Source organism: Psychrosphaera saromensis, assembly GCF_002954545.1.
Taxonomy (GTDB): Bacteria; Pseudomonadota; Gammaproteobacteria; order Enterobacterales; family Alteromonadaceae; genus Psychrosphaera; species Psychrosphaera saromensis.
The window spans coordinates 1018824-1076494 of record NZ_MSCH01000003.1; the positions used below are offsets into that span (position 1 = coordinate 1018824).

Consider the following 57671-nt stretch of genomic DNA (forward strand, 5'->3'; position numbering starts at 1 on the left):
GACGGGGGCCCGCACAAGCGGTGGAGCATGTGGTTTAATTCGATGCAACGCGAAGAACCTTACCATCTCTTGACATCCAGAGAATTTTCTAGAGATAGATTAGTGCCTTCGGGAACTCTGAGACAGGTGCTGCATGGCTGTCGTCAGCTCGTGTTGTGAAATGTTGGGTTAAGTCCCGCAACGAGCGCAACCCTTATCCTTAGTTGCTAGCAGGTTATGCTGAGAACTCTAAGGAGACTGCCGGTGACAAACCGGAGGAAGGTGGGGACGACGTCAAGTCATCATGGCCCTTACGAGATGGGCTACACACGTGCTACAATGGCAAGTACAAAGGGTTGCAAACTCGCGAGAGTAAGCGGATCCCATAAAGCTTGTCGTAGTCCGGATTGGAGTCTGCAACTCGACTCCATGAAGTCGGAATCGCTAGTAATCGTGGATCAGAATGCCACGGTGAATACGTTCCCGGGCCTTGTACACACCGCCCGTCACACCATGGGAGTGGGCTGCAAAAGAAGTAGGTAGTTTAACCTTCGGGAGGACGCTTACCACTTTGTGGTTCATGACTGGGGTGAAGTCGTAACAAGGTAGCCCTAGGGGAACCTGGGGCTGGATCACCTCCTTATACATAAAGTTATGAGATTTACTCGTGTCCACACAGATAATTAATTACGAATTGTGAGCAAGAAGAAGTTACAGGTAGGTGGCATAAGTTAGCGCTTGTGGCATTTTATATAGGCCTGTAGCTCAGCTGGTTAGAGCGCACCCCTGATAAGGGTGAGGTCGGCAGTTCAAGTCTGCCCAGGCCTACCAAATTTAGCGATATGCTTCGTTATTTGACTCGTCGTGTGGAAACCACACGTCCTCATCAAATGCCTAGCCTAGCACTAAATTACCATTATCTAATTATTTAGGTAATGTACCATCAAATAGATGGGGCTATAGCTCAGCTGGGAGAGCGCTTCCCTTGCACGGAAGAGGTCTGCGGTTCGATCCCGCATAGCTCCACCACTTCTTCTTAAATGAACATAAGCTCAAATAAATACACATTAAGTGGTTAACTTTAGTGTCTATTTATTTGAGTTTTTTAAAACTCAATTGCTCTTTAACAAATTGGAAAGCTGAATAAAAAATAAAGGTATAAATCTTATTTTAGTTCTTAGGAATTAGAATGAGTAATTTGTATCACTGTAAGAGAAAACTCAAGCGTTATTTATGTCGATTGTGTTTTTAGCGAACGCAATCAAAATGGCATAACCTACGACTTAGTGCGAGAGCATTTAAGGTTGTATGGTTAAGTGAATAAGCGTATACGGTGGATGCCTTGGCAATTGGAGGCGATGAAAGACGTGTTAATCTGCGATAAGTCTGGTTAAGGTGATAAAAACCGTTATAGACCAGAATTTCTGAATGGGGAAACCCACTGCATTTTGTGCAGTATCGCATAGTGAATACATAGCTATGCGAAGCAAACCCGGAGAACTGAAACATCTAAGTACCCGGAGGAAAAGAAATCAACCGAGATTTCCTGAGTAGCGGCGAGCGAAAGGGAAACAGCCGATTCAGTATGATGTAGTGGAAGGTTCTGGAAAGTTCCGCAATAAAGGGTGATAGCCCCGTACACGAAGCAGCATATTGGACACATTAAGTAGGTCGGAGCACGAGAAACTTTGACTGAAGATAGGGGGACCATCCTCTAAGGCTAAATACTCCCAATTGACCGATAGTGAACCAGTACCGTGAGGGAAAGGCGAAAAGAACCCCTGTGAGGGGAGTGAAATAGAACCTGAAACCGTATACGTACAAGCAGTAGGAGCAGACTTGTTCTGTGACTGCGTACCTTTTGTATAATGGGTCAACGACTTATATTTTGTAGCAAGGTTAACCGAATAGGGGAGCCGTAGGGAAACCGAGTCTTAACTGGGCGAATGAGTTGCAAGGTATAGACCCGAAACCCGGTGATCTAGCCATGGGCAGGTTGAAGGTTGAGTAACATCAACTGGAGGACCGAACCCACTAACGTTGAAAAGTTAGGGGATGACCTGTGGCTAGGAGTGAAAGGCTAATCAAACCGGGAGATAGCTGGTTCTCCCCGAAATCTATTTAGGTAGAGCCTCGGACGAATACTTACGGGGGTAGAGCACTGTTTGGGCTAGGGGGCCATCCCGGCTTACCAACCCCATGCAAACTCCGAATACCGTAAAGTAATATCCGGGAGACACACGGCGGGTGCTAACGTTCGTCGTGGAGAGGGAAACAACCCAGACCGCCAGCTAAGGTCCCAAAGTTTATGTTAAGTGGGAAACGATGTGGGAAGGCTTAGACAGCTAGGAGGTTGGCTTAGAAGCAGCCACCCTTTAAAGAAAGCGTAATAGCTCACTAGTCGAGTCGGCCTGCGCGGAAGATGTAACGGGGCTAAACATAACACCGAAGCTGCGGATCTTTACTTTATTGTAAAGGTGGTAGGGGAGCGTTCTGTAAGTGGCTGAAGGTGAATCGAGAGGTTTGCTGGACATATCAGAAGTGCGAATGTTGACATGAGTAACGATAATGGGGGTGAAAAACCCCCACGCCGAAAGACCAAGGGTTCCTATCCCATGCTAATCAGGGTAGGGTAAGTCGGCCCCTAAGGCGAGGCAGAGATGCGTAGTCGATGGGAAACAGATTAATATTTCTGTACTTTTAATCATTGCGATGGGGGGACGGAGAAGGCTAGGTGAGCACGGCGTTGGTTGTCCGTGTGAAAGTATGTAGGTGGTTAGTTTAGGTAAATCCGGACTTTCATTCAACACTGAGATACGAGACGAGTCACTAAGGTGATGAAGTCATTGATGCCATACTTCCAGGAAAAGCCTCTAAGCTTCAGATGATTAAGAACCGTACCCTAAACCGACACAGGTGGTCAGGTAGAGAATACTAAGGCGCTTGAGAGAACTCGGGTGAAGGAACTAGGCAAAATGGTACCGTAACTTCGGGAGAAGGTACGCCAGCATTGGTGATGGGACTTGCTCCCTAAGCTGAAGCTGGTCGCAGTGACCTGGTGGCTGCAACTGTTTATTAAAAACACAGCACTGTGCTAAATCGAAAGATGACGTATACGGTGTGACACCTGCCCGGTGCCGGAAGGTTAATTGATTGGGTTATCTTCGGAGAAGCTCATGATCGAAGCCCCGGTAAACGGCGGCCGTAACTATAACGGTCCTAAGGTAGCGAAATTCCTTGTCGGGTAAGTTCCGACCTGCACGAATGGTGTAATGATGGCCACGCTGTCTCCACCCGAGACTCAGTGAAATTGAAATCGCAGTGAAGATGCTGTGTACCCGCGGCTAGACGGAAAGACCCCGTGAACCTTTACTACAGCTTGACACTGAACATTGAATCTACATGTGTAGGATAGGTGGGAGGCTTTGAAGCAATGACGCTAGTTGTTGTGGAGCCAATCTTGAAATACCACCCTTGTATATTTGATGTTCTAACATTGGTCCCTTATCGGGATTGTGGACAGTGTCTGGTGGGTAGTTTGACTGGGGCGGTCTCCTCCCAAAGAGTAACGGAGGAGCACGAAGGTTTGCTAAGTACGGTCGGACATCGTACGGTTAGTGTAATGGTAGAAGCAAGCTTAACTGCGAGACGGACATGTCGAGCAGGTACGAAAGTAGGTCATAGTGATCCGGTGGCTCTGTATGGAAGGGCCATCGCTCAACGGATAAAAGGTACTCCGGGGATAACAGGCTGATACCGCCCAAGAGTTCATATCGACGGCGGTGTTTGGCACCTCGATGTCGGCTCATCACATCCTGGGGCTGAAGTCGGTCCCAAGGGTATGGCTGTTCGCCATTTAAAGTGGTACGCGAGCTGGGTTTAGAACGTCGTGAGACAGTTCGGTCCCTATCTGCCGTGGGCGTTGGATGATTGAGAGGGGCTGCTCCTAGTACGAGAGGACCGGAGTGGACGAACCGCTGGTGTTCGGGTTGTCATGCCAATGGCATTGCCCGGTAGCTACGTTCGGAATCGATAACCGCTGAAAGCATCTAAGCGGGAAGCGAGCCTCGAGATGAGTCATCCCTGACAGTTTAACTGTCCTAAAGGGTTGTTGAAGACTACAACGTTGATAGGTAAGGTGTGGAAGTGCTGTGAGGCATTAAGCTAACTTATACTAATTGCCCGTGAGGCTTAACCATACAACGCTTAAGTGTTCTTGAACGTTGATACAAATTACATACTTTATTTTTTACTTAACTGATTATTCGGTTAAGAAGCTTTCCATTGTTAAATACGCAATAACGCTTTTGTCTGGTGGCAATAGCGCTGTGGTCCCACCTGAATCCATTTCGAACTCAGAAGTGAAACGCAGTTGCGGCGATGGTAGTGTGGCAGTCGCCATGCGAGAGTAGCTCACCGCCAGACTCCTATTAGAGAAACCCGTTGATCGTAAGATTGACGGGTTTTTTGCATCTGCGCCTATAATATTGCGCAAAAATGACACATATACACTGAAACGATAGCTTAATCGACGACTTACTGATTAAATTCTGTTCGTAGTCGAGTTTTAAATCCATAGATCAGTCTATCTTCAGTCCAGAATTATTTTATTTGTAGGGTGTTTCACATGAGTACTAAAACTATTGATCGCAGATTCTGTGTTGCCCCAATGCTAGATTGGACGGATAGACATTGTCGGTACTTTTATCGCCTTATGAGTAAAAATACTGTCTTGTATACCGAGATGGTTACAACGGGCGCTATTATTCACGGTAAAGGTGATTACTTAAAATTCAATAGCGAAGAACAACCTGTTGCTCTACAGCTAGGAGGAAGCGATCCTGTTGCTCTAGCACATTGTGCTAAATTAGCAGAAGAACGTGGCTATGATGAAGTTAACTTAAACGTTGGTTGCCCATCAGATCGAGTACAAAATGGCATGTTTGGCGCTTGTTTAATGGCTAAACCAGAGTTAGTAGCTGAATGTGTTAAAGCAATGAAAGAGGTAACGTCAATTCCTATTACCGTGAAATCTAGAATTGGTATTGATGATTTTGATAGTTTTGAATTTTTAGCTGACTTTATTAAAATTGTAAAAGAGGCTGGCTGCACCACATTTATCATACATGCACGAAAAGCTTGGTTAACTGGACTTAGTCCGAAACAAAATAGAGATGTCCCTCCGCTAGATTATGATCGAGTTTATAAAATTAAACAGATGTTTCCTGAATTAGAAATAATCATTAATGGTGGGATTAAAACCTTAGAAGAAAGTGTTGAGCATTTAAAATATGTCGATGGTGTAATGTTAGGCCGAGAGATTTATCAAAATCCATATATTTTAGCCGATGTTGATAAAGTGATTTACCAAGAGCCTGACTTCAGTCCTTTATCTAGAGTTGAGGTTATGAATAAATTGGCAAGCTATATTACTAAACACGAAAGTGAAGACGGAAAAGCTTGGCATGTATTGCGCCACATAATGGGCTTATTTCAAGGGTTACCTGGAGCCAAGATATGGCGACGCAATTTAAGTGAAAATGCTGTTAGATCAGAGAAAAGTGGTGCTGAATTAATGGAAGATGCCAGTAGCTTTTTTAGGCAGAGTGAAAATAACTAAATAGTGGTTAATCTTGCTAATTAACTGTTTTTACATAAATCTGATTTTACTTTTATTTATGTAATAAATATAAAAAAACCATTAAAAACAAGCAGATAAATTAAATTAACCTAATGGCACAACCTTTGTAATAAAAGACTCGACTAAGTAAATTAATTAAATAACTAATTAATAAAATTTGGAGAGAGTCATGCAATCATTAGTATTAGTAACAAGTTTAATTTTATCAGGCCCAAGCACAACTATCGCAACTTTTGATAGTGCTGAAGATTTAAAGTCCGTAATAGAAGTACAGGTTAATCGAGTAAATAATATTGTATTAGCTAGAGCGGCTGTTGATGCACAAGATACATTTTTATACCAGGCAAAACATGCAATCAGAACTGCAAAAGCTGATGCTGAAATAGGTGTAACTTATGAACTGGCTGCTAAATAATGCTGTTCAGTATGGTTACCCTATTTATAGTGGCATTATCACCAGTAATTAGCCTAGCACTAGCGTACTCTATATTTATTGCGTTTGAAGCAAGGTTAGCTATGAAGACATTATCAAACTTGAATCTGCTAAATAAAAAAATTGTGGAGTAGTTTTTTACTCCGCAATCATTCTAGTAAAATCCCAAAATCCCAAAATCCCAAAATCCCAAAATCCCAAAATCCCAAAATCCCAAAATCCCAAAATCCCAAAATCCCAAAATCCCAAAATCCTAAAATTTGGCTATTTAAGCCAGTCGAGTGGCTAATATCACTAAGTGCTATTTTCTACATCACCATAACGAATAATTAACTCAATAAAAACAAGTAGATAGGCTTTTTTAATAAATGGCATGTTGATTGTAATGTATTGGTTAATTAAATGTTAAATATTGGAGTCGTTATGAAAGAAAAATATGTAGGTAACCCTATTACAAAAGATTTATTGAATAGAAAATTGTCAGGCGTATGTGCAGGGATAGCCAAGCATTATAATATGCCTATTATTTCGGTAAGAGTGATCACTGTCATCGTTGGTATTTTAGTACCACTTCCTGCTGTCTTTGCGTACTTGCTAGCCGCTTTCTTAATGCCTACTAATCGCTACTAAGTTAAGGAGAGTAATATGAGTACAATATTAAAAGTGTTTTTTATCTCGTTCTGTTGCGCAGTTGTCTGGATGTTAAGCTCATGGCCTGAAGTGATTGTTATAACGGAATATCATAATGGCTTTGATCAGCCAACGGTTATCACAGGCGCTGCAACGCCACTTATTATTTTAGCCGCTGCTATTTTATTAATCGTTATGTTCAGTCTAGTAGGCGTAGCACTAATGACTATTTGCATAGTATTAGTCCCGTTAATGTTGATTGGCGTTTTCTTTTCTTGGCCTGTGTTGTTTGTGGGAGTAGTATTGTACTGGCTGTTTAAACAATCAAGTCATCAAAAAGTGCAGGATTAAATAGGCGTAACTAACCGATTTTGATATTGTAACCTTAATATTAAAAGGAGCTCATATGAATAAATTTTTAACTTTGCTAATCGTGTTAACAGGGCTTTATTGCCAATCTACTTTTGCATTAGATATAGAAGTAAAAAATGGAGTAGTTAGAGCACCAATTCCTGGTATGGCAAATACAGTCGGTTATATGGAATTAACCAATAACAGTAATGACAATATTATATTAACCTCTGCTAAATCTGCTGTTGCTGACAGAGTTGAAGTTCACGATCATATTATGAATGATGGCGTTATGAAAATGGTTAAGCTAGACAGTTTAACCATAACGGCAAATGAAACTAAACGTTTTCAGACTGGTGGTTTACACTTAATGTTCATCGGTTTAGACCATAAAGAAGCAATGAAGAAAACGATTGATGTGACCTTTATTTTTCAAGATGGTAGTGAGCAGGTTGTAACGTTTAACGTTAAATCAATTCATCAACATCATCACTAAGAAGTAGGAATAACAAAATGTATAAGTGGTTTAGTGCAGGTATTGTGACATTCGTTGTATTCTTCCTGTTGCTTGCGCAGTATTGGAGTTTTATGCCCGATACGTTTGACGTAGAAAAGGTATCAATTGAGAAAGCCCAAAGTTTGAATGTGTCTCCTGTTACTGGGTTTACAACAACAAATACATTAATTGAAGTCACTGAGCGCTTATTGAACAAGCCTGGTGGTTATTTAACTAATGACATTATGCCTCCAGGTGTATTTTTAGATAATGTACCTGCGTTTGAATTTGGTGCGTTAGAAATGATCCGTGATATGGCATTAACTCTGCGTAAAGATTTTAGTCGTTCACAGTCACAATCGTTAGAAAACCCATATTTAAAAATTGCTCAACCTCAGTTTAATATCGACTCAAAGTCATGGGCTTGGCCGAGTGCTGAATCAGAATATAGCAAAGCAATTGAAGCATTAATTAAATATCGCGACACATTAGCCGATAACGAACAAGGCAATGGTCAGTTTTATGCTCGCGCCGACAACTTAAGAGATTGGTTAGGCGAAGTTGAAAAACGTTTAGGTAGCTTAAGTCAAAGACTTAGCGCAAGTGTTGGCCAAGATAGGATCAATACAGATTTATCTGGTGAGGCCGAAGCAAGCCAATCTACTTTTACTTCATCTAATTTAATGGTGAAGACAAGTTGGTGGAAAATAGACGATGTGTTTTACGAAGCGCGTGGTGCTAGTTGGGCTTTATTACATTTTTTAAAAGCAATTGAAGTTGATTTTGCTAGCACGTTAGAAAAGAAAAACGCGTTAACCAGTCTTCGTCAAATCATTAGAGAGTTGGAGTCTACCCAAGAGTCAGTTTGGAGCCCAATGATCTTAAATGGTAGTGGTTTTGGATTGTTAGCCAATCATTCTTTAGTTATGGCTAATTATATTTCCAGAGCTAACGCGGCAATAATTGATTTAAATAAGTTATTAATACAGGGATAAATATTCAGCAATGAGGCATTTACTAAGAAATACTTTCGTACTTTTAATTTGCCTGTTTAGCTTTGCTGTTAAGGCTGAAAATTCGTTGCAATTGTCAGCTGGCCTTTCTGTTTGGAGTTCAACTCCAGATGGTAGTTTTGGTCAAACGGCTGACTCTGTACTGACATTAGATAAAAAATCTGGCGTACAATATAATTACTACTTTACGTTAGAACACCAAGTTCAATTTGTACCTAATCTTAAACTCGCAAAAACGTCTACATCAAACGAATCTTCATCTACGTTAACTAAAACGTTTGTATTTAATGACACCTTGTTCCGCGTGGCTTCTGTATTAGACGTTGAATCCACTTATGAACAGTTCGATGTTATTACTTATTTTGAGATATTAGACACTCGAACATTCGAGTTTGATTTAGGTATGACATTTAGACAGCACTCTATACATAACCAACTTGCCAATCAAACCGATAGTTCAGAGAATACCTCTAGCAATATATCGGATATTCAATTATTGGCTTTTGCTGCAGGGAAGTTTAATTTACCTTTGCTAAACGTTGGCATGTTTGTAGAAACAAGCTTTTTGAACACCAGTGCTTATGATCTGCAAGTAGGCGTTAACTATTCCGTCCAGATAACTGAATTAGCTGAAACCTATTTACAAGTAGGGGTCAAAAAACAAAACATTGAGTTTACAAATTTAGATGGCGTTTACACTCAACTTGACTGGCAAGCTTTGTTTCTTGGAATGGATGTTCGCTTTTAAACTACCGAATCGGTATTGGATGAAATATCTAATAAAGTATTAAAGTCAGACAGTAAACTATTTAAATACCCCTTATTAAATTCCGTAGTGATTAATTTGCACAACTCATTACCGGTCTGAGTTAGTTTGTAATATGTCAGTATCACTTCCTTTTGTTTCACCTTGAGCTTGTAACTTTTTCCAAGGTAGGACAAATTAATAGTTTCTTGATGTAAATAAGGTGCCGACTCAATCTCTTGTTCATAAATAAGTCCGAGTTCAGCCAAACAAATTATTTGAGGGTAGGACAAACCAAACTTGTTTAGATTAATCGTCTTTCTATTGTTATTAGAAAAGATCGACATAAACGTTGGTTTTTTATAAATCCCCGTTAATATTTTTGCACTTTTATCATCACCAACTCTGCTGGTTAAGTTAATGGCTTTATAGAAAAGCAGAGCTTCTTTGGTGCTCAATTCAGATAGTACTTTCAAGCTTTTATAAGAGAAGGTACCTATTTGGCTTAGTTCCACGGCTATGATCTTTGCCCATAATTCATGCATAGTATGGGAGTAACTGTGTTTAGCCAACTCAGTAAACTTCATCATCCAATCTAAATCCAATCGGTCAAATTGAGCGTCTTGATTGATATATTCAAGAGCCAGACTGAATATTTTTTCTAGATTATTTTGTTGACGAGAAACCACCAGTTGAGTGCGCTTCTGTGCACGCTGATAAGTATTTAGCTCAGGATTTTTTAATATTACTTTATCGCCACTAGCGACTTCTCGTATTGCCTTTTCTGACTCAGGTACGTCATCGGAAGCAACAATATCAAAGTCGATACTTGTTGTTTGTCTTAATAGAGATAAGTATTTTGCTCTTGATGGGTGCAACGTTGAGTTAGACATAATATTAAATAGACTCCAAAACTGATGTCACTAAACTAATGAAATTCTTAACTTTGTCAAAGAGTATATTTAGTCACCAGCTTTTTTTGTTATTAATTGCCTCCATTATTATAGCTAAAATGTAAGCGAGTACTCGCTACATTTTTAGATGGGATAACTTGGTTTTGTTATATATGTAAAAGAAAGGTTATTAAATATATAGATATATCGCCTTTTAACGGTTGATTTATCTCTCTAGTTGTTGATAATCGCGGCTTAATTTAGGGAACTCTAATGCTGAGTCGTAAATCCTTAAGTTAATCATTGATGTTATTTCAGAATTAACATGGAAAAGCATTTCAAATAGCAAGTTTGAGGGAAGAAGATGCAAACTCTTCACTGCCCCCGCAACGGTGTTCACAGTTCTAAATATTGTGTTTTACAACATTTAGCTGTGTTAGTCCGAGTACTTAAACTGGCTTAATCGATACTGTATTTCAGTACACAAATATATGATGCGGTGGGCATCATTAATGAGGTCTTATGAACATAAAACACAATACACTTTTCAAAAAATCATTATTATCACTAACAATTGTTGGTGCTATATCTACTATGTCCACAGCTTCAGCAAATACTGAAGTTACAGCTGATGAATTAGAAACTATCACAGTTACCGCTTCACGTTCACCAATGGATGTTGCAGATTCACTTGCAAGCCAAGTGGTTATTACTCGTGCTGACATTGCTCGTATTCAACCTAAATCAGTATTAGATATGCTAGCAACAGTCGCTGGCATTGATATTTCAACATCAGGTGGTCGTGGCCAAGCTTCTTCTGTGTATATGCGTGGCGCAAACTCAGACCATACTCTTGTGTTATTAAACGGTGTTCGTATTAGTTCAGCCACACTAGGCTCTACTAATGTACAAAATATAGCTCCTGAGCTGGTTGAGCGTATAGAAATCGTAAAAGGTCCTCGTGCAGCATTATGGGGGTCAGACGCTATTGGCGGTGTGATCCAAATATTTACTCGTAAATTAGATGGCGGCGAACACTTTATTAGCACTACTGTTGGTAGTGAAAATTATAAAATGCTAAATGCTGGTGTTGGTATTGAACATGGTGACGGTTTCACTAGCTTAAGTGTTGAGCATGAATCAGCTGACGGATTTGATGCTAAAGATGATGCGGAATTCGACAAAGATGGTTACAGCTTCAATTCTTTAGCGATTAATGGCCAACAACAACTTAACAAAGAGTTAAGCGTAAACTGGTTAGCCCAATTAGACCAAGGCGATACTGAATACGATAGTTCATACGGCGCTAACGAAAGTGAAGTTAATAACCATGTATGGCAGTTGGGCGCGATATACGACACTCAGTTTGCTAGTATAAACAACATCACACAATTTAGTGTTAGCCAAAATAGAACGTCAAATATCAATCATGGTAACGGGATCACTAAAAGCGACGGTACTCAGTATGACTCTCGCCGTAATCAGTACTCTGTAATCAATAGCAGTGAACTTTCAGCGTTGTGGCAATTAAATGTAGGTGCGGATATGTACCAAGAAACATTAAAAGGTGACGCGCAATATGATGAGACTACACGTGATACCACAGGTATATTTGCACACGTCATGTTTAATCAAGATGAGCTATCTTCAGAACTAGCGGTTCGTAATGATGATGTTGAAGGTGTTGCATCAGAAAACACTTATAACGCCAGTGTGGGTTATCAGGTAACAGGAAGTACTCAATTAACGTTCTCAACGGGTACTGGTTTTAAAGCGCCAACATTTAACGACTTATACTACCCACTACAATGGGGATATGTTGGTAATACAGAATTAGTATCTGAAACATCATCAAGTTTTGAATTTAGCGTTAAAAATAAATTTGATAACTTGTCGGTTAATTTCAGTGTTTATAAAACGGACATTGAAGATCTTATCGACTGGAGCGGTTCTACTGCTGAGTTTTATGTGACGCCAATTAACGTTGATAATGTTGAAATAACAGGTGCTGAATTAGGTGCTAATTACCAAGGTTTTGGTGGTACTCACCAATTCAACGTTAGTTATATTGAAGCTGAAGACGTTTCTACAGGAAATCAATTAGGTCGCCGAGCTAAAGAGCATGTTAGTTATCAATTTGATACTAGTATTGAAAAAGCTGAGTTATACGCTGAAGTTCAATACAAAGGTAAGCGTTATGATTATCTTTATGGTGGAACTGTTGTTGAGCTAGACGGTTATGCATTAGTTAACTTAGGCGTAAGTTATCCTGTGACGAAGAATTTTAAAATTCAGGCAAAAGTGAATAATGCTTTTGATGAAGAATATCAAAATTCGGATGGATACTTTACTCAAGGCCAGGTTGCTTATTTTGGCATTTCTTACCAAAACTAAGCTTATATAAAAGCCGATTATAAAGGTCACATATAAATAGCGTTTATAAAGGGCTCTTATAAAGAGTCACCTGATACAAAAAAGCACTTAACTATTATTGATATAATCATATAGTTAGGTGCTTTTTTATTTGTGTTAGGAAAGGTAAGCGTTATTTTTTAAAGCTGTAAGGTTTTAGGGCTTTAAGGTTGTAGGGCTTTAAGGCTTTAAGGCTTTAGGGCTATAAGGTTGTAAGGTTTAAGGCTTTAGGGTTATAAGGTTTTAGGGTTGTAGGGCTTTAAGGTTTTAAACTAGGTTATTTGAGCACAAGCGAGTTGTAATGCCTTTTCTAAACGTTCTATTGAGTCTGTTGTGGCAATACCAAATCTTAATGTATCTTGCTCGTCGGCTAATCGGCAATAAACCGCTTGCTGACATAATAAATGATAAAGCTGCTTAGCCGTTGTTGACTGCTTAAAACTTAATGTAATAAATAAATCACAACCTTTAATATCTAATACTAAGTCGCTTTTATCGACTCGATTATCCACTCCATTAAACACGCGATTAAACATTTGCACTTGAGCTGTTGCGAGCTGTTTTAACTGTGATTTTTGTGTTTGCTGCCAGCTTGTATCAACTAATGCTTGCTCAGCAATAATCTGTGCTGGGTTATTTACCTGCCAAGGACCTAACAATTCTGCAAAGGTGTTACACCAATGCTCATTAGCTACTAAAAAACCAATTCTAATTCCCGCTAAGCCAAAAAATTTACCAAACGAGCGTAATACTAAAACATGGTTGTCATTAGCGAACGGGCAATAAGACTGCTCGTTTGGCATCACGTCGATAAACGCTTCATCAACCACCAACAAACCGTTCAATTGTTTTAATGCGCTGTGGTACTGGCTGATAAGCTCACGTTCAAAAAACTGGCCAGTAGGATTGTTGGGATTAATGATCACCACAATACAATTAACAGGTAACTGACTAAGCTCAGGTAATGAGTCTTGATAAAAGCGCAGCTCATAGCCAGCAACTTTCCAAGCCTGAGCATGTTCTTTATAACCACGCTCAGGTAAATACACCTGTTTACTGTTGGGGTTCTGTTGGTGATATAACGTCGGCAAAGCTTTTATAATGGCCTGGCTACCATTAGTGACAAGCAATTGAGAACATTGATAATAGTCTTTGGCTGCATTAACTAGATCTACATTATGTTGTGGTAGTTGTTGCCACGCACTGGCTGGAATAACTGGAATTGGATAACTGATAGGCGAAATTCCGGTCGATAAATCTAACCAATTTTTCGCAGGAATATTATATTGCTTGGCAACTAGTTGTAATTGGCCACCGTGAACTAAAGCCATTTCATTCCTATTGAGAAGGTTAATACACAGGCCAATAACAGTAAACTAGCGCGAGTAACTAAGGTTAAACTTAATGGGATATCGTCGACTGTGGCCGCGTTATGAATTGGCTCTGGGTTATTAATAGCCTCTGCGTTATTCATAACCTCTGAGTTATCGTCAACGTCTTCTATTAAACCTAAAGCAACAGAGTTAATTTTTTTGCCGTGATAAAGCGCGCTGCCCCCAAGTCGTATCCCCATAACCGTCGCACCTGCTGCCATCACCCAACCACCGTTATGGCTTTTGTATTTATTCCCTTGCTTATAAGCATTGCGCAAGCTGTTAAATACACGTCGGTGTTTAATCCCTTGTATGGCATAAAGTAAAGTGCAGCACTTACCTGAGATAAAACCGAGTAAGTCATCCAAACGAGCGCTGGCATAACCAAAGTCGTTAAAACGCGGGTTTTTATAACCCCACATGGCATCTAACGTATTTGCTAATCTGTGTATTATCACCAAAGGCGCACCGCCAATAATATAATAAATCATCGTCGCGATAACCGAATCGTGACCATTTTCTAACATTGACTCTACTGTGGCTCTCGATATTTCTTGTTCGCTAAGTTCATTGGTTTGTCTGCTAACAATATAACCAGTAAAACGCCGAGCTTGTTCCATATCGCCGGCTTGCAGCGGTTGGTAAATTTGCATGGCGTGTTGATATAAACTATTTAACCCAATCGCTAAATAGAGCACAGTGGCATCAAGGCAAATCTGCCAATACCAAATAAGATCGTTAAAGCAATACCAGTATATTAAAGGTAAAGGCAGCACCAATAAGCACCAAGCAAAGGTGCCGAGTAGCTTGCTGTTAAAAGAGCGGTTAAAAGCGCTTTTTATAGAAAGATCTGAAGACCTGTTTAACTTTGCTTCTAGTTTATTTGCCAACCAACCAAAACCAACCAGATAGTGAAAACGGGTAGCTTCGCCAAAAACTTTATCCAGTAATAACGCAAGTGACAGCGTAATGAATACAGCAAACTCAGGTAGTAATGTCATTGTTTGGTTATAGATATTATCCATTCTGGAACTGGCTTACCTTATATGTACAATTGGCTTTAATTAGCTAGTGATTAAATTAAAGCGTTTTTCGCTGTGTTGATAGGTTACTTGGAAAACCGAACCATTGTCGAATAATTCGTAAGCACTAATACTTGAGTGATGGCCTAATTTCGCCAAAAAACAACGTAATGCCTCGCCATGAAAAATCACTAAGATGTTTTTACCATTATGCTCATCCGCTAATGTTTCCAATGCGTTATAAATCCGGGCGGCACAAGTGATAGCACTCTCGGATTTATTAAAACCGTCAACGACCTCAATGTGTTTACCATTTAGAGAAGAGTCATTATCTACTAGTGTTAAGTCAGTATATTGTTGCAGTAACTCTGGATAATCTTTGTCAGCTTTTATGTCTTGAATATAACGACCTTGCCAATGCCCTAAGTTACGTTCAATTAATTCTACCGAATGTTCTACTGGTGACTTTAGTTGCTGTTGGCAAATGAGCGCACTGTTAACTGCGCGGCCAAGGGTTGAAGATACGATTAACTCTATTTTTATATCACTAAGTTGCTGTGCTATTTGTGCTGATTGCAGTTTACCCGCATCAGTCAAATCGCTGTCGAGTTGTCCTTGAAATCGATGGGTTTTATTCCATTGTGTTTGCCCGTGACGAGCTAAATATAAATTTGTTGTCATGTTAATTTTAAGCTTTTAATACAAATGCCTTGTAAGAGCGCAGAAGGGAAGACCGTAAAGAAGGTAGGGAATAAATTTAAGGTGAGTGACTATTCACTCACCTTAAATAGTAAGCATGCTCTAGCTAAGAAGTGGTTTTAAATACCTAGCTGTATGAGAACGAGGTTCGTCACAAATATCTTCAGGTTTACCAGCAACTAAAATCTCACCGCCGCCAGAACCGCCTTCAGGACCCAAGTCGATAATCCAATCTGCCGTTTTAATAACATCAAGATTATGCTCAATAATAACTAACGTATTACCTTGGTCTCTTAGTCTGTGTAATACCGCCAATAACTGCTCAATATCATAAAAATGCAGACCAGTTGTCGGTTCATCTAAGATATATAACGTTTGGCCAGTATCACGCTTAGATAACTCTTTAGACAGTTTTACACGTTGTGCTTCACCACCAGATAAGGTTGTTGCGCTTTGACCTAAACGAATATAACTAAGGCCAACATCCATCAAGGTTTTTAGTTTACGAGCAATGGCAGGAATCGCTTCAAAAAACTCATGAGCATCTTCCACTGTCATATCTAACACTTGGTGAATGTTTTTGTTTTTATACAAAACTTCTAATGTCTCGCGGTTGTAACGTTTGCTTTTACATACATCACAAGGCACATAAACATCAGGTAAAAAGTGCATTTCTACTTTAATTAGACCGTCACCTTGGCAAGCTTCACAACGTCCGCCTTTAACATTAAAGCTAAAACGTCCAGCTTTGTAACCACGAGCTCTAGACTCTTGAGTACTGGCGAACAAGTCACGGATATTGGTAAATATACCAGTATAAGTGGCTGGATTTGAACGTGGCGTACGACCAATTGGGCTTTGGTCAATATCAATAACCTTATCCAATAAGTCCATACCCACAATATCTTTATACGGAGCAGGTTCAGACGTGGTTGCGCCGTTTAATTCACGATGAGCAATCTCATACAAGGTGTCATTGATTAAGGTAGATTTACCAGAACCAGACACACCAGTCACACAGGTCATTAAACCTAACGGAATGTTAACCGTCACATCTTTTAAGTTGTTACCCGTTGCGCCACTTAAGGTTAACCATTTATCTTCATTAACTGGGGTTCTTACTGGCGGAATAGCAATTTTTCTGACACCAGATAAGTATTGACCCGTAATAGAATTAGGCTCATCCATAACTTGTTGTGGCGTACCCTGGGCAATAATCTCACCACCGTGAACGCCCGCACCTGGACCAATATCGATAACGTGATCCGCTTCTCTTATTGCGTCTTCATCATGCTCAACAACAATAACCGTATTACCTAAGTCACGTAAGTGGAATAGGGTTTGTAAAAGACGGTCGTTATCACGTTGGTGCAAACCAATTGACGGTTCATCAAGCACATACATAACACCAACTAACCCCGCACCAATTTGGCTTGCGAGTCTAATACGTTGTGCTTCACCACCAGATAAAGTGTCGGCGCTACGAGATACCGATAAGTAATTTAAGCCAACATTCACCAAGAAACCTAAACGCTCTTTAATTTCTTTTAAAATCTTTTCGGCTATTTGTGCTTTTTGGCCAGACAAGTCCATCTTGTCAAAAAAGTCATGAGCATCACCAATAGAAAGATCGGCAATGGTAGATATGTTAGTGCCGTTAATAAATACGTTTCTGGCTTCTTCGCGTAAGCGACTGCCATCACATGTAGGACAATGTTGCGTGCTTATGTATTTAGTTAACTCGTCACGTACCGAGTTAGACTCAGTGTCTTTATAACGACGTTCCATATTAGGTAAAATACCTTCAAATGGATGAGTACGAGTGACAACGTCACCACGGTCGTTCATATATTTAAATTCAATATCTTGCTTACCGCTGCCGTTTAAAATGACTTCTTTGTGTTCGTCCGGTAAGTCATTAAATGGCAAGGTTAAATCAATTTTATAGAAAGCAGCCAAAGACGTTAACATTTGGAAGTAATAGAAATTACGTTTATCCCAGCCTCTTATAGCTCCGCCGGTTAAACTCAATTCTGAATTGATAATAACTTTTTCAGCATCAAAGTATTGTTTAACACCTAAACCATCACAGCTATTACAAGCACCAGCCGGATTGTTGAATGAAAACAATCTAGGTTCTAACTCTTGCATAGAGTAACCACAAACCGGACAAGCAAAGTTAGCACTGAACGTAATGTCAGCGTCATCTGAGTCCATAAAGCCAACCAGCAAAGTGCCAGCGCTTAGCTCAAGTGCTGTTTCTATCGACTCAGCTAAACGTTGCTGAATGTCGTCTCTTACTTTTAAGCGGTCGACAACAACATCAATATTATGTTTTTTATGTAGCTCTAACGTTGGTGGATCTGACAAGTCACAAATCTCACCGTTTATACGTGAGCGTATAAAACCTTGAGCCGCTAGGTTTTCAAGCGTTTTAACATGTTCACCTTTACGTGCTTTAACCACAGGCGCCAGTAACATGATTTTAGAGCCTTCAGGCAATTCTAAAATTTTATCAACCATTTGCGACACAGTTTGCGCTTCAAGTCTTTCACCATGAGTAGGACACGTTGGTGTACCAACACGGGCAAACAACAAACGTAAATAGTCGTATATCTCAGTGATAGTTCCTACGGTAGACCTAGGATTATGCGAAGTAGATTTTTGTTCAATAGAAATAGCAGGAGAAAGTCCCTCAATGTGATCCACATCAGGCTTTTCCATTAACGATAAGAATTGGCGAGCATAAGCAGACAAAGACTCGACATAACGTCGTTGGCCTTCAGCATATAAAGTATCAAACGCTAACGAGGATTTACCCGACCCAGAAAGTCCGGTAATAACGATGAGCTTATCTCGTGGGATATCCAAACTTATATCTTTTAAGTTATGAGTTCGAGCACCACGGACTTCTATTTGGTTCATACGGGATTCTTTTCTAATTGAACTGATCCGTAAGTATGCCACTTTGTGACTCTACTTTATAGCCCAAGATGGAATAACCAAGATGTAATAACTAAGGTAGACGCCCTAATTACACCGTTATTTACCTGCTTAAGGTAATACGGAGTTTTTGTAATAGTTGTTTGTATAGTTGTTTGGAATAGTTCTTTGTAATAATACAACCGTCACTTACACAACCAGTTAAATTATAAAACGAGATAATATTATGATTTTAGCTAATTTTATAAATAAAACTAAACGATAAATATGCTACTATCCTGCCTCAAATTTTTACGAAGTGGGACATGGAATTAGTGGAGCAAACTAATCTGAATTCATTAGAGAAACGCGCTGCCGTTTCCCTAGCATTAATATTCTCAATGCGTATGCTTGGTTTATTCATGTTAATGCCAATTCTTGCTATCTATGGTCAAGAATTAGAAAACGTTTCGCCACTGTGGATTGGTATCGCCATTGGTGCTTACGGGTTAACACAAGCCTTGTTTCAAATCCCAATGGGCTGGTTATCAGACCGTTTTGGCCGTCGTAAAATTATCGTCATCGGTTTAATTATATTTGCCATAGGTAGCGTGATAGCTGCACTTGCCACTAGCATTGAAATGGTCACTCTAGGCCGAGCTATACAAGGTATGGGCGCAATAGCCAGTGCCGTTTTAGCATTAGCGTCAGACGTAACACGTGAAGAACAAAGACCTAAAGTCATGGCCGTTATTGGTATGTGCATAGGCCTGAGCTTTGCCGTTGCTTTGGTGTTAGGACCAATGATAGCTGAAGCATTTGGCTTACAAGGTGTGTTTTTTATAACGGCTGTTATGGCCGTTGTTGGTATTATTATCACCTTAACTGTGGTCCCTGTTTCATATACCCAAACTAATTCAAGCGAAGTCACCGCATCAAAATCAAACATAATGGCCATGTTATTTAACGGGCAGTTAGTACGATTAGATTTAGGTGTTTTATTTCTGCATTGGTTAATGACGTCTATATTTATTGCGTTACCTATTTTATTTAAAGACTCAGGCTTGGCAGTAACCGAACACTGGAAAATATATTTACCTGTTTTATTTTTGTCTTTTGTTTTTATGGTGCCTATGCTGATAATTGGCGCTAAAAAACAAATAGAAAAAAATCTGTTTATCTTTGCTGTTGGTTTGGTGATGTTAGCGTCTGTATTGATGGTATTTTCAGTATCAATTTGGCCACTTATATTGGCCGTGTTTATATTTTTTGTAGGCTTTAACTTTTTGGAAGCAAGTCTGCCAGCTCATGTATCCAGATTAGCGCCTGCAGGTCAGAAGGGCACTGCAATGGGTGTATATTCTAGCAGTCAGTTCTTTGGTGCATTTTTAGGTGGCGTTTCCGGTGGATTCATCGCTCAAAATTTTGGTTTTAGTTATTTGTTTGCCGCCAATGGTCTAATTGCGTTATTATGGTTGGTCTTGGCATTTGGCATGAAATTACCAGTAAGCTCAAAAAGGGTTTCCATACCATTTGAGCCAAAAGGCGGCTTAGACTATCAAGAATTTATCAATCAATTAAGTCAATGTGGCGGCGTTATGGAAGCCACATTGGTTGAAGACGAAAGTCGCATATATTTAAAAGTAGACAAAACAAATTACGATCGCCCAAGTGTCGATCAGCTAATAGCACAGATTAATCATAAAGATTCAGGAGAATAGTTATGGCTCGCGGAGTCAATAAAGTAATTTTAATTGGAACATTAGGCGCAGATCCTGAAGTAAGATTTATGCCAAATGGTAATGCCGTTGCCAATATCAGCTTAGCGACAAACGAAAGCTGGAAAGATAAAAATACTGGGCAAATGCAAGAAAAAACAGAATGGCATCGTATTGTTGTTTTTGGAAAACTTGCAGAAGTTGCTGGTGAATATTTACGTAAAGGTTCTCAAGCTTATTTTGAAGGTAAGTTGCAAACTCGTAAATGGCAAGACCAAGCAACTGGCCAAGATAAATTCACAACAGAAGTTGTAATTGATTTTGGTGGCCAAATGCAAATGTTAGGCGGTCGTTCTGATAATGCTGGCGCATCACCAGCAGCTGGTGGATTTAAGCCACAAGCACAGCAACAACCAGGTGGCTTCTCTCAAGCTCCTCAGCAAGCTGCGCCTCAACAGCAACAAGCTGCACCACAGCAAGCTCAGCAACAGTATCAACAGCCACAAGGCGGATTCCAACCACAGAGCCAGCCGCAACAGCAGCAGCCTCAAGGTGGTTTCCAACCTCGTCAAGCACCATCAGCTCCACCAGAGCCATCAATGGACTTTGACGACGACATCCCGTTCTAGGTCGTTGTAACATTATTTTTAAGAGCCCTGTATATCAGGGCTTTTTTGTATGTGGGCGTGGAGGTTTGTTTTTTTTTAAAGATTAAAAGACTGTTTCACCTGCGGCGACCATACCTTTTTCAACAGCCAAAAAGGTAGGCCAAAAAGCCGCTCCTAATCAATATTCTTATCCTCAATAAAACTAAGTTTCATCCTCAAAAACGGGATGTACATTCGTCCCTGAACACCATCCCTTATTCGACGTCCTGTCTCATATTTTGGAAAACTTATTTTATTTCGGGAATATTTAGATGGAGAGGAAAAGCAGAGCAAAAGCAAAGCGAACCTTGCGGTTCGCTATATTCGTGTTTAAAGGTGGCTGTCCAAGTTATTGTTAATTTTTGTTTACCAAGCTTTTTTTTCCAGACAAAGCTTAAGTTACTACATCCATGTAGCTAAAAAACGGACTGAAAAGTCGTCCCTGATAACCAGTCCTTCCTCAGCATCCATGCTTCGAATTATATAAAAATAATATTTAACAAAGTGATTTTGAACGGAGAGGTAAAGCAGCGCAAAACAAAAGCGAGCCTGACGGCTATTGTACAAAAATTGACTTGTATGTGTATGCAAATTAGAGTGAGTACGCACGTTATTTAAATAGAAAAATCCAACCGAGTTAAAACAAGCTCACCTATTCCTTGAACCAACCTAGGCTCAAAATCTAAAGCCTTACAATGAATGCAAGTAACATTGCGGTGATAATTAGCTGTCAATATAGAAGCTAATACATGTGGTTTAGGACCAAATAAAGCTATTGAAATATTACAATCACTCTTCAAAGGAGATATTATTTGATTTAAATAATCGAAGCAAACCGTGACGTTAGTTAAAGGAAGGCCTAATAGTTTATTTTTCCCGCCTAAATTCGAGTCTATAAATTCAGAATTAAATGCCAATACATTTTCAACATAGCTTTCTTTTGCGCTCGGAGATGCATAAATACCATAACTTTTATCCGGATTAATAGCATTATTAATAACTTGAGGTCCCACGGAATCAAAGCCTAACAAGAATAATGCAGCTTTCTTAGTAAATGTTAATGGAGAGCCCTCGCAGCCTTGAAGTATAAGTGGTTGTGAAAAATTTTTATGCTCAATAATTTCAGGATACTCACCCACTGAATAAGAAAAATCTATGCTTATATCTATCTTATTGTCTTTCTGGATGAATTTTAAAAAGAAAAATATAATAATTGAAAGTAATGATTTTGTCATAGAAGAATAATCAATCAGTACCCTTAACTTATCCTTACTTTTTAAGTCTATTGTATCAGCCCACTGATAAAGCCTATTAAACTGACCTTGAGTATCAGCAGAAGAGTGCCTGTATATATTTTTACTTTCAAATTTATTAACAAAAAAGCTATCGATAGACTTTCTGTGAAGCATATCAGCATGCTCTGAATACGAATATACCAAGACATCATTGATATTCGTTTTATCAATGATCTCTGATAAAAAAGTACAACGTGGTTCGTACCCACAACAGAGTACGGCTAAATCATACTTTGAGTCCAAAAGAACCTTGCGTGAAATATCACTTACATTGAATTTACTCATCAAACATCTCTATTTGGTCAATTGGATTAGTACCGACAGTCCTAATTGAACTGTTAGAAATTCTTTTTTGAATAGTACTTAACTTAAGCACTCCCCCCCTTCTAGGTGGAAGGAAAAATTGAGGACTTATGCTTCCTGATAAATGAAAACGACCAGACATGATTGGCATATTATCATCACCATCAGCTGTGGTGATGTGAGGAATTAACAAACCTAAATCGACAGAAATCCTCACAGCGTCCCATATAACTTTGTCTGTTAAATCAAATTCAAAAGACATATTAATTTCAGTTCCAATTTTTTCATTATGTAAGGAGCCTTTGAAGTAATTTCCGACCTGAGTTAAAAAAATAGCTGCATTTGACCCATTTTCTTCCGCACGTATAGAATCAATTTCTGATATTGAGAAGCTTTTGATTATGCGACCTTGACGTCCTTTTTCTAAAGGGGCGAAGCTAGAGGAATTATTTTGAGAAGTTATAAATCTATTAAACAAATTAATTAATTTTCTAGGATTCCCATCACAACATTTTATTGCTACATCATAGCCAGAGAATATTTTTGGTGCAGCGTAAGCTTGACCTGTAGTTGACTCAAAATAATCCTTAAGAACAAGTAGAGGTCTGACTTTTCTCTCAATTTCATCGCTAAAGCTCTTTCCTGTAGGATTATTTTTATACAACCTCGTAGCCCTTTCAATAGTAGAAGGATTGCAATATCGATTTATGTAATACATTATTTTTTTATTCGGCATAACTTCTGCAGAATTATCTGTTAAATCAGACTTACCTAGTAAGTATTTTAAAGTTATACCTGTATCAGAAAGCTTTGAACCTGCGACCTTCTTATCAAATAACTTTTCTGCAAATTCAAGAATGATCTTATCTGCATCTTTTTGAGACTTATCTATGGTTCCTAGCCTATCTAAGTACAAGTAATCAAAATCGTGTTTCGCGTTTAAATTCTCATCAATATTTGTTTTGAGGGTTTTGTGTTTGTAAGGCATTGTCGTGATTTTAAAAACCACTTCGGTATAAGTACGAAGTTGTGTATTAATAAGCTTCCATTGCCCCTCAGTAAGTACCTCTGCTTCATCTAAACAAATTGCCCAAGTTGTTTGGTCTGAGAAACCAAGCTCTTGTTTTAATATTTCTATCCCCATTTTTATGGGTGAAAATAAATCTGTATGAAACTTTCTCCCAATCTCCAAATCGTGCTTATCTAACGGGAAACCCAAGGAAGCTTTATTGAAGCAAAAGTTTTTTTCAAACTCTAAAGCTGAAAGCGAACTATTAAGTTTGTCTAATGATTCATACCTTTCACCTAACCATAAATCACCTAGCTTTAGGGAAATATTTCTCTCATGAATAACACTATCGACAGAACTTTTTGAATATCTCTCAATGCAGTGTTTAATTATATTTATAAAACGGCTACAGCTTGATAAATTCACACCCCAAATAAAGAAGAAATCACTTTGCTGAGGATCTTCCTGAATTGACTGTAGTTTGGCTAAAAACTCCGGCTTAAACGGAACAAATGTGGCGATAAAAGATTTTTTGCTTATAATTGCTCTTGCACGCTCATCTTGATATTGTGATAGTCCATCAAATGCCAACATCTTCGCAAACGCAGTTTTACCAGTTCCTCTTGCGCCCAGAATTATATGATTTCGTTTCGAAAATAAACGTTCAAATGTAGTGGTCCAAATAAATTCAGAAGCCAATTGTTTACTTGTCATATCCCTTGCATTAGATGATTCAAAAACATTTTTATCCATTACTGGCTTCCTCCTTTTTTAACAAAATAATCTCAGGTTCACTATATGTCGTGAATCCAATCTCAGTTTCTAATTTTTTTAATACCATAGTTAAAACAATTGACGAGCAATATCGAATTCCAACATCATCAGTTATAATGTCAGACCATTTTATATGACTTGAATTTAAAAACCTGTCATTAATAATACATTTTAATTTCGACTCTAAAGTATTACGGTTGTAACTACTGCCAAATCTAGACTCATGGGGAATAGAATCACGAGTCGAATCATTTTTAATCCAACCATGTTGAACAAAATGACTCCAACTGAGAATTCTTCCTTGTGGAATAAGATGATCGCTGCACTTTTGATCTATTTCAATAATATGAAAGGCGTTTCCAACATCATCAAACCAACGGTCATCTAGTCTTGAGACAAAACTACCAGCGCACAAAATATTCATAGGGTGACGTGCGTCTGTAACCAAATGACGATACCTAGGAATGTGTTTATGACCATGAACTAGAAAATCAAAACAATATTCAGCTGCCAACTCAATTAAAGCGTCAGAGTTAGACATAATGCTATAATCTGCATCTGGGAATGTTTTCTCTTGATAATTTAAAGGGTGGTGATGAAACAGGAGTATTTTGGTTTTACCTTCAAGAAGATCTTTATGCTTATCTAATTCTTCTCTAACTAAACGAATTGATTCGGTTGATAATTCACCGTTATGAATTTTTTTTTCATCATTATCATTTGCAGAAGAGTTAAATGAGAGGACTGCAACTTGCTCAGTGCACCAAAGAACAAAGTACGGTGAAATATGAAATTTACCAAAAGTGGCTTGAGACAATAATCCTTTGATAAATGAGTTATTGTTAAATAGCTGATATCTTGCATCTCTAATCTCTTGCTCATCAGACACTCCTTGCTCTTTAATCGTTTTACCCATATTCCAATTAGAATCATGATTACCTGGAGTGATAAAGATCGCGTCATAAGGCACCCTTAGAATGTCTGCCAACTCCTTTATCTTTAAAGAGGCTAATTCAAATTCTTCATTATTGGCGCAGTTGGTTATATCGCCTGCCACTAACAGAACATCACATTTGTAATTATCTCCTTGAAAATGCTCTCGAAAAGGGGAAGTATAATCATTAATGATAGAGTGTTCGCTATCATTAGGGGTAAAATCCTTTCCTCTAGCGTATTCTCCAATGTGAAGGTCACTGATTACGGCTATTTTCATTAAATCTGCTTTAGTGGATTTATTTCTTACATACATTAACCATAGCAAAGTTAGAATTAACTTTATAGAACAATAATAAAAGGGTCTGAATTTTGGGGGGATGTTATCAAGATATGGATGTTTTATTGATGACCGCCGAGGGGGGAAACCTTAAAGCTCATTTGGCTGAATATTTAACAGGAATAATATAAAACTAAATCACAACGCCTTTGCTTTTTGAAAGAGAAAGCAAATCACCGTAGGTGCCTTTGTGGTAACTGCGATTGGTTTAAGACAAAAATAACGTGGACACCCATTCTAATTATTTACAAATAAATAAGTCCATCTACAACTAGTGAGCCGTCAGGCTCATTAGAGTTTTTAGCTTTGCTCTTGCTCTGCTTTACCTCTCCATCTAAATATTCCTGATATAAAATAAGTTTTCAAAAGTATGAGACAGGACGTCGAGTGAGGGATGGTGTTCAGGGACGAATGTTCATCCCGTCTTTGTAGACAAAACTTAATTTTGTAGAAGATTAGAATATTGGAAGGATGCGGCTTTTTCGCCTACCTTTTTGGCTGTTGAAAAAGGTATGGTCGCCGAGGGGCGAAATAAGATCTATCACATTTGTGCAATGTAATAGTTAGAAAGTAATTTAGTTCAGTCTCTTATCTTTAGAACTTAAAAACTAAATCACAACGCCTTTGCCTTTTGAAAGAGAAAGTAATCCGCTCCGTAGGTGCTTTTGTGGTAACTGCGATTGGTTTAAGACTGCAACCACCAAAATAAAACGGTTTTCTTTAGTAAAGTAAACCGTGTGCTTACCAATTGGAAAGTAAAATCCATTTTGGAATAACTCATTGCAGGTTATTCCAACGGATGGATTATCAGCTAGCATCTCAAATCCAGTAAGAAGTTTGTTTTTGTAGCTATCCCACTGTGTCTGAGAAAATTCTGAAACCGTATAGTGTTTGATTTTGAGTAAATGAGCCTGCGCTAATTTACTTAGTTTATATTTGCTTTTGCGCATATTTACAAAGCATTCAGGAAGGTTTCACCGTCAACCACATTACCTTGAGCTAAATCTTCTTTGGCAGATTCAAAACAGTGTTTTACGTACTCGGCTTTCATAGTTTCGAGTTCTTCATAATCTTTAATAGACATCACAACAACAGCATCTTTGCTGTTTTTACTAATCTTAATTGGCTCACGTTGAGCGTTTAGAAGTAACTCACCGAAATTACGTTTAGCATCATTCGCTGTTAATGTGTTCATGCTTAAACTCCAAATCTTGAATAACGGTAATATTATAGGTAAATACATTAAATGTGCAATTTAATTAATTCGTGCGATTTGTGTGGTTTGTGCAAAAAATAATAAGAACACGGCTATCACTCTAATTATTTATAAATAAGTTAAGCAAAAAAGGCATTTTTAGGTGGTATGCCAAATGTTGCAATACCCCTATTGGTAATTCGCTAGGTTCTCAAATGCCGTTTATTGGTGTTGTGCATAACTTTATGGACAATGCATTGACCCGTGATGAGGACTTAGGTTTGGTAAGAGGTTACTTGCAAAGTAAATACGCTAAAAAAGCCATAGCGCCGCAGGTAAACTCGCCATTTAGCACCACCTTAAGAACAATTTTTAAGGTGCTTATTTGGAAAGTAAAAGGGCTTAATACGCCGTCAGCCTTTTTCGATAATAACGGCGAGCCAATTGCAAACCCAAGGGTGTTAACACCAAAAGGCGAGTAGAGGCTTTGTTGTACTCTCTATTGATTTTAACTATTAACGCTTTAGCCTTTGTTTTCTATAAGACACAAACGCCCCAATAGCAGCTAAAAGTAGAAATGGTAAAGACGCTAATAATGAATAAAATGGAATTAAGCCCGCCATTTCTGGGTACACTTCATTACCTGCCTTTGTACACAAACCCCAATAGCCAAATATGGCCAGTGCTAAGCCCGTTAATAACATTAAGACAGATAAGGTGTTAATTGTTTTAAATTTAGTCATGAGCAACTTAGTGACAACTCTAGTTGCGTCATTATGCATATAAACCCTGCACTTATAAAACTTCATTAAATTCAGTAGATATCTAATAATAAATGGTCTAGTATAAATGCAAATGAGAATCGTTGTTATTTAGGTCTTTACTATGCGTGAGTGGGAAAATACAATGAGGCAGGTTAAAACTGCCTTTAACGACAAAGTATTCAGTACTGCTATTTCGTTAAATAAAAAGGCGTTAAGCCTTGCTAATAAGGCGTTCGATAAAAATGTGAGTCAAGATGCGCATAAGGCCGTTGCGTCTGTGATGGTGAGTTATTTTAGCCTAGCGGACTCATATATTGAAATTGGTAGTTTTGATCAGGCATATAAAATGTATCAAAAAAGTTTCATGTTTATTCAAAAACTAAGTAATGAATTGCATAAAAATACGGAATTGAAAATAGCGATTTATAAAGCAATTAGCCAATTAAATAACGAATGGTATTCGTTTAAGCAACGCCATGAAGGTAACTTATTGTCGACTCATCGTATATCACCTAGAGATTTTAAGTTGAACCTAGGCCAATTATTAAAAACACATTTAGCGACTCATTAACTCAATTTATTAAGTCAATTCAAACGGAGATTTTTATTATGTTACGTTATTTAGCTGCGCTGGTTATTGCGTTATTTTCTACGGTTTCACAGGCTCATCCTGGGCATGACCATAGTCATTGGTCTAGCAATTTAACACATCTGGCTTTGGCATTATCAGTCGCTGGTATTGCAAGTGTTGGGGTTTTTATTTATCGCCGTAAAAAGCAATTAAAGACGGGAGAATAATCGTGTTACATTCAATTTTACATTCTTTAGATAAGACGTTTTCTTTTAAAACAGCATCAGCACATTGTGATATACCGTGTAAAATATACGACCCTAGTACGGCGCAAATTTGTGCATTGTCTATGGTTAGGCTGGTGGATCTGATCAATGAAATCAGTGACAAAGAAGAAATGACAACAGACGACCATGCTCAACTTGTTCGATTAGTTAACGAAAAAGAAACACACGGTACAAAACTAAAAGACGAAATTAGGGTTATTTGGGGTGATTATTTTAAGCAGCCACAAATTGATAAATACCCTGATATTCACACGCTTGTTCATCAACTTATGATGCAGACTTCAAAGGGAAAACAAAAAGTTAACCGTGAAGAAACGATAAAAATTCTTGAACTGGTTAATGACTTTGCCACTATTTTTTGGGAAACCAAAGGCGTGGCAACTTATGTTGCTACATGCCCATATCCGCCAAGCTTAGCAGTGGTATACCCTAAGTTAGACGCACTTTAATTGTTGCTTAATATCATTAAAGTTCAAGGTAATAGTATGTTGCCTGAGCTTACTCATGGTGACTTTGTTGTGGTGAGTAAGCTTTACAGAACATTGAATGTTGGTGATATGGTTGTTGCTGAACATTCTACATATGCTTGTATTATTAAACGTATAACGCAAATATCTAAAGTGAAAGGCCTCTTACTGTCAGGTGATAATAAAAGTAGCATTTCTTCTCACCAAATAGGTTGGGTATCTAAAGATGATATTTGGGGTAAAGTCCGGTTAAAAGTTAAAAGTTAAAAGTTAAAAGTTAAAAGTTAAAAGTTAAAAGTTAAAAGTTATAGAAAGCCTATTAGTCCAAGCTAATGGGCTTTTTTGTTTATTAGCATAGTGGTCATTTACCCAATAGCTTATCTAGGGTCTTATCGACGATTTTAATTATGAGACCCATATTAAATCATTCACATAAGAGTTCACATTACGCGTCATCAGAGCAGGTGTATTTTTGCCTGAAAGATAATTTCATATAACGTGGTCTCTTTAATCACTTATCCATTCTCTATTAATAATACGAGTACGTTATGTTGAAAATATATTTCATTATCTTAGTTAGCTTATGTAGCATCAATCACGCAAACGCAGTAGGTAACATGCTAACCAAAGGATTTAATCATGTTGGTTTAACCGTAAGTGACTTAACCGCCAGTAGTGAGTTTTTTATTAAAACCTTAGGTTGGAAAAAAGTCGGTGAAGATACTAATTACCCAGCTGTATTTGTTAGTGACGGTGCAATGTTATTAACGCTGTGGCAAACAAGTGACGCTAAAACAACGGTTAAATTCAGTCGTAAAAATAATGTTGGTTTACACCATTTAGCATTTAGTGCGGCAAGCTTTGAGGCATTAGATGAGATCTACCACCGAGTTAAAGGTGTAAAAGGCGTGGTTGTCGAGTTTGCACCTGAACTGGCTTATGGTGGTCCTGCAAAACACATGATGATAAGAGAGCCTAGCGGCAACCGATTAGAGTTCATGTTTAGACCATAAGTTGTAAGTTAAAACTATTTAAATCAGATGTTCATATAAGTCTATTAATACCAATTAATGGGCTTTATTTTTTCAGCCTTAGGTTACTGGGATAACCATTAAATAATGCCAGTTTTTTAATTATCACTAACTAAATCCTCTCTCTTAAAAAACCAAAAACCTTCATTAATCACAAAAAAAACACAAAAAAGTAACTTACTAGATTTTTACACATTCTTTGCAGCGTGTATTTTTACAGTGATATCACGTTAAATAAAATCGTAGTGACCCAAAGTTACAACGAACTTAATTTATCCTTTCGCACATCATGTCATTTTTGCCTGAGCTGTTAGGTGAAATAAAGAGTGTTAGAGATTAAAATAAGATAAACAAGCGCTTATTAAATTTTGTGTTTTTAAGACTTAAATTCAGCTGATATCGCAGAGTAAAATTTTGCTAGAGGCGTAAGAAATAAAGCGGTAATAAAAAATAGAACCGACAAGAATAAAGCGGTAACTGGAATTATTGCTCCAAAACCACTAAATCTATCATAGCTTGCCTGTGTGGAGGTACCCCAATAATAAAATGCACCAAATATTAGGCTGATTATAAACAGGGTAAAAGATATTACCTTAACCGTCTGCATATTAGGCTTGGGTTTAGCTGTTGGCTTATTAGTGGTTTTAGTTGTTAATTCAGTAGCTAGTTCAGTAGTGAGTTTAGCAGCAAAGTCACCTTTTTTATCTGATTCAACTTTGGCTGATATAACAGAGGTGATTTTTTTAACAATTAACACAAGTAATAAAAGCAAAGATAAAGGAAAAAGAAGATAGGATATCATTACAGCTGCAATGGCGAACCCTTCAAATTTATGTTCAATTACGCCCCAAGTGCCAATTACAGAAAACCCTATACTTATAATTAGCATGCTAAAACATACGCTCTTAATTGATTTCATTTTATTGCGTGATTTATCTGTGGTTGTGGACGTTAAGTTTTTTTTCTGAGCAATAGCCTTAATTGGCTCTATTTTATTGCTTGGTTTATTTGAGGTTGTGTATGTTAAATCTTTTTTCTGTTCAGACGTAAATTTAGCGGATAGCAGAAAAGTAATTTTTGCTATAACTAAAAAAAGAAAAGAGGTGGGAATAAGAAAAAACGACGCGATGAGGCCCCAATCACCGACTATGGCAAACCCAATACCCGTTACTAGCATGAGCAAAAATATTATTGTAATGGCTTTCATTAAATATGCTCATTGTAATATTGTGAAATACATCCCACTACTGTAAAACATTTGCTTTTATCATTAAAGGTTTCAATTTTTAAGTTTAGTTTTGAACCGGTTCATGTAAAGCTTACCGCTTTTGTATATTTGACTTTTATGAGGTACATAATAATGGCTGAGATTATTCATCTTTGTGTGGGTTCTACCAATCCTGTTAAAGTTAACGCAGCAAAAAAAGCCTTCGCTTGTGTGTTCCCTAACCATGTTATTAATTGTACAGAAATGAAAGCACTCTCTGGTGTTGCAGAGCAACCTATGACAGAAGCAGAAACGCGTTTAGGCGCGCAAAACCGTGTTCGTTATTGTTTCGATAACGCCAGCAAGGCGAATGTTAATGACAAGGGAATGGATTACTGGGTTGCTATGGAAGGAGGTGTGGATAAATTTAATGAAGGGGCTGCCAGTTTTTCTTATGTTGCGGTACTTACTAAAGATGGTGATTTGTTTACCGGAAGATCGGCAAACCTTCCTTTACCCAGAAAAATCTTTAAACGCTTGCAGCAAGGTGAAGAGTTGGGGCCTGTCATGGATGAGATTTTTAATACTTCTAACATTAGACAAAAAGGTGGCGCTATTGGTTTATTGACAAATCATGCAGCCACAAGAGAAAGTGTATATACCCAAGCTTTGATCCTAGCACTTGCTCCTGCTTTGCATCTACAACATTATTAGCGCTAAAGTTAGCAACCGTTCTCTAATAAAGAGCGTTTTTTTAAATTAGGAAAAACGATATACATGAAATACCAATGGGTACTGTTTGATGCAGATGAAACCTTGTTTCATTTTGATATTTTATCAGGGCTAACTTGTATGTTTGCTCGTTACGGAGTTAACTTTATACAGTCTGATTTTGATGAATACCAAAGTGTTAATAAGCCACTTTGGGTGCAGTACCAAAATGGTGAAATTAGCGCACAGCAATTACAAATAACTCGCTTTACGCTATGGGGCAATAAGCTCAATGTGCAACCTCAGGAATTGAATGAACAGTTTCTAGATGCCATGGCAGAAATATGTAAGCCTTTAGATGGTGCATTAGCTCTCGTTACTAACTTGCATAAACGTGGCGTTAAAATGGGTATTATTACTAACGGGTTTGCTCAATTACAAGAAATACGTTTGCAGCGAACGGGTTTTAAACCTTATTTCTCTCCTGTGGTTATTTCTGAGCTGGTGGGAGTTGCAAAACCACATCCGGATATTTTCACCTACGCATTAACAAATATGAATAACCCAGCTCCTGAACAAGTACTTATGGTTGGCGATACGTTGGAATCAGATATTTTAGGTGGCAATAATGCAGGTTTTGATACTTGCTGGTTAAATCATCACAACGTTTCAGACAGCAAGTCTACGAGTACAGCTATTAAACCGACATACCAAGTTACCTCATTAACTAAGTTGTTGGTGTTATTGGCAGAGTAATTACGCATGTCATTACTCTTGTTAATTGTTATCAGTAAGCTCTTAGCGGAACAATTTGTTTAAACGATTAGAAAGAAATTAACATATAAAACCAAGTGCCTTTTCATAAATTACAACCAACTGAAAAGGCAAACTCCCCTTTGTGCCAGTAACAAAAAATACACAAAAACGTAACTTACTCAGTTTTTACACATTGTTTGCACTATGCATTTTTATATTCTTAATCACGAAACCAATTGTGCGGAAACTTAACCTGCAATTAGGCCTTTTATTTCAGCATCTTTCATTACGCTAGTTGTAAAATTGATGCTGTTTACCTTTATTGTTATTCGATACTGAGGCAACTATGGCTGCTCAATTACAACCTTTGGAAAATGATCAATTTCCAGTAAATGATCTACAACTGGTTAATCCAAAAGAAGACGAGCTATTCGAAGGTACGGACTATGTGGGTAACTTACTGGCAAGCTTTGACAGCTATCAGTTAACTGATTTAAGTAATGCCAATTTAATGAACCGAGTAGACAGTAAGTTTATTCTACCTATGTCATTTTTACCTGAGCTGTTAGGTGAACTAAAGAGCATGTATCGAGTGTTAGATATTGCTGGGAAACGATGCTTTTCTTATTACAATCAATATCTTGATACTCCAGCAATGGACCTGTATCAAGCCCATCATAATGGCAAGTTAAATCGTTATAAAGTACGTCGTCGCTGTTATGTCGATACTGCTACTGAATATTTGGAAGTGAAGTTAAAAAACAATCAGAAACGAACGGTGAAAACCCGAATAAAATTATCGACTGATAAAAATAACGATGCCGATTGTTTAGAGTTTCTTGCGCAAGAGATGCATGGTAAATATGCCGATTTGCATGTAATTCAACAAGGTGGCTACAAGAGAATGGCATTTGCCAATGAAGAAAAAGCCGAGCGCTTAACGCTTGATTTTGATCTTTGGTACAACAGCAAAGACAGCGATAACCAAGTTAAGTTACCCGGCTTTTTTATTGCAGAGTTAAAGCAAAGTAAAATTTCAAAAAGCTCACCGTTTTATCAATTGATGAGCAAGCACCACATATTTCCTACCTCCTTTAGTAAGTATTGTATTGGCTGCGCTTTGCTGTATCCCAATCAAATAAAAGTTAACCAATTTAAATCCGTACTATCTCGAATTAAACAGCTACATCGCTGTGAACCTTTATTACCTGCAGAGAGCAATTAACATGACAGAATTAGATTTCGCCTTTATTACCCGTTTTTTAGTAAACATACTTTCGTTAGCCACATTATGTTACGCGTGTTATTTCCGTGTGAGTAAAAACTCTGTGGTTGCAGGGTCATTTATTTTGTTCGGTGTAGGTGTGTTTATTATCACTTACTTACTTCATGGCGTTGATATGTCAATGGAGTTTGCCTTTGGTTTGTTTGCTGTTTTTACTATGTTGAGATACAGGACTGAGTCTATTTCAATTAAAGAAATGACTTATTTGTTCCTTGTGACTGCAATTTCATTACTGACTTCTGTTGGTCAAATGAGCTTATTAGATTTGGCGACGTTAAACGGTTCAATTTGCATTTTAGCCTTTGTTATCGACTCGAGCATATTTGTAAAACGTTATGAAATGCAAAGTGTGTGTTACGAGCGAATTGAAAATATAACGCCACAAAACAGAGGCAAGCTGATTGCTGATTTGAAGCTAAGAACTGGTTTGAATGTGATTGCGGTGGAAATAGAACACATCGACTTTTTAAGAGATACCGCTCAACTACGAGTGAGTTACATACCTGAAAGTATTAAGCAAAAAGAAGCTGTGACTCAAAGTGAACAGAGCCTAACTAAGGTGATTTAATATGACTGTTAATGTGAATAAAAACATAAATAAAAGATATGGTTTTACGTCAGTATTAATTTCCCTGCTTTGTCTTAGTGTCAGTGGAGTCAGCATTGCCAAAAAAAATGACATATTTGATTTAAGCGGTTATGTGATGTTTGATTACGACCGCTTTGACGCCTCTTTATTGGAAGATGGCACTGAGTCGTCAAGTTTGGTTGAAATTCGCCGTGCGAGATTAAGTTTAAAGTCGGACATTAATGACCTTTGGGAAGGTAAATTCCAAGTTGATGTAGCTGATGGCGACATAGATATTAAAGATGCTTACCTGGAATATAAAGGCTGGTCATTTGCCGACTTAACGGTTGGGCAGCAAAAAGAGAATTTTGGTTTAGAAAAGCTAACCAGCTCGCGTAACTTATTAATGATTGAGCGCTCAATGGTCACTGAAGCTTTCGCTCCAGGACGCAGCCTTGGTGTGAGTTTATCTGGTGAATTACCTTCAGTTTATTGGCAACTTGGCTATTATGCGCCGGACTATGCGACGGACTCTGAAGAGGCAAGCTCGGCGGTAACGGGGCGGATTGCTTGGGTTCCATGGCAGGAAAATGACAATTTATTACATTTAGGTTTTGCATTTAGTGAACGTGAATATGATGGTGAGCAATTTAGAATTAATGAACGACTAGAAGTTAATCAGGCAGACTCGCTACTGGAAGGTAAAAAGATAGATGCTGATAATGTGTCATTACAAGGTTTAGAAATTTTATGGGTACAAGATAGATTTACCTTAATGAGTGAATGGCAACAAGCGTCGGTATCCAGTATTGAACAAGAGGATTATGACTACGAAGGTGGTTACGTTCAGTTTGGTTATCAACTATCTGGTGGTTTCCGTAAATATAAAAATGGTAAGTTAAGTAAAGTTTCTGATCAGGGTTGGGAGTTAACTGGCCGTTATAGCGAGTTTTCATTGATAGAAGAAAATGAAGATGCCGAAACCTATACCATTGGCCTTAATTACACCTTGAATAAAAACGTTAAATTCATGGGCGATTATATTAAAGCTGAGCATTTTGAAGCCGGTACGAGTGTTAGTTCTGGCAATGCAATTTCATTTCGAGTGCAATATTCGTTTTAATTGAAATTGAACAAAATATAAAAAAAGGTGGAGATATCCGCCTTTTTGGCTTTTTATGCTGCATAATTCAACCTGATTTAGGTAAAAACCCTTTTAATTTACTTTAAAACGCCGTGACACTTGCATGGTGATTTTGCTCGGAGTAGATTAGCCTCATAATAATTATAAAAAGTATACGGACATGCAGTTTTCACGCATTTTATTAGATTTAATCACAAGGCATATCACAGTGTTGATTTGTGTTGTTTTTATTTTAATAAATGGCATGTTCTATAGCGCAGCAAAGCACGACCATGTCAGTCAAATAAATGCTCAACTTCAATATACCCAACAAATTATAGAGCTTGCTCTCCCCCTAGATATAATCAAACCGTTATCACCCGTTATTTTAGAATGGCAATTAATTAACACAGCTGGTTATACGAAAAAACGAAAAATCTTTGGCAAGAGCTGGAATGCGGCAAGCACAAAACTTCCAGTGAGCGGCGGTCATATATTTTTAGTCCATAAATCAATGCTCTCGGCTTATTTTATTCAGTTCTTTATTGTTAATCTAATCCTGTTTTTGACCATATTTATCATCTTGATTGTGGCGCATCTTAATTTACATAAACACTGGAAGGTTTTAATTCAGCTAGAAGCGTGGGCTAATCGATACGATAAAAATGAAGACTTTAAATTTTATTTAACCAATAAGTCATACAATTTAGTTAATACCATTCGTAATGTTATTCAGGCAAAAAATGAAGCGCAAAAAAGTGGTAACAAAGCCGACCATTATATTCGCAGCCAAACGTTTTTAGATAACCATACTGGACTAGGTAACCGACTCTATTTTGAGCACAGATTAGATTCTGTCTTACAGGAAGAAGACAAGGTGTATGGCGCGGTTTTAATTATACAATTTGAGATGTTGGATACCATTCGTGACCGAGACGGTAAACATGCGGTTGCTTTAATATTGCAGCAGTATTCGGAAATATTAAAACAGTATGTAGATGACACTGCTCAGTCAGTTGTGTCGCGTATTAGCCCAAATGATTTTGCTATTTTATTACCATATGTTGATGGTAATGAAGTGGAAAGAATTGCGCTTAGTATTTTAAGAATGAGTCAAAAAGTAAAACTGCCTGACTACATTGACACCAATGTTATCTGCCATATTGGTGTGGATATGTACGACCGAGAAGACACCACATTCAAAATTTTGGCTGAAGCCGACATGGCATTACGAGCCGCTCAGTTACATGGCCCGTCAGGTTGGTTTATGTATGACTCAGGCCAGCTTCCTGCATCTGAAATTAAAGGTTCTGTGCGCTGGCGTACGGCAATTCAAAGTGCGCTTGATAACGACGACTTTGTTTTGTTATTTCAGCCGGTCATTGGGGTAGACATGCGAGTTCATCACCATGAAGTGTTAGCTCGTATGCAAGGTAGTGATGATGAATTGATTAATGCCAAAGTGTTTTTCCCTATGGCGAAAAAATGTGGACTTATCCCATTAATAGACCGACAAGTGTTACTAAGCGTGGTTGGTGCAATGGAAAAGGGGAATTTAACCCCTATTTCAATAAATATTCATATTGATAGTTGGTTGAACAAAGATTTCTGTAACTGGTTAATTGAATTTTTGAAAGTAAACACTGAGCTTGCTAAGTACTTTATATTTGAAATATCAGAATTTGAGTTAGCGCAAAACGCTAAACAACTATCGTCAATGTTTGCGGCGGTTCGTCGTTTTCAGGTGCAGTTTATGATTGACCAAGTTGGCTTGTATGTTCTCGACACCGGTTACTTGGATTACTTAGATGTGAATTATTTGAAGCTGCATCAGAGTTTGGTTAATCAAATACAGGCACGACCTGAAAATCAAATGTTTATCCGAAGCCTACAGAATGTAGTAGCCGATAAAAAGATCATGATTTTTGCAACTGGGGTTGAATCGGAGCAAGAGATCACTACGCTAGAAAGGTTGGGGATTAACGGGGTGCAAGGTCACTTTGTTAAACGCCCATCGGAAAAAATTGAATCAGAAAATAAAGCTATTAATATTGATGGCGATAGCTTAGACCTTTAATACCTTGCAGTCCGCCAGTGTGGATTGCTAGTAATGACTTGTCGTCACTTACCAATTCATCAAATCTATTCATTAAGGTATGCATTAATTTACCTGTGTAAATAGGCTCTATTGGTATTTCTGTTTGCTGATGAAAGTCTAAACAAAATGCATTTAACTCATCTGTCGTTTTGCCATAACCGCCAAATAAATTGTCACTTATTATGGTTAGCCGTTCACCGTACTTTTGCTTTAATTCAGTTAGCAGTGGAATATCCTTAACGACCGCAATACCAATAAATTGCATATCTTCAAAAGCATCCAACATGCCTGATATAGTTCCGCCTGAACCAATCGCACAAGCAATGATATGTTTGTCGGCTGTAATCGATTGTTGTTTAAGCTCACCCACTAACTCGGCTAAACCTAATGCGGCAAGTTGGTTACTTCCACCTTCTGGTACAAAGTAATAATCTGGATGTGCTCGTTGTAACTGATTGATGAACTCGACATCATGACGCTTTCTATATTCTTCACGCGATAACGCAATCAGCTGCATACCACTTTGCTTGGCCAATGAAAGGGTGGGATTATTGAGGTCAATCTCATGTGTCCTGATAAATCCTATTGTGGCAATGCCTGTTTGTTTCCCTGCGGCAGATAAGGCTGCTATATGATTAGAGAAGGCGCCACCAAAGCTAGCAATCCCTTTATATTGTGTCTGGTCTAACTGCTTGAAATTGAATTTTAATTTGCGCCATTTATTACCGGATATCTGTGGGTCGATAAGATCATCACGCTTCATTTGAAAATGAATTACTCGCTCAGGGCTCAACTGATAACTAACTTGAGTTAATGGTGTGTTTTTCGTTGAGCTGAAAATTTGCGTATTCATAGTCATGATATAAATCTAGTCGTTTAGAGATTAAGACGGGAGTATATAGTTGATGGCAACTTAACACAGTAAAAATGTGTGAGTTCTTAAGGGGAATAACAGCGGCAGAAATAGAAACAAGATTGCAAACAAAGCAGTGACATTTAATATAAATAGATAATCTTGAAAATATCAAAAATTAACTAATAATAGAAAGGCTAATGAAGGTTATTTGGTATTTTTATAGATCAAATCTTTGGCATAAATAGATTCTAGTATAACTTTTTTTTGAAAAAACATGTTAAATATTAAGGGTGAAAACCCGGAAAAGGTCAGTTGAATACATTATTATCAATCATATAGATGGGATTAAATTACCTGTGTTTTTGTGTATTAAAACAAACTAATGATTTAGGTAAGAGGTTTGTTTTTAAAGTCTTTGGTGGACGTCAATAAGACAGTGTAAGTTATTAAACGGTTAGTATAGTTTTTGCCATATATGCTACAAATAACAAAATAATGTATAAAACACATCGATAGTTGTAAAAATGCACTTGCGCTTTTAGTGTTAACTCAATAGCATAGCAAGTTGTAAATTTTTTTTAATTCTCGGATTTTTCTGAAAATAATAATAAGTGACTTTGGGAACGGAAGTAATATGTTAAGAGCTCTACTGGCGTTATTGTGTGTCATGTTAATTGGAAGCGTAAACGCAGAAACTTCTGCTGCACCAACTGTTACAGTTGAAGCTATCCAATCAGACATCACAAGTAAACAAACTGAATACGATAGTAATAACTTGGCTTTGCAAGCGCAAATGAATGAAGCCAAGCAAATGAAAACAGAACTATCGGATCTTCGTGAGAAATTAAAACTACGAGAACGTGAAAAATCGGTAGCTTTGGAAGAGATGAATGCTCAATTCCAAAGAATGATTAAAGATCCGTCTTTAGACATTGCAGCTTCTCGTTCACGTTATACTGAGTCAGTAAATGCTCATAAACAAAACCAAAAAGATATTGAAGACCAATTAATTGCGGTTGAAGATAAAGAACGTGAAGTCGCTGGAACTCGTGTCTTAAAGCTTTCTTTATTGAACACTTTAGAAGGTTTGAAAGAGCAGCTTAACAAATCTCGAGTTGAACGTTTATATACGCAATTTAATAAACCAGGTCAGATGACGGTTCAACAATCTTTTGAATGTGATTTAGAAAAAACATTATCTGAATGTATTCGTCAAACTGAAACTCTTGCTAAGCAGCAAGCTTCAGACCGTTATATGGATAAAATCTTTGCTGAGTTATCAGAGTCAAAATCTGTAGCGACTCAACGTGAAGGCGCTGACACTAGCGTTAAGATTGTAAAGGCTATCGTAACTGAAAAAGCATTCTCTGGTTTTGCTAACTATTCATTAACTATGGCTGTTGACCTAGCGGGTAACTTAACTCGTCCGCAAGCATGTAAATTATTAGAATTAAATCAACGCTTCTGTGTAGCAGACAGCGTTAAGACTAATACAGTTCCTGCGGCTAATACCCCAGCAGGACAAAATAAACCTGTAGCGCCAGTAAAAGTTGCTCCAAAAGTGATGCATGAGATGACTGTACGTTCAAACGTATTTGGCGATGAAGTTTATATTAACGGTGTTAGTTACGGCTCTACTAAATTAAGCGTAATGTTGCCAGAAGGTAAACATTCAGTTGAGATTGTTAAAGTAGGCTACAAAACATATGTGGAGTACGTTGACTTAAAACAGAATCACATGATTAATGTTAATTTGGTGAAAGAAACAAAAAAGTTCTCTAAAGGCAGTAGTATACAGGACTCGATCGGCGATAATAAACAAGGCCCACGATTAGTTGCTGTTACTGCCGGAGATTTTAAAATGGGCGATATAACGGGACGTGGTTTAGATAACGAACGTCCAGTAGTTAGTTATACTATCGAAGAATCATTTGGCATGGGCGAGAAAGAAATTACAGTCGCTGACTTTGCCGAATTTATTACTGCAACAAAATATGTAACTGTGGCTGAGCAAGGCAAAGGCTGTGCTTATTACAGTGACTCAGAACCAAAGTATGATCCGCAAATGAACTGGCGTAATCCAGGTTATGAGCAAACTGAAATCTTCCCTGTTGTATGTGTAACTTTAGACGATGCAAAAGCATACGTTGAATGGTTATCTAACAGTACAAATAAAAATTACCGCTTACCGACTGAAGGTGAGTGGGAATATGCAGCTCGTTCTGGTTCAAGTGATGATTACTGGTGGGGCGATGCCATCGGCAGTAACAATGCAAACTGTGGTTGGTGTGGTAGTGAGTGGTCAAATAACAGTGCAGCTCCAACAGCATCATTTAAACGTAACTATTTCGGACTTTATGACGTAATTGGTAATGTTTGGGAATGGAGCGACTCAGGTTCAGAACAAGTTTCTGTCGTTCGTGGCGGCGCTTGGAACTTTGCTCCTAGTTTAGCGCGTGTTTCTACTCGTTTAGAAATAGCATCTAACTTTCGTTCTAACTACATCGGTTTTCGTGTAGCAAGAGATAGATAGATTAAAAATACAGCATAATATGATCAAAGGGGCTTTAGCCCCTTTTTTATTTGCTAATAATATGCCTTTGTTCGCAGTTCGTGCTTGCCGGAATCGCAGGTGTTATGTAAAGTTAGGTATTCGTTTTTTTTAGAATTATTTTTTCAAAGGATAAAAAGCGCCATGTTTAAGAATCTGCGCGGTATGTTTTCTAACGATTTGTCGATAGATTTAGGTACGGCAAACACATTGATATATGTAAGAGAGCAAGGGATCGTTCTAAATGAACCATCTGTAGTTGCTATTCGTCAAGAACGAGCGGGTGGACCTAAGAGTGTAGCCGCTGTTGGTGCTGAAGCAAAACGTATGCTAGGTAGAACACCTGGTAATATTAAAGCTATCCGTCCAATGAAAGATGGTGTTATTGCCGACTTTTATGTTACTGAAAAAATGCTTCAGTATTTTATAAAACAAGTTCATAACAATAACTTCTTCCGTCCAAGTCCTCGTGTTTTAGTTTGTGTACCTTGTGGTGCAACTCAAGTTGAACAAAGAGCGATTCGTGAATCTGCACTAGGTGCTGGTGCTCGTGAAGTATTTTTGATTGAAGAGCCAATGGCTGCTGCAATCGGTGCAGGTCTTCCTGTATCAGAAGCAACAGGTTCTATGGTTGTTGATATTGGTGGTGGTACAACTGAAGTTGCTATCATTTCATTAAACGGTGTTGTTTATTCTTCATCAGTTCGTATCGGTGGTGACCGTTTTGATGAATCAATTATCAATTATGTTCGTCGTAACTTTGGTAGTTTGATTGGTGAAGCAACGGCTGAACGTATTAAACAAGAAATTGGTTTTGCCTTCCCTTCAAATGATGTTAAAGAAATGGAAGTTCGTGGTCGTAACCTTGCAGAAGGTGTTCCTCGTTCATTCACTCTTAATTCAAATGAAATCTTGGAAGCATTACAAGAACCATTAACGGGTATCGTTAGTGCCGTTTTAGTTGCACTAGAGAAATCTCCACCAGAATTAGCTTCGGATATTGCTGAAAGAGGCATGGTATTAACCGGCGGTGGCGCACTATTACGTGACCTAGACCGTTTGTTAATGGAAGAAACGGGTATTCCAGTTATTATCGCTGACGATCCATTAACTTGTGTTGCACGAGGCGGTGGTAAAGCGTTAGAAATGATTGACGTACACGGCGGTGATTTATTCAGTTACGAATAAACTAACCTCCGTTTAGTTTTGCACTTTCGCAATAATGAAAAACGGCAGTAACTACTGCCGTTTTATTTCAATAGATCTAATAACAAGTAAGTAATTATGAATCCCATTTTTGGCGCAGGACCATCATTATCTTTAAGGTTTTCTTTAGCTTTAGTTATTAGTTTTGTCACTATCACATACGATGTATACACTGATAGTTCTAAACAGATCCGCAGTTATTTAAATACTTTGGTATCACCTGTTATCTACCTAGCAAATCTACCGCAACAAGCTTTAGATGCGACATCAAAATATGCTGCGTCAAAACAAGCCTTATTAGATGAGAACGAAATACTTAGAGAGTTGCAGTTAATGCAAAACGAAAAGTTACAACGTTACAATATGCTAATGTCAGAAAATGCTAAGTTAAGAGCCTTGCTACAAACCAATTTAAGAATAGAAGTTAAAAAGTCAGTTGCTGAAATAATGGCAGTGGCGAGTAATCCATTTTCACAAAATGTAATGATAGATAAAGGCTCATCCGAAAACGTTTATGAGAGCCAACCCGTATTAGACGACCTTGGTGTAGTTGGCCAGGTTGTAAACGTAGCTAATACAACGTCTCGAGTTATTTTAATTACAGATCAAACGCATTCAATTCCTATTAGAATAGCCCGTAATGATGTACGTGGTATTTTATCAGGAACCGGTGACATAAATAAAATGTCACTCATTAACTTACCTCATGGCACAGATGTAAAAGTGGGCGATAGTCTTATTACTTCAGGTTTAGGCGAGATATTTCCAGATGGATATCCAGTTGCGAAAGTGATTGAAATTTATCCTGATGAATCTCAACCGTTCATGAATATAGTGGCACAACCAATAGCAAGACTAGACAGACTAAAACATGTCCTTTTATTGTGGCCTCAAGATAAAGTCGGAAGTGATAAATAATGGCAAAAAATGGCACATCCCCTTGGTGGTACATCAACGCAAGTATTTTAGTTGCCTTGATTTTAAGTATCATGCCGCTCCCTATTCAGTTAAAAGGTATTTGGCCTGATTGGGCTGCAATGGTTGTTATTTATTGGACTATTGCATTACCACAAAGAGTTAATATTGGTACTGCTTGGATAGTTGGGTTCTTATTAGATATCTTGTTAGGGACTGTACTTGGGGTTAATGCTTTAGCCTTGTCTTTGGTGGTATTTGCCGTATCGTCAAATTTCCAAAAATTACGTAACTTTACGGTTTGGCAACAAGCTGCACTAGTTGGCGTATTTCTAGTTTTATTCCACTTGGTGGTATTTTGGCTTAATAGATTCTTAATAAATGTGAACTTCACATTTGAATACATCACACCTTCATTTACTAGTGCATTGTTTTGGCTATGGTTATTTCCTGTTTTACGCTCATATCGCAGAAGGTTTAAGATCCGATAATTATGCAAAAAATAATTTTGGCTAGCCAATCACCAAGACGGAAAGATTTATTATCCCACATTGTTGCCAAATTTAGTGTGCAAGCCGCAGATATAGATGAAACTGTAATACCTAACGAATCTCCCATAACCTATGTTTCTCGTCTATCCTTAGAGAAAGCACAACATATCTTTAATTCAAATCCAGATGCAATTGTTATTGGCTCGGATACCTCAGTGATTATTAATGATCGCATCTTAGGTAAACCAGTAGATTTGCAAGACTGTATAAACACATTATCCTTGTTGTCAGATAAACAACATCAAGTTATCACTGCATTTACTGTAATGAGTAAGAACAAAACGATAACCCAAGTGGTCAGCACTGACGTGTTGTTTAAAGCGGTTAATGAAGAAGAAATAATTAATTATTGGCACACCGGCGAACCTCAAGACAAAGCAGGCTCCTATGCAATACAGGGCATTGGTGCAAAATTTGTCAAAGCTATTAATGGTAGTGTTAGTTCTGTAGTTGGCCTCCCTCTTGTAGAGATAGAGCAAGTCTTAAAAGAAGTGATGGAATAATGTCAGTCGAATTATTAATAAATATTACCCCTAGCGAAACTCGTGTTGCTCAAATAGAAAATGGCATGCTGCAAGAATTACACTTGGAGCGTCAAAGTACGGTAGGGATTGTTGGCAATATCTATCTTGGAAAAGTGAGTCGTGTGTTACCAGGAATGCAGGCTGCATTTGTTGATATTGGTATGGAAAAAGCGGCATTTTTGCATGCATCAGATATTATTTCCTACGACCATGAAAAAGACCAACTGACTCCTAAATCAAATTCAGTACGAGATATCGTAGATTTGGTAAGAGAAGGTCAAAAAATTATAGTTCAAGTGGTCAAAGATCCACTTGGCACTAAAGGCGCTCGCCTCACTACAGACATAACCCTCCCTTCACGTTATTTAGTCTTTATGCCAGATTCAAAGCATGTTGGCGTGTCACAGCGAATAGACAATGAAGCGGAAAGACAGCGTTTAAAGTCTATAGTTGAAGATCATTACGAAGAAGGTAATGGAGGCTTTATCGTTAGGACAGCAGCTGAAGGTGCTGGTGAAAAAGAACTTGCCCAAGATGCAGTTTTTCTTAAAAAGCTGTGGAACAAAATAATTAAGAAGAAAAAGAAAACCAGAAATCAGGCCGTGCTATATGAAGACTTGAGTTTGGCTTTTCGTATCATCCGAGATTTTGTTGCTGAAGAGTTAGAAAGAGTAAGAATCGATTCCAAACTCACATTTGGTGAACTAACGGCATTTACTGAAGAGTTCTCGCCAGAGTTAACTAAAAAGCTAGAGTACTATCCTGGTGAACGACCAATTTTCGATATGTTCGGTGTTGAGTCAGAAATAAAACGAGCTTTAGATAAAAAAGTAGATTTAAAGTCAGGTGGTTATTTAGTTATCGACCAGACCGAAGCTATGACCACCATAGATGTTAATACGGGCGCGTTTGTTGGTCATCGCAGTTTAGAAGATACTATCTTTAATACCAATAGCGAAGCAACACAAGCGATTGCTCGCCAGTTACGGTTACGCAATTTAGGCGGTATCATTATTATCGACTTTATCGATATGCTCAGTACCGACCATCAAAAACGTGTATTACACAGTTTAGAAATTGCCTTATCAAAAGACCGCGCTAAAAATAATGTGCATGGTTTCTCAGCGTTAGGCTTAGTCGAAATGACTCGTAAACGTACCCGTGAAAGCCTAGAGCATGTTTTATGCAGTGAATGCGAAGTGTGCAATGGCCGAGGTTATGTAAAGTCAGTAGAGACGATTTGTGCCGAATTACTGCGTGAAATCGTTCGTGTTAACCGAGCTTATGATGCCGACAAGTTTATAGTATACGCATCAACGGCGGTGGCGGAGTCGTTAGAAAACGATGAATTCCATAATTTAGCCGAATTAGAGGTATTTATTGGAAAACAGATTAAGGTCAAAACAGAATCACTGTATAATCAAGACCAATTTGATGTTGTGATGATGTAATCGATTAGCAATAGTAAAAATATGAATCAGTTAAGTGTTGAATTAAAAGACGAAAGTGCAACTGTCCTAATGGGAAATAAGTTGTCACAGGCTGTTAAAACAGGTGCTATTATTTATCTACATGGTGACTTAGGCGCTGGAAAAACGACCTTCACACGAGGTGTTATTCAAGGTTTAGGTCATAAAGGCAATGTAAAAAGCCCAACTTACACCTTAGTTGAGCCATATGAGCTAAACTCAGTGAATGCCTATCATTTTGACTTATATCGTCTAGGTGATCCGGAAGAGTTAGAGTTCATGGGAATACGCGATTATTTTGAACTTAATTCGCTTTGTTTAATCGAATGGCCTGAGAGGGGCGCCGGAATATTACCGGAAGCAGATTTAGACATTACATTAGAATATGTAGACGCTGGACGAGTGATTAACCTTGTGGCTAATAATCCTAAAGGTTTATCCATATTAGCGTTATTAGAACAACAGATATAAAGTTAACCCAAACTAGACATAACAAGAGAATAAATAAATAAGATGTGGCTTAACAGTGCAATTCGAATACTCCTAATTAACAGTTTGTTAGTAATGACAGTTGGCTTTTCGACGCCGGCTATTGCTGCTAAAACCGTTAAAAACGTGCGTGTTTGGCCTTCGCCAGATTCGACTCGTGTGGTATTGGATTTAACTCAGTCGATTGAATATTCTTATTTTATGTTATCCAATCCAGAACGATTAGTGTTAGACCTAAAGGGCACTGGGATTAATGCGAACCTGTCTAACCTGGCAGAGTCGAGTGACATTCTAAAGAACATCCGCAGCGCCACTAAACACAAAACCGATAGTCGTTTGGTGTTTGACCTCAGTCAAAAAATAGAACCTATCATTTTTGCTTTAAAACCAACCGCACCATACGGTAACCGACTGGTTATTGATTTAATGGATACCAAAGCGAAAGTTGCAGAAACCAAAAAGAAAATTGAATCAGATAGAAACATTATTATCGCGATAGACGCCGGACATGGTGGAGAAGATCCAGGTTCAATTGGTAGTCATGGCAATTATGAAAAACGTGTTACTTATGCCATTGCAAAAAAATTAGAGAAGTTAATAACAAAACAACCTGGGTTAACTGCGGTAATGACACGTACAGGTGATTATTACGTTAGCCTTCACGGTCGTACAGAAAAAGCCAGAAAAGCCAATGCGGACCTGCTTATCTCTATTCACGCCGATGCATATACGTCACCAAAACCAGCTGGTGCCGCCGTTTGGACTCTTAGCCCAAGACGCGCCAATTCTGAAATTGGTAAGTGGTTAGAGAAAAAAGAAAAACATTCTGAGTTACTAGGTGGTGCAGGCGAAGCCATTAAAAGTACCACGACTGAAAAGTACTTAGCTCGAACCCTGTTAGACATGTCGATGGACCACTCAATGGACCAAGGTTATTTAATCGCCAAAGAAATTTTGGGCGAGTTAAAAGGCATCACTCAGTTACATAAAAGAACTCCGCAATCGGCCAGTTTTGGCGTATTAAAATCACCTGATATTCCATCAATTTTGGTGGAAACTGGATTTATATCTAATCCGAAAGAAGAAAAGTTACTGACCAATAACTGGTTCCAAAATAAAATGGCTCATTCCATTTTTAATGCAGTTGACTCATATTATAGAAAGAACCCACCGGATGGCTCTTACTTTGCTAAATACAAAAATTTAAAGCACAAAGTCAAAAGTGGTGAGTCGTTATCTTTAGTGGCTCAAAATTATAAAGTCACAGTTTCTAAAATAAAAGAAGCTAATAACCTGCGTAACAACAGTATTAAAGTTGGGCAAGTATTGTCCATTCCTCAGTCTTAGAAGTAGTTATGACGATTAAAAAGTTGCCTCCGCAATTGGCAAACCAAATTGCGGCCGGTGAAGTTGTTGAACGCCCAGCCTCAGTTGTAAAAGAATTAGTTGAAAATGCTCTGGACGCCGGTGCGAGCAAAGTCGAAATTGACATTGAACGTGGTGGTCACAAACGTATTTTAATCCGTGATAATGGTAAAGGAATTGGCAAAGAGCAGCTCACTTTAGCTTTGTCCCGCCATGCTACCAGTAAAATTTCCAATATTGATGACCTAGAAGCGATTATGAGTTTGGGTTTTCGTGGTGAAGCATTAGCCAGTATTAGTTCCGTTTCACGTTTAACCATGACCTCGAAACCTGCCGGGCAAAATGAAGCTTGGAGTGCCATAGCAGAAGGGCTTGCTATGGACGTAGACATTAAACCTGCAGCACATCCAGATGGTACTAGTGTTGATGTGGTTGACTTGTTTTTTAACACGCCAGCCAGACGTAAATTTTTAAGAGCCGAAAAAACAGAATTTAATCATATTGAAACGCTGATCAAACGGATTGCACTGAGTCGCCCAGATGTGAGTTTTATTTTAAAACACAATCAAAAAGTGGTTCGCAAGTACCGGGCACATTCAGCAGAATTAGGCTTGGTTGAGCAAAAAAGTAAGCGAATATCAGAAGTCATTAGTAGTAATTTCATTGACTCTGCGAGCGTATTTACCAGCCAATACGATCAGGTAAATATTGCAGTTTGGATTAAGTCTCCAGAGTTGTGTGGCTCGGTTAATCCGGCACAGTATTCGTTTGTTAATGGTCGTATGATGCGCGATAAATTGATCCAGCATGCGATTAGGCAATCTTACGGTCAGTTATTACACCCTGAACAATTACCAGAATACGTTATCTTTATTGAGCTTCCTGCTAATGAAGTTGATGTTAATGTGCATCCTGCCAAACACGAAGTACGTTTTCATCATGCTCGTTTGTTACATGATCTTATCGTTAAAACGATTAAAGATGCGTTAGCTGTTTTTCAAATCCCTACACAAGTGGCCAATCAAGATAGAAGCCAAGAGCTTGATTTAACTGATGAGCATCAAAATGATGTTGCAAATCAAACTCAGGATCAAAAATCAGTTGAGCCCGCTTTACAAAATGCCACTGCAAAGCCTGCTTGGTTAGCCGAGCCAAATCATGAATATCAAACGGCGGTTGCCGTAACGGAAATTCAAAAAACTGAATTAGTGACAAAAAGTGAACCTAGAGGTTTTGGACAAGCAAGACCCAATGCTAGCTCTTTTTCTGGTTTGCGCAGTAACGCCCATTCAACAAGTCATGCGGGAAATGACGCGGTTGCAAAAAGTAACTTTGCCGCTAATCAAATGCATCAAGCATTAACTCAAATTGACCAAAATACACCAGCTCAATCATCTGAAAGAATAGACTTAACAAATCGTAACAAAAACCTAGCGGGACTGTTTTCTGTGCTATTTGTGCAGCAGCTCAGATACGCCTATTGCCAAATTGAACAAGATGTTTGGCTAGTTGATGTTCAGCAATACGCTAAGTCTTCTACAGTTAACTCACAACTAGCGAGTGGACAGCGCTTAACAAAGACACCTTTGTTAGTTCCGGTGCGTTTGAAGCTAACGGAAGACGAGAAACGTTGGTGTACTGAGTATTTAGATATCTTATCGGCGAATGGATTTGAGGTGTTGCTACACCAATATTTTTTAATTGTGAAACAGGTTCCTGCCATACTACGAAGTAATGAAGGCAATAATCAAAGTAGCCAAACTCTACCTATGTTTTTTAATCGAATTATGACGCAAGCGTTGACGGCGGAATCATTAGTAGAAAATATTTTAGATCAACAAGCACAGTTAACATCAGCCAAACAAGTCACCGACTTCTTGCTGAAAAAAGCTCAACAAGCTGACTTTATAACTGAATTAAAAGACTCCGCATTAAAACTAGATGCTGAAAGCTTACTAAGTCAGTAACGCGATTAATATGTGCATTAGGAAATAACGAATAAATTATGCAAGCTCAACAAGCTAACAATCCAGTGATCACTATCATGGGGCCAACGGCATCAGGTAAGACTGATTTGGCAATGAAATTATCAGATGAAATTAATGGCGAGATCATTAGTGTTGATTCGGCATTAATTTATAAAGGTATGGACATAGGGACAGCAAAACCAACAAAGCATGAGTTGGAAAATTACCCTCATAAATTGATAGATTTTTTAGACCCGGCTCAAACTTATTCAGCGGCTGACTTCAGACGTGATGCTTTAGCTGAGATAGAAAGTGCTTATCAAAAAGGTAAAACGCCAATTTTGGTTGGTGGCACTATGATGTATTTTAAGTCTTTGATTGAAGGTATTTCTGAATTACCAGAAGCTCAAGAACACGTTCGAGCTGAAATTCAACAATTGGCCGATCAGCATAGTTGGAGTTACATTCATGATGAATTGGCAAAAGTCGATCCTGAGTCGGCGCAACGTATTCATCCAAATGATCCACAACGGATAAATAGAGCTTACGAAATATTTTTAATTAGTGGTCAGTCGATGACAGACTTAATGAAAAAAGAAAAGCAGCCGATACCATACCCAGTCAAACAATTTGCTTTCCAGTGTGAAGACAAAACCAAATTGCACCAACGTATCGAACAAAGATTTCATATTATGTTGAAAGCGGGCTTTGAAAATGAAGTTAAGGCCTTATATAACAGAGGTGATTTGCATTTAGATCTTCCGTCAATGCGCTCTGTTGGTTATCGACAAATATGGGAACATTTAGACGGTAAGTTAGACTACGAAGAAATGATATTTAGAGGTGTCGTTGCCACACGTCAATTAGCGAAAAGGCAATTAACTTGGTTGCGAAATTGGCCAGACATGACCCAATTAGTCATTGGTAATGAAAAAGAAAACTTGCAACGAATAATAAACTCGCTAAGCTATTAACTTGTTAGGCTTTTAATTGATTAAATTCTGACAAAAAATAATAATAAATAATAAAAAGAGGGAAGTGACATGGCCAAGGGGCAGTCCTTACAGGACCCATTTTTGAATGCGTTACGTCGTGAACGTATTCCAGTTTCCATCTATTTAGTAAACGGTATTAAGCTGCAAGGGCAAGTTGAATCATTTGATCAATTTGTGATTTTGCTAAAAAACACATTGAGCCAAATGGTATATAAACATGCCATTTCAACAATAGTTCCAGCTAGACCATTTCAAACAAATCCGCATTACCAAGCTGGTGCAGACGAAACTGAATAATCGATATTTTTAATAAAAAATATTACGGTTAATATAAAAAGGGAATACGCAATGTGTATTTCCTTTTTTGCGTTGTTAATAAATAACTAGGACACTGTATTGTTTGATAGACATGAAGGCGGTGAGCGAGCGATATTAGTTCACGTCAATTTCTCTGACGAAAACGACAGAGAAGATTTAGAAGAGTTGGGGTTGTTGGTTTCTTCCGCTGGTGTGACGGCATTGTCTGTGATCACCACAACCAGAAAAAATCCCGATGCAAAGTATTATGTTGGTACAGGTAAAGCGCAAGAAATTGCAGACGCTGTGAAACTTGAAAATGCTGACATCGTGATTTTTAATCATTCGTTATCTCCTTCCCAAGAAAGAAATTTAGAAGCGTTATTGCAATGCCGAGTATTAAACCGAACAGGGTTAATACTGGATATTTTTGCTCAAAGGGCAAGAACCCATGAAGGTAAACTGCAAGTAGAGCTCGCACAGTTAAAGCATATATCCACTCGCCTCATCCGAGGTTGGACTCACTTAGAACGTCAAAAAGGCGGAATAGGTTTACGTGGCCCGGGTGAAACCCAGCTTGAAACAGACCGTAGATTATTACGAGCAAGAATAAGTCACATATTAGGGCGTTTAGATAAAGTATCTAAACAACGTGAACAAGGTCGTCGCTCCCGTAAAAAAGCAGAGGTGCCAACGGTTTCTTTGGTTGGTTACACCAATGCGGGGAAATCTACCTTATTTAATGCAATCACTAACGCGGATGTTTATGCCGCGGATCAGTTATTTGCGACTCTTGATCCCACATTAAGAAAAATAGATATTGTCGATGTTGGCGAAACTATTTTAGCCGATACGGTTGGTTTTATTCGTCATTTACCACACGATCTTGTGGCTGCTTTTAAAGCAACGTTAATTGAAACCAGAGAAGCGGATTTGCAGCTACATGTTGTCGATGCAGCCGACGTGCGCCGTGCGGACAACATGGAACAAGTGGCTGAAGTATTAAAAGAAATTGAAGCTGACGACGTAACTCAGTTAATTGTATTTAATAAAATTGATTTATTAGATGGAATTAAGCCGCATATTGAACGCAATGATGAAGGTTTACCTATTGCTGTTTGGTGCTCAGCACAAGATAAACAAGGTATGGAGTTAGTTAAACAAGCTATTTCTGAAATCCTTGGTTTAGCTATGGTTGAAATGAATTTAACGTTACCTGTAACAGAAGGTAAATTACGTGCTAGTTTGTATCAATTAAATGCTGTGTTAGATGAAACGATAGATGAAGATGGAAATTGGTTAACACATGTTCGAATTTCCCTGGTAGATGAACAAAAAATAAAAAAACAACTGGGCTACGGCATTGAAAAATGGCGTGTTCAGCATTAGATACAGTAAAGTTATTAATTTTTAGTAGATTACATAGAGTTATTTTAGCGATTTTGCTAAATTAGCGGACAGAAACTTTAGATATAGATTGGAGCAATTTATGGCCTGGAACGAACCGGGAAATAACGACAACGATCCGTGGAAGAACCGCGGTAAAGATCAGGGGCCACCTGATTTGGATGAGTTGTTTAAAGATTTAGGTAAACGTTTTAATGGCATGTTTGGTGGTGGTAAACCATCTGGGTCAGGTAAAAAGTCGTCTGGCTCTCTAGGCATTATATTAGTATTAGTTGCTGCCTTTTTGATATGGGTTATATCTGGTATTTATACATTAAAAGAAGCAGAGCGCGGTGTGGTTTTGACTTTTGGTGAATATTCTTCATTAGAAGAGCCGGGAATACAATTTAAGTGGACATTCATCCAAGATGTTTATCCAGTTAATATTCAAACCGTGAGAACTTTACCGTCTTCAGGATTCATGCTAACAAAAGATGAAAATGTAGTACGTGTTGAAATGGAAGTGCAATATAAAGTTGTGAATCCACGTAATTACCTGTTCTCTACTCCAAATCCAGAAAACAGCTTACGTCAGGCAACTGACAGTGCATTACGTATGGTTATTGGTCATTCAAAAATGGATGATATCTTAACCTCAGGTCGTGAAGTTGTTCGTCAAGATACATGGCGCGAACTAGACGGGATCATTAAGTCTTATAACCTTGGTTTAATCATAGTCGACGTTAACTTTAAAGACGCTCGTCCTCCTGAAGAAGTAAAAGATGCATTTGATGACGCGATTGCGGCACAGGAAGATGAAATTCGTTATGTAAACGAAGCAAAAGCTTATGAAAGTGAAGTTGAACCTAGAGCTCGTGGTCAAGTGAATCGTATGGTTCAAGAAGCGACAGCTTATAAACAAGGTAAAATTTTGGCTGCACAAGGTCAAGTTTCTAAGTTTGAGCAATTATTACCAGAATATAAATTGGCTCCTAAGGTAACGAAAGACCGTTTGTATTTAGAAACAATGGAACAAGTTTATTCTAATACAACAAAAATCATTGTTAACACTTCAGGTAGTGGCAACATGATGTATCTTCCGTTGGACAAAATAATGCAACAACATCAGAACAAAACTAACGTTGACGGTTCGAGAGAAAATGTTAATTACAACACAGGTTCAGGTAACACAACTCAACCTACTCAAAACTCGACAAACTCAGGTTCTCGTTCTGACCGATTTAATAATGAAGGGAGAAACTAAGCATGAAAAACTTTAGTATTATTGCCCTAGTTTTAATTGGCCTATTATCATTTTCTTCATTATTTGTAGTGAAGGAAGGTGAGCGTGGAATCGTAATTCAATTTGGTAAAGTAAAACGTGACAGCGCAGAACAAACTGTTGTTTATGAGCCAGGTTTACATTTCAAATTACCTTTTGTTGAAAAAGTAAGAGTGTTAGATGCGCGTCTACAAACGTTAGATGATTCAGCTGACCGTTTCGTTACTGCAGAGAAAAAAGACTTAATTGTTGATTCGTTTATTAAATGGCGTATATCAGATTTCGCTACTTACTACCTATCAACAGGTAACCTAAAATCACAAGCTGAACAGTTATTAAAGCAGAAAGTAAACAACGCTTTAAGAACTGAGTTTGGTACTCGTACAATCAAAGAGATTGTATCTGGTGAACGTGAAGAGCTAATGCAACAAGCAATTGAAGCAGCCAAAAGCACTAGTGACTTAGGTATTGAAGTATTAGACGTTCGTGTTAAACAAATTAATTTACCACTAGAGGTAAGTAAGTTTATATTTGAACGTATGCGTACAGAACGCTTAAAAGTAGCTAAGAAACATCGTTCAGAAGGTAAAGAACGAGCTGAAATTTTACGTGCAGACATAGACGCTAAAATTACAGTTATGTTGGCTGAAGCAGAACGTGAAGCTCAAATATTACGTGGTGGCGGTGAAGCAACTGCAGCTCAGTTATATGCAAAAGCGTTTAATAAAAACCCAGAGTTTTTTGCTTTTGTACGTAGTTTAGAAGCTTACAAAAACAGCTTTAACAGCAAAAACGATATTATGGTTATTGAACCAGATAATGACTTCTTCAAGTACATGAAGTCGACATCAGGTAAGTAATCGTTACAAAGATGTAATTTAATAAGGCCCTGTTATAAAATAACAGGGCCTTTTTTATTGCCTGAATGTTAATAACTGGGTAGTTTAATAGCACGAGTTAATCCCTTCATATCAATGGTTCTGTCATGGCTACTTATCAACATTTATACAAACAGTTTTTAGCAGCACGTCCTAATGTGCAACACTTTGCATGCCATAGTCATCATTACTGGCCAGATGTTACTCGCCAGGCCATGTTGGATTACTGGGATGACACTGCAAGCATGGTTGATGGAAAGTGGGAGTATATTTTTGCTAATAAATTACCAGCAACACAGGCGTTAATCGCCAAAGCACTAAACTTAACTTCACCAGAACGTATTGTTTTCGCACCTAATACGCATGAATTGTTATACCGAATATATTCTAGTTTTGAGCCTAATAAAAAAATAAAAATACTCACAACCGACAGTGAGTTTTATTCGTTCCAAAGACAATCAGAGCGATTAGAACAAGCTGATCTAGTTGAAATTACACGGATTGCCACAGAACCCTTTGCTACCTTTGAACAAAGATTCACGGCGGCGGCCAATCAACATAATTTTGATTGGATATTTGTCAGTCAGGTATTTTTTAACTCCGGCTACGCGATTAATAATTTAACCGATTTTGTAAAAAAATTACCGACCAAACCTTTGATCACCATTGACGGTTATCATGGATTTTTTGCTATACCCACGGACTTGTCTGAGCTTGAACAACAAGTGTTTTATTTAGCGGGAAGTTACAAGTATGCACAAGGTGGTGAAGGCGCTTGTTTTGCGGTAGTGCCAGATGGCAACTTTGAACCTATTTATACAGGATGGTTTGCTGAATTTGGTGACTTACATAAAAGAAAAAAAGGGCAGGTTGGTTATGCACAGCACGGCCAGCAGTTTGCTGGGGCAACCATAGATTACACCGCTATGTACCGCTTGCACGCAAGCTTAACCTTGTTTGAACAAGAGGGGTTAAGTGTTGAGGTTATTCATCAGTACGTAGAGAATTGTCAGCAAGTATTTTTACAGCACATTGATAAACTAAATCATCCGTTACTTAATAGGTCAAATTTATTAACCCCAAACAGTGCTCACGGCCATTTTCTAACATTTAAACTAGCGGAGTCCGATGTAGTTGAGATAGCTAAAAAAATGGATGCTCATGGCATAAAGACCGACTTTAGAGGTGACAGATTACGTTTTGGTTTCGCGATTTATCATAATCCACAACAATACGATCTTACTTGCTTAGCACAGGATTAATTATGGATTGGCTTACTATTATCGGATTTGTACTTATTGTCGAAGGTTTGATGCCTTTGTTATTTCCAAAGCAATGGCATAACTATGTGCAGAAATTAGCGTTAGAGCCGCTCTCTACTATTCGAATTGTCGGTGGTGTCTTGTTTGTTTTAGGCTCTTTATTGTTAGTTTTCAGATAAAACTTTAATCAAACTGCCTGGCTTTTAACCGATTGATAAACGGTAAAAGCTAAAAAGTAATAAAAAAAATATTTTCACTTATTTATATTTAATTAAATTGTTCTTTTATAACAAGTAGATAGCCTTTATTTTCGGTTGTTTTAAAAATATCGGGTGAACTTCCTCCTGTAATTTTGGTAGAATCCCCGCCTAATTTTTTCTGAGTGGAAATGTAATGGGCAAGAACGTAGTTGTTTTAGGAACCCAATGGGGTGACGAAGGTAAAGGTAAAGTTGTAGATCTATTAACTGATAAAGCATCGTATGTAGTGCGTTATCAAGGTGGTCACAATGCAGGCCATACTCTAGTTATCGACGGAGAAAAAACAGTATTACACCTAATCCCATCAGGTATTTTACGCGCTGGTGTTAAATGTATTATCGGTAATGGTGTTGTTTTATCACCAGAAGCGTTAATGACAGAAATCGGCATGTTAGAAGAAAGAGGCGTTCCAGCTAAAGAACGTTTACTGATCTCAGAAGCCTGTCCTTTGATCCTTCCTTACCACATCGCTTTAGATAAAGCGCGTGAGTTAGCTCGTGGTAAAAAAGCCATAGGCACTACCGGTCGTGGTATTGGTCCAGCATACGAAGATAAAGTAGCTCGTCGTGGCTTACGTGTTGGCGATTTATTCAATCCTGTATTATTCAAAGAAAAATTAAAAGAAGTATTGGAATACCACAACTTCACTTTAGTAAATTACTATAAAGTTGAAGCGGTTGATTTTGATAAGACTTATAACGACGCAATGGCAGTAGCTGAAATCTTAAAAGCTATGGTTGTTGACGTTACTGATATGTTAGATAAAGCACGTATTGCTGGCGAATCTATCTTGTTTGAAGGTGCTCAAGGTACTTTACTAGATATCGACCACGGTACTTACCCTTATGTAACTTCATCTAATACTACTGTTGGTGGTGTTGCCACTGGTGCTGGTTTTGGTCCATGTCATTTAGACTATGTACTAGGTATCGTTAAAGCATACACAACACGTGTTGGTTCAGGTCCTTTCCCTACTGAATTATCATGTGAAGTAGGCAATCATTTAGGTACTAAAGGCCATGAGTTTGGTGCCACTACAGGACGTGAACGTCGTTGTGGTTGGTTTGACGCCGTTGCAATGAAACGTGCTGTTCAACTTAACTCAATCACAGGTTTTTGCTTAACTAAACTAGATGTTTTAGATGGTTTAAAAGAAATCAAAATCTGTACTGGTTATAAATTAGCTGACGGTACAATTGTTGATGTACCACCAATGGCTGCTGAAGGTTACGAAACTGCGACGCCTTTATATGAAAGTATGCCTGGTTGGAGTGAGAACTCATTTGGTGTAACTTCATTTGACGCGCTACCAGTTGCAGCTCAAAAGTATATTAAACGCTTAGAAGAAATTACAGGCATACCAATGGATATTATTTCTACTGGTCCTGACAGAAACGAAACGATGATCATTCGTAACCCGTTCTCTGCATAATTTAGTTTTTACTAAGTCATTAAAAAAAACCGTCTATGACGGTTTTTTTATGCCTAAAATTTAACACCCAACTACTAGAAAGCTAACTTAGATTAGATTAAGGTATCTTCATTAAACATTACAAAAAATAAGAGTGATTATTTTGAAAGCGTATCAACATCTATTAATGATATTTTCTACATTAGTACTATCTTCATGTTCAGATGACTCAGATAGTCAAGCCAGTCAATTTGATAATCTCTTCACTAGTAGCAATTGCAGTGTTTCAGGTGCGAATGATCAATTATTTTCATTA

At 38.1% G+C, this 57671-nt stretch carries 53 protein-coding genes, 2 tRNA genes and 3 rRNA genes (2 of these 58 cut by a window edge); 45 read left to right on the forward strand and 13 right to left on the reverse strand.

Annotation, left to right across the window (positions count from 1 at the left end):
- The 12 genes from BTO11_RS16545 to BTO11_RS04810 form a co-directional block, all read left to right on the forward strand.
- A 16S ribosomal RNA gene (locus tag BTO11_RS16545) occupies positions 1-622 on the forward strand; it begins 2045 nt to the left of the window's first position.
- Between the two features lie 111 nt (positions 623-733).
- Positions 734-810: transfer RNA gene (locus tag BTO11_RS04760), tRNA-Ile, on the forward strand.
- A gap of 122 nt (positions 811-932) precedes the next feature.
- A tRNA-Ala gene (locus tag BTO11_RS04765) sits at positions 933-1008 on the forward strand.
- Between the two features lie 281 nt (positions 1009-1289).
- Positions 1290-4178 (forward strand): 23S ribosomal RNA (locus BTO11_RS04770).
- Between the two features lie 111 nt (positions 4179-4289).
- Positions 4290-4404 (forward strand): 5S ribosomal RNA (rrf, locus tag BTO11_RS04775).
- Together the 16S, 23S and 5S rRNA genes with 2 tRNA genes alongside form the textbook arrangement of a ribosomal RNA operon.
- A 202-nt stretch (positions 4405-4606) precedes the next feature.
- A complete protein-coding gene (gene dusA, locus BTO11_RS04780; protein ID WP_105051515.1) occupies positions 4607-5599 on the forward strand; it encodes a tRNA dihydrouridine(20/20a) synthase DusA in 993 nt (330 codons plus the stop codon).
- 190 nt (positions 5600-5789) lie between these two features.
- A complete protein-coding gene (locus BTO11_RS04785; protein WP_105051516.1) occupies positions 5790-6035 on the forward strand; it encodes a hypothetical protein in 246 nt (81 codons plus the stop codon).
- A gap of 441 nt (positions 6036-6476) precedes the next feature.
- Positions 6477-6683 carry a PspC domain-containing protein gene (locus tag BTO11_RS04790; protein WP_105051517.1) on the forward strand — a complete coding sequence of 69 codons (207 nt, stop codon included), beginning with the start codon at positions 6477-6479 and terminating at the stop codon, positions 6681-6683.
- A 15-nt stretch (positions 6684-6698) separates the two neighbouring features.
- Positions 6699-7034: a hypothetical protein gene (locus BTO11_RS04795; protein WP_105051518.1), complete on the forward strand. Its 336-nt coding sequence runs from the start codon at positions 6699-6701 to the stop codon at positions 7032-7034.
- Positions 7035-7089: 55 nt separating this feature from the next.
- Complete coding sequence (locus BTO11_RS04800; RefSeq protein WP_105051519.1) at positions 7090-7530, forward strand: copper chaperone PCu(A)C; 441 nt, start codon at positions 7090-7092, stop codon at positions 7528-7530.
- A 17-nt stretch (positions 7531-7547) separates the two neighbouring features.
- Positions 7548-8525: a DUF2333 family protein gene (locus BTO11_RS04805; RefSeq protein WP_105051520.1), complete on the forward strand. Its 978-nt coding sequence runs from the start codon at positions 7548-7550 to the stop codon at positions 8523-8525.
- A 10-nt stretch (positions 8526-8535) separates the two neighbouring features.
- Entirely contained in the window at positions 8536-9291 is a 756-nt protein-coding gene (locus tag BTO11_RS04810) for a TIGR04219 family outer membrane beta-barrel protein (protein ID WP_105051521.1), read from the forward strand.
- Here BTO11_RS04810 and BTO11_RS04815 read toward each other — a convergent pair.
- A complete protein-coding gene (locus BTO11_RS04815; RefSeq protein ID WP_105051522.1) occupies positions 9288-10181 on the reverse strand; it encodes a TIGR03899 family protein in 894 nt (297 codons plus the stop codon). The two genes, BTO11_RS04810 and BTO11_RS04815, sit on opposite strands and share 4 nt — an antisense overlap.
- A 522-nt stretch (positions 10182-10703) precedes the next feature.
- Between BTO11_RS04815 and BTO11_RS04820 the strand changes: the two genes are divergently transcribed.
- Positions 10704-12575: a TonB-dependent receptor domain-containing protein gene (locus tag BTO11_RS04820; protein ID WP_105051523.1), complete on the forward strand. Its 1872-nt coding sequence runs from the start codon at positions 10704-10706 to the stop codon at positions 12573-12575.
- A 290-nt stretch (positions 12576-12865) separates the two neighbouring features.
- Here BTO11_RS04820 and cobD read toward each other — a convergent pair whose 3' ends face one another.
- From cobD to uvrA, 4 genes are all read right to left on the reverse strand, one after another.
- On the reverse strand, positions 12866-13924 hold the full coding sequence (cobD, locus tag BTO11_RS04825; RefSeq protein WP_105051524.1) for a threonine-phosphate decarboxylase CobD: 1059 nt from the start codon (positions 13922-13924) through the stop codon (positions 12866-12868).
- On the reverse strand, positions 13915-14991 hold the full coding sequence (locus BTO11_RS04830) for a cobalamin biosynthesis protein CobD/CbiB (RefSeq protein WP_105051525.1): 1077 nt from the start codon (positions 14989-14991) through the stop codon (positions 13915-13917). The genes cobD and BTO11_RS04830 overlap by 10 nt, the downstream gene beginning before the upstream one ends.
- A 39-nt stretch (positions 14992-15030) precedes the next feature.
- On the reverse strand, positions 15031-15669 hold the full coding sequence (locus tag BTO11_RS04835) for a histidine phosphatase family protein (RefSeq protein WP_105051526.1): 639 nt from the start codon (positions 15667-15669) through the stop codon (positions 15031-15033).
- A 120-nt stretch (positions 15670-15789) separates the two neighbouring features.
- A complete protein-coding gene (gene uvrA / locus BTO11_RS04840; RefSeq protein ID WP_105051527.1) occupies positions 15790-18612 on the reverse strand; it encodes an excinuclease ABC subunit UvrA in 2823 nt (940 codons plus the stop codon).
- 332 nt (positions 18613-18944) lie between these two features.
- Here uvrA and BTO11_RS04845 point away from each other — a divergent pair, with 332 nt between their 5' ends.
- Both BTO11_RS04845 and ssb read left to right on the forward strand, forming a co-directional pair.
- On the forward strand, positions 18945-20330 hold the full coding sequence (locus tag BTO11_RS04845) for an MFS transporter (RefSeq protein ID WP_181135952.1): 1386 nt from the start codon (positions 18945-18947) through the stop codon (positions 20328-20330).
- Between the two features lie 2 nt (positions 20331-20332).
- Positions 20333-20956 carry a single-stranded DNA-binding protein gene (gene ssb / locus BTO11_RS04850; RefSeq protein WP_105051529.1) on the forward strand — a complete coding sequence of 208 codons (624 nt, stop codon included), beginning with the start codon at positions 20333-20335 and terminating at the stop codon, positions 20954-20956.
- Between the two features lie 632 nt (positions 20957-21588).
- On the opposite strand, the gene BTO11_RS04855 is transcribed toward ssb, so the two are convergent.
- From BTO11_RS04855 to BTO11_RS04875, 5 genes are all read right to left on the reverse strand, one after another.
- The gene (locus BTO11_RS04855; protein WP_105051530.1) at positions 21589-22554 is read right to left on the reverse strand and encodes a hypothetical protein; all 966 of its coding nucleotides are present in this window, start codon (positions 22552-22554) and stop codon (positions 21589-21591) included.
- Complete coding sequence (locus tag BTO11_RS04860) at positions 22547-24334, reverse strand: ORC-CDC6 family AAA ATPase (protein WP_105051531.1); 1788 nt, start codon at positions 24332-24334, stop codon at positions 22547-22549. Before BTO11_RS04860 ends, BTO11_RS04855 begins: the two co-directional genes overlap by 8 nt.
- Positions 24327-25568 (reverse strand): metallophosphoesterase family protein, encoded by a 1242-nt coding sequence (locus tag BTO11_RS04865; RefSeq protein WP_181135842.1) that lies wholly within the window; start codon positions 25566-25568, stop codon positions 24327-24329. The genes BTO11_RS04860 and BTO11_RS04865 overlap by 8 nt, the downstream gene beginning before the upstream one ends.
- Positions 25569-26236: 668 nt before the next feature.
- A complete protein-coding gene (locus BTO11_RS04870; protein ID WP_105051533.1) occupies positions 26237-26578 on the reverse strand; it encodes a type II toxin-antitoxin system RelE/ParE family toxin in 342 nt (113 codons plus the stop codon).
- A gap of 2 nt (positions 26579-26580) precedes the next feature.
- Positions 26581-26823 (reverse strand): type II toxin-antitoxin system Phd/YefM family antitoxin, encoded by a 243-nt coding sequence (locus BTO11_RS04875; protein WP_105051534.1) that lies wholly within the window; start codon positions 26821-26823, stop codon positions 26581-26583.
- Between the two features lie 131 nt (positions 26824-26954).
- Between BTO11_RS04875 and BTO11_RS04880 the strand changes: the two genes are divergently transcribed.
- Positions 26955-27305, forward strand: a complete 351-nt coding sequence (locus BTO11_RS04880) for a DUF6151 family protein (RefSeq protein WP_219846486.1) — start codon at positions 26955-26957, stop codon at positions 27303-27305.
- Between the two features lie 33 nt (positions 27306-27338).
- Here the strand turns inward: BTO11_RS04880 and BTO11_RS04885 are convergent, their stop codons facing one another.
- Entirely contained in the window at positions 27339-27566 is a 228-nt protein-coding gene (locus tag BTO11_RS04885; protein ID WP_146105461.1) for a hypothetical protein, read from the reverse strand.
- Between the two features lie 142 nt (positions 27567-27708).
- Here BTO11_RS04885 and BTO11_RS04890 point away from each other — a divergent pair, with 142 nt between their 5' ends.
- The 5 genes from BTO11_RS04890 to BTO11_RS04910 all read left to right on the forward strand — a co-directional run bounded on the left by BTO11_RS04890 (position 27709) and on the right by BTO11_RS04910 (position 29925).
- Positions 27709-28158 carry a hypothetical protein gene (locus BTO11_RS04890; RefSeq protein ID WP_105051537.1) on the forward strand — a complete coding sequence of 150 codons (450 nt, stop codon included), beginning with the start codon at positions 27709-27711 and terminating at the stop codon, positions 28156-28158.
- Positions 28159-28196: 38 nt separating this feature from the next.
- A complete protein-coding gene (locus BTO11_RS04895) occupies positions 28197-28385 on the forward strand; it encodes a hypothetical protein (protein WP_105051538.1) in 189 nt (62 codons plus the stop codon).
- Between the two features lie 2 nt (positions 28386-28387).
- Positions 28388-28894 (forward strand): superoxide dismutase, Ni, encoded by a 507-nt coding sequence (gene sodN, locus BTO11_RS04900; RefSeq protein WP_105051539.1) that lies wholly within the window; start codon positions 28388-28390, stop codon positions 28892-28894.
- 3 nt (positions 28895-28897) lie between these two features.
- Complete coding sequence (locus BTO11_RS04905) at positions 28898-29179, forward strand: S24/S26 family peptidase (RefSeq protein WP_268245081.1); 282 nt, start codon at positions 28898-28900, stop codon at positions 29177-29179.
- Between the two features lie 281 nt (positions 29180-29460).
- Complete coding sequence (locus tag BTO11_RS04910) at positions 29461-29925, forward strand: VOC family protein (protein WP_219846456.1); 465 nt, start codon at positions 29461-29463, stop codon at positions 29923-29925.
- Positions 29926-30319: 394 nt separating this feature from the next.
- Here the strand turns inward: BTO11_RS04910 and BTO11_RS04915 are convergent, their stop codons facing one another.
- Complete coding sequence (locus BTO11_RS04915; protein WP_105051542.1) at positions 30320-31150, reverse strand: hypothetical protein; 831 nt, start codon at positions 31148-31150, stop codon at positions 30320-30322.
- Between the two features lie 150 nt (positions 31151-31300).
- Between BTO11_RS04915 and yjjX the strand changes: the two genes are divergently transcribed.
- The 6 genes from yjjX to BTO11_RS04945 all read left to right on the forward strand — a co-directional run bounded on the left by yjjX (position 31301) and on the right by BTO11_RS04945 (position 37670).
- Positions 31301-31864: an inosine/xanthosine triphosphatase gene (gene yjjX, locus BTO11_RS04920; RefSeq protein WP_219846487.1), complete on the forward strand. Its 564-nt coding sequence runs from the start codon at positions 31301-31303 to the stop codon at positions 31862-31864.
- A gap of 63 nt (positions 31865-31927) precedes the next feature.
- A complete protein-coding gene (yjjG, locus tag BTO11_RS04925; protein ID WP_105051544.1) occupies positions 31928-32617 on the forward strand; it encodes a pyrimidine 5'-nucleotidase in 690 nt (229 codons plus the stop codon).
- Between the two features lie 346 nt (positions 32618-32963).
- Positions 32964-33842, forward strand: coding sequence for a polyphosphate polymerase domain-containing protein (locus tag BTO11_RS04930; protein ID WP_105051545.1), 879 nt, complete (start codon positions 32964-32966; stop codon positions 33840-33842).
- Position 33843: 1 nt separating this feature from the next.
- The gene (locus tag BTO11_RS04935) at positions 33844-34470 is read left to right on the forward strand and encodes a DUF4956 domain-containing protein (protein ID WP_105051546.1); all 627 of its coding nucleotides are present in this window, start codon (positions 33844-33846) and stop codon (positions 34468-34470) included.
- Between the two features lies 1 nt (position 34471).
- Complete coding sequence (locus BTO11_RS04940; RefSeq protein ID WP_105051547.1) at positions 34472-35593, forward strand: OprO/OprP family phosphate-selective porin; 1122 nt, start codon at positions 34472-34474, stop codon at positions 35591-35593.
- A gap of 181 nt (positions 35594-35774) precedes the next feature.
- Positions 35775-37670, forward strand: coding sequence for an EAL domain-containing protein (locus tag BTO11_RS04945; RefSeq protein ID WP_105051548.1), 1896 nt, complete (start codon positions 35775-35777; stop codon positions 37668-37670).
- On the opposite strand, the gene BTO11_RS04950 is transcribed toward BTO11_RS04945, so the two are convergent.
- Positions 37639-38550 (reverse strand): 1-aminocyclopropane-1-carboxylate deaminase/D-cysteine desulfhydrase, encoded by a 912-nt coding sequence (locus BTO11_RS04950; RefSeq protein WP_105051549.1) that lies wholly within the window; start codon positions 38548-38550, stop codon positions 37639-37641. The genes BTO11_RS04945 and BTO11_RS04950 overlap by 32 nt on opposite strands.
- 631 nt (positions 38551-39181) lie before the next feature.
- Here BTO11_RS04950 and BTO11_RS04955 point away from each other — a divergent pair.
- From BTO11_RS04955 to BTO11_RS05040, 18 genes are all read left to right on the forward strand, one after another.
- Positions 39182-41080, forward strand: coding sequence for a formylglycine-generating enzyme family protein (locus tag BTO11_RS04955; protein ID WP_105051550.1), 1899 nt, complete (start codon positions 39182-39184; stop codon positions 41078-41080).
- 162 nt (positions 41081-41242) lie between these two features.
- Positions 41243-42286 carry a rod shape-determining protein gene (locus tag BTO11_RS04960; protein ID WP_105051551.1) on the forward strand — a complete coding sequence of 348 codons (1044 nt, stop codon included), beginning with the start codon at positions 41243-41245 and terminating at the stop codon, positions 42284-42286.
- Positions 42287-42382: 96 nt separating this feature from the next.
- Entirely contained in the window at positions 42383-43222 is an 840-nt protein-coding gene (mreC, locus tag BTO11_RS04965; protein ID WP_105051552.1) for a rod shape-determining protein MreC, read from the forward strand.
- A complete protein-coding gene (mreD, locus tag BTO11_RS04970) occupies positions 43222-43710 on the forward strand; it encodes a rod shape-determining protein MreD (protein WP_105051553.1) in 489 nt (162 codons plus the stop codon). Before mreC ends, mreD begins: the two co-directional genes overlap by 1 nt.
- Before the next feature lie 2 nt (positions 43711-43712).
- Positions 43713-44273 (forward strand): Maf family protein, encoded by a 561-nt coding sequence (locus tag BTO11_RS04975; protein WP_105051554.1) that lies wholly within the window; start codon positions 43713-43715, stop codon positions 44271-44273.
- On the forward strand, positions 44273-45745 hold the full coding sequence (gene rng / locus BTO11_RS04980; protein WP_105051555.1) for a ribonuclease G: 1473 nt from the start codon (positions 44273-44275) through the stop codon (positions 45743-45745). Before BTO11_RS04975 ends, rng begins: the two co-directional genes overlap by 1 nt.
- A gap of 21 nt (positions 45746-45766) precedes the next feature.
- Positions 45767-46234 carry a tRNA (adenosine(37)-N6)-threonylcarbamoyltransferase complex ATPase subunit type 1 TsaE gene (gene tsaE, locus BTO11_RS04985; protein WP_105051556.1) on the forward strand — a complete coding sequence of 156 codons (468 nt, stop codon included), beginning with the start codon at positions 45767-45769 and terminating at the stop codon, positions 46232-46234.
- Between the two features lie 93 nt (positions 46235-46327).
- Positions 46328-47599 carry an N-acetylmuramoyl-L-alanine amidase gene (locus tag BTO11_RS04990; RefSeq protein ID WP_229793348.1) on the forward strand — a complete coding sequence of 424 codons (1272 nt, stop codon included), beginning with the start codon at positions 46328-46330 and terminating at the stop codon, positions 47597-47599.
- An 8-nt stretch (positions 47600-47607) separates the two neighbouring features.
- Positions 47608-49584, forward strand: coding sequence for a DNA mismatch repair endonuclease MutL (gene mutL / locus BTO11_RS04995; RefSeq protein WP_105051558.1), 1977 nt, complete (start codon positions 47608-47610; stop codon positions 49582-49584).
- Between the two features lie 38 nt (positions 49585-49622).
- Positions 49623-50558 carry a tRNA (adenosine(37)-N6)-dimethylallyltransferase MiaA gene (miaA, locus tag BTO11_RS05000; RefSeq protein ID WP_105051559.1) on the forward strand — a complete coding sequence of 312 codons (936 nt, stop codon included), beginning with the start codon at positions 49623-49625 and terminating at the stop codon, positions 50556-50558.
- A 69-nt stretch (positions 50559-50627) separates the two neighbouring features.
- Complete coding sequence (gene hfq, locus BTO11_RS05005) at positions 50628-50876, forward strand: RNA chaperone Hfq (protein ID WP_105051560.1); 249 nt, start codon at positions 50628-50630, stop codon at positions 50874-50876.
- Between the two features lie 99 nt (positions 50877-50975).
- On the forward strand, positions 50976-52265 hold the full coding sequence (gene hflX, locus BTO11_RS05010; protein WP_105051561.1) for a ribosome rescue GTPase HflX: 1290 nt from the start codon (positions 50976-50978) through the stop codon (positions 52263-52265).
- A gap of 100 nt (positions 52266-52365) precedes the next feature.
- On the forward strand, positions 52366-53526 hold the full coding sequence (hflK, locus tag BTO11_RS05015; RefSeq protein WP_105051562.1) for an FtsH protease activity modulator HflK: 1161 nt from the start codon (positions 52366-52368) through the stop codon (positions 53524-53526).
- A gap of 2 nt (positions 53527-53528) precedes the next feature.
- Complete coding sequence (gene hflC / locus BTO11_RS05020) at positions 53529-54404, forward strand: protease modulator HflC (protein WP_105051563.1); 876 nt, start codon at positions 53529-53531, stop codon at positions 54402-54404.
- A gap of 125 nt (positions 54405-54529) precedes the next feature.
- Positions 54530-55684: an aminotransferase class V-fold PLP-dependent enzyme gene (locus BTO11_RS05025; RefSeq protein ID WP_105051564.1), complete on the forward strand. Its 1155-nt coding sequence runs from the start codon at positions 54530-54532 to the stop codon at positions 55682-55684.
- A 2-nt stretch (positions 55685-55686) separates the two neighbouring features.
- Positions 55687-55863: a DUF2065 domain-containing protein gene (locus BTO11_RS05030; RefSeq protein ID WP_105051565.1), complete on the forward strand. Its 177-nt coding sequence runs from the start codon at positions 55687-55689 to the stop codon at positions 55861-55863.
- A 214-nt stretch (positions 55864-56077) separates the two neighbouring features.
- Positions 56078-57376, forward strand: a complete 1299-nt coding sequence (locus BTO11_RS05035; RefSeq protein ID WP_105051566.1) for an adenylosuccinate synthase — start codon at positions 56078-56080, stop codon at positions 57374-57376.
- A 142-nt stretch (positions 57377-57518) separates the two neighbouring features.
- Positions 57519-57671 carry the start of a S41 family peptidase gene (locus tag BTO11_RS05040; RefSeq protein ID WP_146105462.1) on the forward strand. It continues 1215 nt past the right edge of the window, so the window shows 153 of its 1368 coding nt (coding positions 1-153); it begins with the start codon at positions 57519-57521; the stop codon falls past the right edge of the window.

Bases quoted from the DNA above. Each gene is read 5' to 3' on its own strand.
- BTO11_RS04865 (WP_181135842.1), bottom strand. From the start codon at position 25,568: ATGAAAATAGCCGTAATCAGTGACCTTCACATTGGAGAATACGCTAGA.
- BTO11_RS04895 (WP_105051538.1), top strand. From the start codon at position 28,197: ATGTTACGTTATTTAGCTGCGCTGGTTATTGCGTTATTTTCTACGGTT.
- BTO11_RS04915 (WP_105051542.1), bottom strand. From the start codon at position 31,150: ATGAAAGCCATTACAATAATATTTTTGCTCATGCTAGTAACGGGTATT.
- BTO11_RS04885 (WP_146105461.1), bottom strand. From the start codon at position 27,566: ATGACTAAATTTAAAACAATTAACACCTTATCTGTCTTAATGTTATTA.
- uvrA (WP_105051527.1), bottom strand. From the start codon at position 18,612: ATGAACCAAATAGAAGTCCGTGGTGCTCGAACTCATAACTTAAAAGAT.
- hfq (WP_105051560.1), top strand. From the start codon at position 50,628: ATGGCCAAGGGGCAGTCCTTACAGGACCCATTTTTGAATGCGTTACGT.
- mutL (WP_105051558.1), top strand. From the start codon at position 47,608: ATGACGATTAAAAAGTTGCCTCCGCAATTGGCAAACCAAATTGCGGCC.
- BTO11_RS04830 (WP_105051525.1), bottom strand. From the start codon at position 14,991: ATGGATAATATCTATAACCAAACAATGACATTACTACCTGAGTTTGCT.
- BTO11_RS05030 (WP_105051565.1), top strand. From the start codon at position 55,687: ATGGATTGGCTTACTATTATCGGATTTGTACTTATTGTCGAAGGTTTG.
- BTO11_RS04855 (WP_105051530.1), bottom strand. From the start codon at position 22,554: ATGAGTAAATTCAATGTAAGTGATATTTCACGCAAGGTTCTTTTGGAC.
- cobD (WP_105051524.1), bottom strand. From the start codon at position 13,924: ATGGCTTTAGTTCACGGTGGCCAATTACAACTAGTTGCCAAGCAATAT.
- yjjG (WP_105051544.1), top strand. From the start codon at position 31,928: ATGAAATACCAATGGGTACTGTTTGATGCAGATGAAACCTTGTTTCAT.
- BTO11_RS04975 (WP_105051554.1), top strand. From the start codon at position 43,713: ATGCAAAAAATAATTTTGGCTAGCCAATCACCAAGACGGAAAGATTTA.
- BTO11_RS04810 (WP_105051521.1), top strand. From the start codon at position 8,536: ATGAGGCATTTACTAAGAAATACTTTCGTACTTTTAATTTGCCTGTTT.
- BTO11_RS04795 (WP_105051518.1), top strand. From the start codon at position 6,699: ATGAGTACAATATTAAAAGTGTTTTTTATCTCGTTCTGTTGCGCAGTT.
- hflC (WP_105051563.1), top strand. From the start codon at position 53,529: ATGAAAAACTTTAGTATTATTGCCCTAGTTTTAATTGGCCTATTATCA.
- BTO11_RS04960 (WP_105051551.1), top strand. From the start codon at position 41,243: ATGTTTAAGAATCTGCGCGGTATGTTTTCTAACGATTTGTCGATAGAT.
- dusA (WP_105051515.1), top strand. From the start codon at position 4,607: ATGAGTACTAAAACTATTGATCGCAGATTCTGTGTTGCCCCAATGCTA.
- miaA (WP_105051559.1), top strand. From the start codon at position 49,623: ATGCAAGCTCAACAAGCTAACAATCCAGTGATCACTATCATGGGGCCA.
- BTO11_RS04940 (WP_105051547.1), top strand. From the start codon at position 34,472: ATGACTGTTAATGTGAATAAAAACATAAATAAAAGATATGGTTTTACG.
- rng (WP_105051555.1), top strand. From the start codon at position 44,273: ATGTCAGTCGAATTATTAATAAATATTACCCCTAGCGAAACTCGTGTT.
- hflK (WP_105051562.1), top strand. From the start codon at position 52,366: ATGGCCTGGAACGAACCGGGAAATAACGACAACGATCCGTGGAAGAAC.
- BTO11_RS04860 (WP_105051531.1), bottom strand. From the start codon at position 24,334: ATGGATAAAAATGTTTTTGAATCATCTAATGCAAGGGATATGACAAGT.
- BTO11_RS05035 (WP_105051566.1), top strand. From the start codon at position 56,078: ATGGGCAAGAACGTAGTTGTTTTAGGAACCCAATGGGGTGACGAAGGT.
- BTO11_RS04805 (WP_105051520.1), top strand. From the start codon at position 7,548: ATGTATAAGTGGTTTAGTGCAGGTATTGTGACATTCGTTGTATTCTTC.
- ssb (WP_105051529.1), top strand. From the start codon at position 20,333: ATGGCTCGCGGAGTCAATAAAGTAATTTTAATTGGAACATTAGGCGCA.
- BTO11_RS04785 (WP_105051516.1), top strand. From the start codon at position 5,790: ATGCAATCATTAGTATTAGTAACAAGTTTAATTTTATCAGGCCCAAGC.
- BTO11_RS04820 (WP_105051523.1), top strand. From the start codon at position 10,704: ATGAACATAAAACACAATACACTTTTCAAAAAATCATTATTATCACTA.
- mreD (WP_105051553.1), top strand. From the start codon at position 43,222: ATGGCAAAAAATGGCACATCCCCTTGGTGGTACATCAACGCAAGTATT.
- BTO11_RS04815 (WP_105051522.1), bottom strand. From the start codon at position 10,181: ATGTCTAACTCAACGTTGCACCCATCAAGAGCAAAATACTTATCTCTA.
- BTO11_RS04835 (WP_105051526.1), bottom strand. From the start codon at position 15,669: ATGACAACAAATTTATATTTAGCTCGTCACGGGCAAACACAATGGAAT.
- BTO11_RS05025 (WP_105051564.1), top strand. From the start codon at position 54,530: ATGGCTACTTATCAACATTTATACAAACAGTTTTTAGCAGCACGTCCT.
- BTO11_RS04945 (WP_105051548.1), top strand. From the start codon at position 35,775: ATGCAGTTTTCACGCATTTTATTAGATTTAATCACAAGGCATATCACA.
- BTO11_RS04910 (WP_219846456.1), top strand. From the start codon at position 29,461: ATGTTGAAAATATATTTCATTATCTTAGTTAGCTTATGTAGCATCAAT.
- BTO11_RS04800 (WP_105051519.1), top strand. From the start codon at position 7,090: ATGAATAAATTTTTAACTTTGCTAATCGTGTTAACAGGGCTTTATTGC.
- BTO11_RS04890 (WP_105051537.1), top strand. From the start codon at position 27,709: ATGCGTGAGTGGGAAAATACAATGAGGCAGGTTAAAACTGCCTTTAAC.
- tsaE (WP_105051556.1), top strand. From the start codon at position 45,767: ATGAATCAGTTAAGTGTTGAATTAAAAGACGAAAGTGCAACTGTCCTA.
- BTO11_RS04935 (WP_105051546.1), top strand. From the start codon at position 33,844: ATGACAGAATTAGATTTCGCCTTTATTACCCGTTTTTTAGTAAACATA.
- mreC (WP_105051552.1), top strand. From the start codon at position 42,383: ATGAATCCCATTTTTGGCGCAGGACCATCATTATCTTTAAGGTTTTCT.
- BTO11_RS04950 (WP_105051549.1), bottom strand. From the start codon at position 38,550: ATGACTATGAATACGCAAATTTTCAGCTCAACGAAAAACACACCATTA.
- BTO11_RS04930 (WP_105051545.1), top strand. From the start codon at position 32,964: ATGGCTGCTCAATTACAACCTTTGGAAAATGATCAATTTCCAGTAAAT.
- BTO11_RS04955 (WP_105051550.1), top strand. From the start codon at position 39,182: ATGTTAAGAGCTCTACTGGCGTTATTGTGTGTCATGTTAATTGGAAGC.
- BTO11_RS04790 (WP_105051517.1), top strand. From the start codon at position 6,477: ATGAAAGAAAAATATGTAGGTAACCCTATTACAAAAGATTTATTGAAT.
- BTO11_RS04870 (WP_105051533.1), bottom strand. From the start codon at position 26,578: ATGCGCAAAAGCAAATATAAACTAAGTAAATTAGCGCAGGCTCATTTA.
- BTO11_RS04990 (WP_229793348.1), top strand. From the start codon at position 46,328: ATGACAGTTGGCTTTTCGACGCCGGCTATTGCTGCTAAAACCGTTAAA.
- BTO11_RS04875 (WP_105051534.1), bottom strand. From the start codon at position 26,823: ATGAACACATTAACAGCGAATGATGCTAAACGTAATTTCGGTGAGTTA.